Source organism: Rhodococcus sp. SORGH_AS_0303, from assembly GCF_030819335.1.
Taxonomy (GTDB): Bacteria; Actinomycetota; Actinomycetes; order Mycobacteriales; family Mycobacteriaceae; genus Rhodococcoides.
The window spans coordinates 2018731-2076401 of record NZ_JAUTBO010000001.1; the positions used below are offsets into that span (position 1 = coordinate 2018731).

The 57671-nt window shown below is 69.0% G+C and carries 52 protein-coding genes, 2 tRNA genes and 1 pseudogene (2 of these 55 only partly in view); 41 read left to right on the plus strand and 14 right to left on the minus strand.

The genetic code is table 11. From position 1 onward, the window contains the following. Window positions 1-698 (minus strand): annotated as a pseudogene (locus QE449_RS09565) (1,4-alpha-glucan branching protein domain-containing protein) (it extends 812 nt beyond the left edge of the window). A gap of 29 nt (window positions 699-727) precedes the next feature. Continuing rightward, on the minus strand, window positions 728-1513 hold the full coding sequence (locus QE449_RS09570; protein WP_051613650.1) for a bifunctional 2-polyprenyl-6-hydroxyphenol methylase/3-demethylubiquinol 3-O-methyltransferase UbiG: 786 nt from the start codon (window positions 1511-1513) through the stop codon (window positions 728-730). Between the two features lie 256 nt (window positions 1514-1769). Here QE449_RS09570 and QE449_RS09575 point away from each other — a divergent pair, with 256 nt between their 5' ends. The 8 genes from QE449_RS09575 (at window position 1770) to ligA (ending at window position 11103) form a co-directional block, all read left to right on the plus strand. Beyond that, window positions 1770-2570, plus strand: a complete 801-nt coding sequence (locus QE449_RS09575) for an electron transfer flavoprotein subunit beta/FixA family protein (protein ID WP_027507029.1) — start codon at window positions 1770-1772, stop codon at window positions 2568-2570. A gap of 50 nt (window positions 2571-2620) precedes the next feature. Then, window positions 2621-3577, plus strand: a complete 957-nt coding sequence (locus QE449_RS09580; protein WP_027507028.1) for an electron transfer flavoprotein subunit alpha/FixB family protein — start codon at window positions 2621-2623, stop codon at window positions 3575-3577. 124 nt (window positions 3578-3701) lie between these two features. Then, complete coding sequence (locus QE449_RS09585) at window positions 3702-4541, plus strand: GNAT family N-acetyltransferase (protein ID WP_307108710.1); 840 nt, start codon at window positions 3702-3704, stop codon at window positions 4539-4541. Further along, window positions 4538-5449, plus strand: a complete 912-nt coding sequence (locus tag QE449_RS09590) for a lysophospholipid acyltransferase family protein (RefSeq protein WP_307092529.1) — start codon at window positions 4538-4540, stop codon at window positions 5447-5449. Before QE449_RS09585 ends, QE449_RS09590 begins: the two co-directional genes overlap by 4 nt. Before the next feature lie 70 nt (window positions 5450-5519). Next, window positions 5520-6728 (plus strand): cysteine desulfurase family protein, encoded by a 1209-nt coding sequence (locus tag QE449_RS09595; RefSeq protein ID WP_307108711.1) that lies wholly within the window; start codon window positions 5520-5522, stop codon window positions 6726-6728. Between the two features lie 30 nt (window positions 6729-6758). After that, on the plus strand, window positions 6759-7868 hold the full coding sequence (gene mnmA / locus QE449_RS09600; protein WP_222631828.1) for a tRNA 2-thiouridine(34) synthase MnmA: 1110 nt from the start codon (window positions 6759-6761) through the stop codon (window positions 7866-7868). After that, window positions 7865-8890, plus strand: a complete 1026-nt coding sequence (locus tag QE449_RS09605) for a methionine synthase (protein WP_307108712.1) — start codon at window positions 7865-7867, stop codon at window positions 8888-8890. Before mnmA ends, QE449_RS09605 begins: the two co-directional genes overlap by 4 nt. 62 nt (window positions 8891-8952) lie before the next feature. Continuing rightward, window positions 8953-11103, plus strand: coding sequence for an NAD-dependent DNA ligase LigA (gene ligA, locus QE449_RS09610; protein ID WP_307109699.1), 2151 nt, complete (start codon window positions 8953-8955; stop codon window positions 11101-11103). Here the strand turns inward: ligA and QE449_RS09615 are convergent. Further along, complete coding sequence (locus QE449_RS09615) at window positions 11047-11697, minus strand: amino acid-binding protein (protein WP_027507022.1); 651 nt, start codon at window positions 11695-11697, stop codon at window positions 11047-11049. The two genes, ligA and QE449_RS09615, sit on opposite strands and share 57 nt — an antisense overlap. A gap of 173 nt (window positions 11698-11870) precedes the next feature. Here QE449_RS09615 and gatC point away from each other — a divergent pair, with 173 nt between their 5' ends. The 4 genes from gatC (at window position 11871) to gatB (ending at window position 16354) form a co-directional block, all read left to right on the plus strand. Beyond that, on the plus strand, window positions 11871-12167 hold the full coding sequence (gatC, locus tag QE449_RS09620) for an Asp-tRNA(Asn)/Glu-tRNA(Gln) amidotransferase subunit GatC (RefSeq protein WP_027507021.1): 297 nt from the start codon (window positions 11871-11873) through the stop codon (window positions 12165-12167). Beyond that, a complete protein-coding gene (gatA, locus tag QE449_RS09625; protein ID WP_037187049.1) occupies window positions 12167-13663 on the plus strand; it encodes an Asp-tRNA(Asn)/Glu-tRNA(Gln) amidotransferase subunit GatA in 1497 nt (498 codons plus the stop codon). Before gatC ends, gatA begins: the two co-directional genes overlap by 1 nt. Before the next feature lie 97 nt (window positions 13664-13760). Next, window positions 13761-14792, plus strand: a complete 1032-nt coding sequence (locus tag QE449_RS09630; RefSeq protein ID WP_027507019.1) for an ATP-dependent 6-phosphofructokinase — start codon at window positions 13761-13763, stop codon at window positions 14790-14792. 44 nt (window positions 14793-14836) lie between these two features. Continuing rightward, complete coding sequence (gatB, locus tag QE449_RS09635) at window positions 14837-16354, plus strand: Asp-tRNA(Asn)/Glu-tRNA(Gln) amidotransferase subunit GatB (RefSeq protein ID WP_056445465.1); 1518 nt, start codon at window positions 14837-14839, stop codon at window positions 16352-16354. 20 nt (window positions 16355-16374) lie between these two features. On the opposite strand, the gene QE449_RS09640 is transcribed toward gatB, so the two are convergent. Beyond that, window positions 16375-17517: a PQQ-dependent sugar dehydrogenase gene (locus QE449_RS09640; RefSeq protein ID WP_307108713.1), complete on the minus strand. Its 1143-nt coding sequence runs from the start codon at window positions 17515-17517 to the stop codon at window positions 16375-16377. Window positions 17518-17581: 64 nt separating this feature from the next. Between QE449_RS09640 and QE449_RS09645 the strand changes: the two genes are divergently transcribed. Continuing rightward, window positions 17582-18409: a DoxX family protein gene (locus QE449_RS09645; RefSeq protein ID WP_307108714.1), complete on the plus strand. Its 828-nt coding sequence runs from the start codon at window positions 17582-17584 to the stop codon at window positions 18407-18409. Window positions 18410-18478: 69 nt separating this feature from the next. Here QE449_RS09645 and QE449_RS09650 read toward each other — a convergent pair whose 3' ends face one another. Then, window positions 18479-18970, minus strand: a complete 492-nt coding sequence (locus tag QE449_RS09650; protein ID WP_162246770.1) for a PH domain-containing protein — start codon at window positions 18968-18970, stop codon at window positions 18479-18481. A gap of 274 nt (window positions 18971-19244) precedes the next feature. On the opposite strand from QE449_RS09650, the gene QE449_RS09655 reads away from it, so the two are divergent. The 5 genes from QE449_RS09655 (at window position 19245) to QE449_RS09675 (ending at window position 25537) form a co-directional block, all read left to right on the plus strand. Next, window positions 19245-21173 (plus strand): acetolactate synthase large subunit, encoded by a 1929-nt coding sequence (locus QE449_RS09655; protein WP_051613648.1) that lies wholly within the window; start codon window positions 19245-19247, stop codon window positions 21171-21173. Beyond that, window positions 21170-21673 (plus strand): acetolactate synthase small subunit, encoded by a 504-nt coding sequence (ilvN, locus tag QE449_RS09660; protein WP_027507015.1) that lies wholly within the window; start codon window positions 21170-21172, stop codon window positions 21671-21673. Before QE449_RS09655 ends, ilvN begins: the two co-directional genes overlap by 4 nt. A gap of 79 nt (window positions 21674-21752) precedes the next feature. Beyond that, complete coding sequence (gene ilvC, locus QE449_RS09665; protein ID WP_027507014.1) at window positions 21753-22754, plus strand: ketol-acid reductoisomerase; 1002 nt, start codon at window positions 21753-21755, stop codon at window positions 22752-22754. 147 nt (window positions 22755-22901) lie between these two features. After that, window positions 22902-24497 (plus strand): phosphoglycerate dehydrogenase, encoded by a 1596-nt coding sequence (gene serA / locus QE449_RS09670; RefSeq protein WP_307108715.1) that lies wholly within the window; start codon window positions 22902-22904, stop codon window positions 24495-24497. A 26-nt stretch (window positions 24498-24523) separates the two neighbouring features. Next, window positions 24524-25537 carry a 3-isopropylmalate dehydrogenase gene (locus tag QE449_RS09675; protein WP_027507012.1) on the plus strand — a complete coding sequence of 338 codons (1014 nt, stop codon included), beginning with the start codon at window positions 24524-24526 and terminating at the stop codon, window positions 25535-25537. Here the strand turns inward: QE449_RS09675 and QE449_RS09680 are convergent. Beyond that, a complete protein-coding gene (locus tag QE449_RS09680; protein WP_197027854.1) occupies window positions 25526-26731 on the minus strand; it encodes an MFS transporter in 1206 nt (401 codons plus the stop codon). The genes QE449_RS09675 and QE449_RS09680 overlap by 12 nt on opposite strands. A 131-nt stretch (window positions 26732-26862) precedes the next feature. Here QE449_RS09680 and QE449_RS09685 point away from each other — a divergent pair, with 131 nt between their 5' ends. The 6 genes from QE449_RS09685 (at window position 26863) to QE449_RS09710 (ending at window position 31301) form a co-directional block, all read left to right on the plus strand. Then, entirely contained in the window at window positions 26863-27633 is a 771-nt protein-coding gene (locus tag QE449_RS09685) for a fumarylacetoacetate hydrolase family protein (protein ID WP_027507010.1), read from the plus strand. Continuing rightward, window positions 27630-29114, plus strand: coding sequence for a glutamate--tRNA ligase (gene gltX, locus QE449_RS09690; protein WP_027507009.1), 1485 nt, complete (start codon window positions 27630-27632; stop codon window positions 29112-29114). The genes QE449_RS09685 and gltX overlap by 4 nt, the downstream gene beginning before the upstream one ends. A 36-nt stretch (window positions 29115-29150) precedes the next feature. Continuing rightward, window positions 29151-30137 carry a YihY/virulence factor BrkB family protein gene (locus QE449_RS09695; RefSeq protein WP_037187043.1) on the plus strand — a complete coding sequence of 329 codons (987 nt, stop codon included), beginning with the start codon at window positions 29151-29153 and terminating at the stop codon, window positions 30135-30137. An 87-nt stretch (window positions 30138-30224) separates the two neighbouring features. After that, window positions 30225-30296: transfer RNA gene (locus QE449_RS09700), tRNA-Gln, on the plus strand. An 83-nt stretch (window positions 30297-30379) separates the two neighbouring features. Next, window positions 30380-30452 (plus strand) — tRNA-Glu (locus QE449_RS09705). Between the two features lie 108 nt (window positions 30453-30560). Further along, window positions 30561-31301 (plus strand): glycosyltransferase family 2 protein, encoded by a 741-nt coding sequence (locus QE449_RS09710; RefSeq protein WP_222630698.1) that lies wholly within the window; start codon window positions 30561-30563, stop codon window positions 31299-31301. 20 nt (window positions 31302-31321) lie between these two features. On the opposite strand, the gene QE449_RS09715 is transcribed toward QE449_RS09710, so the two are convergent. After that, window positions 31322-32023, minus strand: coding sequence for an IclR family transcriptional regulator (locus tag QE449_RS09715; RefSeq protein ID WP_027507006.1), 702 nt, complete (start codon window positions 32021-32023; stop codon window positions 31322-31324). 61 nt (window positions 32024-32084) lie between these two features. Between QE449_RS09715 and leuC the strand changes: the two genes are divergently transcribed. The 3 genes from leuC to QE449_RS09730 all read left to right on the plus strand — a co-directional run bounded on the left by leuC (window position 32085) and on the right by QE449_RS09730 (window position 35039). Continuing rightward, window positions 32085-33503: a 3-isopropylmalate dehydratase large subunit gene (leuC, locus tag QE449_RS09720; protein WP_307108716.1), complete on the plus strand. Its 1419-nt coding sequence runs from the start codon at window positions 32085-32087 to the stop codon at window positions 33501-33503. 54 nt (window positions 33504-33557) lie between these two features. Continuing rightward, window positions 33558-34166 carry a 3-isopropylmalate dehydratase small subunit gene (gene leuD / locus QE449_RS09725; protein WP_027507004.1) on the plus strand — a complete coding sequence of 203 codons (609 nt, stop codon included), beginning with the start codon at window positions 33558-33560 and terminating at the stop codon, window positions 34164-34166. Window positions 34167-34328: 162 nt separating this feature from the next. After that, window positions 34329-35039 (plus strand): HU family DNA-binding protein, encoded by a 711-nt coding sequence (locus QE449_RS09730; RefSeq protein ID WP_027507003.1) that lies wholly within the window; start codon window positions 34329-34331, stop codon window positions 35037-35039. A 77-nt stretch (window positions 35040-35116) separates the two neighbouring features. Here QE449_RS09730 and QE449_RS09735 read toward each other — a convergent pair whose 3' ends face one another. The 3 genes from QE449_RS09735 to cofC form a co-directional block, all read right to left on the minus strand. Beyond that, a complete protein-coding gene (locus tag QE449_RS09735) occupies window positions 35117-36052 on the minus strand; it encodes an NUDIX hydrolase (protein ID WP_307108717.1) in 936 nt (311 codons plus the stop codon). Window positions 36053-36061: 9 nt separating this feature from the next. Next, a complete protein-coding gene (locus tag QE449_RS09740; protein WP_231476464.1) occupies window positions 36062-38191 on the minus strand; it encodes an RNA degradosome polyphosphate kinase in 2130 nt (709 codons plus the stop codon). Between the two features lie 186 nt (window positions 38192-38377). Beyond that, window positions 38378-39076 carry a 2-phospho-L-lactate guanylyltransferase gene (gene cofC / locus QE449_RS09745; RefSeq protein ID WP_307108718.1) on the minus strand — a complete coding sequence of 233 codons (699 nt, stop codon included), beginning with the start codon at window positions 39074-39076 and terminating at the stop codon, window positions 38378-38380. 126 nt (window positions 39077-39202) lie between these two features. On the opposite strand from cofC, the gene QE449_RS09750 reads away from it, so the two are divergent. Next, on the plus strand, window positions 39203-40201 hold the full coding sequence (locus QE449_RS09750; protein ID WP_027506999.1) for an NAD(P)H-dependent glycerol-3-phosphate dehydrogenase: 999 nt from the start codon (window positions 39203-39205) through the stop codon (window positions 40199-40201). Between the two features lie 53 nt (window positions 40202-40254). After that, window positions 40255-41361: a D-alanine--D-alanine ligase family protein gene (locus QE449_RS09755; protein WP_307108719.1), complete on the plus strand. Its 1107-nt coding sequence runs from the start codon at window positions 40255-40257 to the stop codon at window positions 41359-41361. Between the two features lie 18 nt (window positions 41362-41379). On the opposite strand, the gene QE449_RS09760 is transcribed toward QE449_RS09755, so the two are convergent. Beyond that, the gene (locus QE449_RS09760; RefSeq protein ID WP_027506997.1) at window positions 41380-41952 is read right to left on the minus strand and encodes a DUF3515 domain-containing protein; all 573 of its coding nucleotides are present in this window, start codon (window positions 41950-41952) and stop codon (window positions 41380-41382) included. Between the two features lie 134 nt (window positions 41953-42086). On the opposite strand from QE449_RS09760, the gene QE449_RS09765 reads away from it, so the two are divergent. The 4 genes from QE449_RS09765 to QE449_RS09780 are packed head-to-tail and all read left to right on the plus strand — an operon-like array spanning window position 42087 to window position 44730. Then, on the plus strand, window positions 42087-43046 hold the full coding sequence (locus QE449_RS09765; RefSeq protein WP_056445450.1) for a thiamine-phosphate kinase: 960 nt from the start codon (window positions 42087-42089) through the stop codon (window positions 43044-43046). Further along, a complete protein-coding gene (locus QE449_RS09770) occupies window positions 43031-43531 on the plus strand; it encodes a GNAT family N-acetyltransferase (RefSeq protein ID WP_222645371.1) in 501 nt (166 codons plus the stop codon). The genes QE449_RS09765 and QE449_RS09770 overlap by 16 nt, the downstream gene beginning before the upstream one ends. Before the next feature lie 12 nt (window positions 43532-43543). Beyond that, complete coding sequence (locus QE449_RS09775) at window positions 43544-44065, plus strand: gamma carbonic anhydrase family protein (protein ID WP_222637748.1); 522 nt, start codon at window positions 43544-43546, stop codon at window positions 44063-44065. Further along, on the plus strand, window positions 44062-44730 hold the full coding sequence (locus QE449_RS09780) for a uracil-DNA glycosylase (protein ID WP_307108720.1): 669 nt from the start codon (window positions 44062-44064) through the stop codon (window positions 44728-44730). The genes QE449_RS09775 and QE449_RS09780 overlap by 4 nt, the downstream gene beginning before the upstream one ends. 8 nt (window positions 44731-44738) lie before the next feature. Here QE449_RS09780 and QE449_RS09785 read toward each other — a convergent pair whose 3' ends face one another. Together QE449_RS09785 and rpmB are read right to left on the minus strand one after the other, a co-directional pair. Beyond that, window positions 44739-45530: an enoyl-CoA hydratase/isomerase family protein gene (locus QE449_RS09785; protein WP_027506992.1), complete on the minus strand. Its 792-nt coding sequence runs from the start codon at window positions 45528-45530 to the stop codon at window positions 44739-44741. 115 nt (window positions 45531-45645) lie between these two features. Then, the gene (gene rpmB / locus QE449_RS09790; RefSeq protein ID WP_042576517.1) at window positions 45646-45837 is read right to left on the minus strand and encodes a 50S ribosomal protein L28; all 192 of its coding nucleotides are present in this window, start codon (window positions 45835-45837) and stop codon (window positions 45646-45648) included. A 243-nt stretch (window positions 45838-46080) separates the two neighbouring features. Between rpmB and recG the strand changes: the two genes are divergently transcribed. After that, window positions 46081-48309, plus strand: a complete 2229-nt coding sequence (recG, locus tag QE449_RS09795; protein ID WP_056446195.1) for an ATP-dependent DNA helicase RecG — start codon at window positions 46081-46083, stop codon at window positions 48307-48309. 13 nt (window positions 48310-48322) lie between these two features. Here the strand turns inward: recG and QE449_RS09800 are convergent, their stop codons facing one another. Beyond that, the gene (locus QE449_RS09800) at window positions 48323-49117 is read right to left on the minus strand and encodes an SDR family NAD(P)-dependent oxidoreductase (protein WP_037187033.1); all 795 of its coding nucleotides are present in this window, start codon (window positions 49115-49117) and stop codon (window positions 48323-48325) included. 257 nt (window positions 49118-49374) lie between these two features. Here QE449_RS09800 and QE449_RS09805 point away from each other — a divergent pair, with 257 nt between their 5' ends. The 7 genes from QE449_RS09805 to coaD form a co-directional block, all read left to right on the plus strand. After that, a complete protein-coding gene (locus tag QE449_RS09805) occupies window positions 49375-50733 on the plus strand; it encodes an MFS transporter (protein ID WP_051613647.1) in 1359 nt (452 codons plus the stop codon). After that, entirely contained in the window at window positions 50730-51626 is an 897-nt protein-coding gene (locus tag QE449_RS09810; RefSeq protein WP_307108721.1) for a transketolase, read from the plus strand. The genes QE449_RS09805 and QE449_RS09810 overlap by 4 nt, the downstream gene beginning before the upstream one ends. Continuing rightward, window positions 51623-52615: a transketolase family protein gene (locus tag QE449_RS09815; protein ID WP_027506988.1), complete on the plus strand. Its 993-nt coding sequence runs from the start codon at window positions 51623-51625 to the stop codon at window positions 52613-52615. The genes QE449_RS09810 and QE449_RS09815 overlap by 4 nt, the downstream gene beginning before the upstream one ends. 86 nt (window positions 52616-52701) lie before the next feature. Next, window positions 52702-53373 (plus strand): GntR family transcriptional regulator, encoded by a 672-nt coding sequence (locus tag QE449_RS09820; protein WP_027506987.1) that lies wholly within the window; start codon window positions 52702-52704, stop codon window positions 53371-53373. A gap of 135 nt (window positions 53374-53508) precedes the next feature. Beyond that, window positions 53509-56919, plus strand: a complete 3411-nt coding sequence (locus QE449_RS09825; RefSeq protein ID WP_307108722.1) for a pyruvate carboxylase — start codon at window positions 53509-53511, stop codon at window positions 56917-56919. 13 nt (window positions 56920-56932) lie between these two features. Beyond that, window positions 56933-57520, plus strand: coding sequence for a 16S rRNA (guanine(966)-N(2))-methyltransferase RsmD (gene rsmD, locus QE449_RS09830; RefSeq protein WP_222637741.1), 588 nt, complete (start codon window positions 56933-56935; stop codon window positions 57518-57520). A 14-nt stretch (window positions 57521-57534) separates the two neighbouring features. Next, window positions 57535-57671 carry the 5' end (the start) of a pantetheine-phosphate adenylyltransferase gene (gene coaD / locus QE449_RS09835; RefSeq protein ID WP_027504973.1) on the plus strand. It continues 346 nt past the right edge of the window, so the window shows 137 of its 483 coding nt (coding positions 1-137); its start codon is at window positions 57535-57537; its stop codon lies beyond the right edge, outside the window.

Genomic DNA, 57671 nt, shown 5'->3' on the forward strand with positions numbered 1-57671 from the left:
TAGCTGACCGGGAGATCACGACCGAACGCGACGACGTGGGTGTCGCCGACCGGACGGCCGCACGTCGTGTCTCCGTGCAGAGCCGGGCCGTCGACCATGAAGTGTCCGACGCCCGCGGCGGCGTAGTCGAGTTCCATCCCTGCGGTGAAGGCGCACTCGGGTGCCCAGATGCCCTCGGTGCCGCGGCCCCACCGGCGTACGGCGTCGGCGCGTCCCTCGCGGAGCGCGAACGTCCGCAGTCGTGGGTCGAGCAGAGGTTGGAACGGGTGCATCGACGGCCCACCGAGCAGTTCGACGGCGCCGGAGTCGGCCAGTTCGCGCAGTCGGGGGGCGCCGCCGTGGCGCCAGCGGGTCTCGAACTCGTGCAGAGCGGCAGCCGATCGCCGGTGTTCGCGGTGACCGAGCGCGCGGCGGTCCGGGTCACGGGACCCGGCGGCTTCGGCGGCGCGGAGCTGCCAGTTGCCGAGCCAGTGATGCATCCCGTCGAGGCTGTACGGATCGTCCAGTTGGGCGGCGAGTACCGGGGTGACGCCCAGGGTCAGCAGATCGGTGCGGCCCTCGTCGGCCAGGGTCCGCAGTTCGCGGACCACGGGCAGGTACGAATCTGCCCACGACTGGTAGAGCCACTCTTCCCCGACGGGCCACCGCCCCTGGTGGGCGAGCCACGGGAGATGGGAGTGCAGGACGAGCGCGAACATGCCCGGTTCGTCGGCCGAGGTGGCGCTCGTCACGTGCTGGACGGTTTCCGGGCCACCGCGACGAGATCCAGGCTCTCGTCGATCGCCTCGGCGTGGATGTCGAAGTCGTCGACGGTGATGCCGGCGACGTCGGAGACGAGGGTCGCGGGCCACGGCTCACCGGCGAGCGCGCGGTCGATCTGCGCGTCGATGAACGATCCGCCGTGGGTCGCGTCGAGTGCGCGCAGTCGCTCGCCGTGATGCACGCCGGTCATCGAGTCGATCTCGAATCCCGTGTCGGACAGCAATTCCCGTAGTTCCGCGGCTGCGAGCTCGCGGGTGTGGAAGGGGTTCAGCGGGGTGTCCCGGCCGGGGGAGAACGTGATGCGGTTGGGAGTGCTGACGAGGAGGACGCCGCCGGGAACCAGAACCCGGAGGCACTCCCGCAGGAACTCGGCCTGGTCCCACAGATGTTCGATCACCTGGAAGTTGACGACGACGTCGACGCTCTCGCCGCGCAGCGGCAGCATCGCGAGGTTGCCTCGGGTCATGGCGACCGACGGGTACCGGCGAGCGACGTGTTCGGCGGCGCTGCGGTCGTAGTCGAGACCGATCACCCGTGTCGCCGTCCGCGCGATCATGTCGGCGCCGTAGCCCTCGCCGGAGCCCGCCTCGAGCACCACTCGGTCGGCGCAGGCCGGTGCGAGACGGCGGTACACGACCTCGTGCCGACGGAACCAGTAGTTCTCCTCGGCGATGCCGGGCACGGTGCGCTCGCCGGTGAGCGGGAGGGGTGTCTCGGTCGACACGGTCGTGTCGGTCGCGGCGTCGTTCATCCGGGCGACAGTAGTTCCCACCTGCCCGGTCGAGCGACGCCGGTCGGCGGTCCGAGGGGCCCCGGGGGGTGAATTCTCGGCCCGACAGGAGTAAGTTACCCATCAGTAACCACGAATGGGGTAACGTCCGTGACACGTCGGTTCCGGGGCTTCGGCCCACCGCGCGCAGCGTGAACTCCGAATACGTTTCGGGCCCCGCGCTACGAGATCAAGACCTGATTCACCGAGACAGGACACAGGAGGTCGACGAAGACCCATGACGAACATCGTCGTACTGATCAAGCAGGTTCCCGACACGTGGTCCGAGCGCAAGCTCTCGGACGGCGACTACACGCTCGACCGCGACGCGGCCGATGCCGTGCTCGACGAGATCAACGAGCGCGCCGTGGAGGAGGCACTCCTGATCAAGGAGCGCGACGGCGGCGAGGTCAAGGTCCTCTCGGCAGGACCCGACCGCGCGACCGAGGCCATCCGCAAGGCCCTCTCCATGGGCGCGGACAGTGCTGTGCACGTCAACGATCCGGCCATGCACGGTTCCGACGCCATCCAGACCGCGTGGGCTCTCGCTGCCGCACTCGGCCAGGTGGAGTTCGAGAACGGTGAGGCCGCAGATCTGGTCATCGCCGGCAACGAGGCGACCGACGGCCGCATCGGCGCGGTCCCCGCCATCATCGCCGAGTACCTCGGCATCCCGCAGCTGACCCAGATGCGCAAGCTGGTCGTCGCCGACGGCAAGGTCAGCGGCGAGCGCGAGACCGACGAGGGCATCTTCGGCCTCGAGGCAGATCTCCCCGCGATCGTCAGCGTCACCGAGAAGATCAACGAGCCGCGCTTCCCGTCCTTCAAGGGCATCATGGCCGCCAAGAAGAAGACGGTGCAGGTCCTCACCCTCGCCGACATCGGCGTCGATCCGGAGACCGTGGGCGTCGCGAACGCCGGCACCACCGTCACCACGGTGACCCCGAAGCCGCCGAAGACCGCTGGTGAGCGCGTGAACGACGAGGGAGACGGCGGAACCAAGGTCGCCGAGTACCTCGTCGCGCAGAAGATCATCTAGATCCCCGTCACCAGCACACATTCGTCTCACTGCAGTACAGGAGAAACACCATGGCAGAGGTACTCGTACTCGTCGAGCACGCAGACGGGGCACTGAAGAAGGTCACCAGCGAGCTCATCACGGCCGCCCGCGTTCTGGGTGAGCCGTCCGCGGTGGTCACGGGAGCGCCGGGCACCACCGACGCAATCGCCGCCGCACTCACCGAGGCCGGCGCCGCGAAGATCTATGTCGCGGAGTCCGCCGACGTCGACGGCTTCCTCGTCACGCCCAAGGTCGACGTGCTGTCGTCCCTGGCCGAGTCGGTCTCGCCCGCCGCGATCCTCACGTCCGGTGGCATCGAGGGCAAGGAGGTGGCGGGTCGTCTCGCCGCTCGCCTCGGTGCCGGACTGCACCAGGACGTCGTGGCGATCAACGCCGACAAGTCCGCCACGTACTCCATCTTCGGTGGCGCGTTCACCGTCGAGGCGAAGACCAACGGCGACGTCCCGGTCATCTCGCTCCGCCCGGGTGCCATCGACGCCGAGCCGCAGGCCGGTGCCGGTGAGCGTGTCGACGTCGAGGTTCCCGCGCAGGAGGAGGCCGTCGTCAAGGTCACCTCGCGTGAGCCCGTCGCCGGCGGCGACCGCCCCGAGCTCACCGAGGCGTCGGTCGTCGTCTCCGGTGGTCGCGGTGTCGGCAGCGCGGACAAGTTCTCCGTCGTCGAGGACCTGGCCGACTCGCTCGGTGCGGCCGTCGGCGCGTCGCGTGCAGCCGTCGACTCGGGCTACTACCCGGGCCAGTTCCAGGTGGGTCAGACGGGCAAGACCGTCTCGCCCCAGCTGTACGTCGCGCTCGGCATCTCCGGTGCGATCCAGCACCGCGCCGGCATGCAGACGTCCAAGACGATCGTCGCCGTCAACAAGGACGAGGAAGCACCGATCTTCGAGATCGCGGACTTCGGCGTCGTGGGCGACCTCTTCGACGTCACGCCTCAGCTCGCCGAGGCAGTGAAGAAGCGCAAGGGCTGATCCCCTCAGCAGTACCCGAGAGCCCCGCTACCGTTCGTCGGTAGCGGGGCTTTCGTCGTTCGTGCACCTTCCGGTCACGTCGTGTTGTGAGTGCCGTCGAGTGGGCTCGATAGATCTATGTGCCATGACATCAGATGTGTGCGACTCGGCACCGACCGTCATCACCCCGTCCTCGGCCGACGAGCACGTGCTCGTCTCCGACAAGCACCACTCACTCGTTCTCGGATCCACCCCGGAACACGTGCTCGCGGCGCAGCGGTTGCGCGCCACCGTGTTCGGCTCGGAAGCGGGGTACGAGTCGACCACCTTCGACGGCGGCCGCGACGCCGACCGCTTCGACGACCACTGCGATCACCTGCTCGTCGTCGACAACCGCACCGGCGATCGTGTCGGCTGCTACCGCATGCTCACCCCGGACGGTGCGGAGCGCGCCGGCGGGTACTACACGGCGACGGAGTTCGACATCAGCGAACTGCGTGCACACGAGTTGCGGACGGTCGAGATGGGTCGTGCGTGCGTCCTGGAGGGCCATCGATCCGGCTCGGTGCTGGCGCTGATGTGGTCCGGGATCCTCCGGTACATCGACCTCGGTGGCTACGACCGGGTGATGGGCTGTGTGTCGGTCCCCATGGCACTCGGCGACGGGGAGCCGGACGGCGCGCACGTCAAGGGCGTGTACGACCTCGTCGAGAAGCGGCACCGCTCCGAGGTCCGCGCGTACCCCCGCACCCCCGTGCGCGTCGACGGTGTCGCCCTCGCCGACATGACGGCGCCCGCCCGCACCTCGGTGCCGGCCCTGATGCGCGGCTATCTGCGCATGGGCGCCTCGATCTGCGGGGAGCCGGCCCACGATCCCGATTTCGGCGTCGCGGACTTCGTCACCCTCCTGCACATGAAGGACGCCAACGTCCGCTATCTCGACCGGCTCCGCTCGGCCGCGGCGACCGCGGAGTCGCACGCGTGACGACACACGCCTGGATGCCCGCCAGCCCGTGCGGGACGGGGTGCCATCCGGCGGTCTCGGCGACCGTGGGCACCGCACGCGTGGTGGTGCGCTGCGTCCTGGTGGCGGTGCTGCTCGCCGTGGTCCCGCTCCTGCTGGCGGGCCGGGTGTTGCCGGCGGGCGGTCGACGCGCCGCCGCACGTGCCGGAGCCAGGGGACTCCTCGGCGCGCTCGGTGTCCGGGTGACTCTGGACGGCGACCGCACGGCCGAGCCCACCGGCGTCGGAACGCTCGTCGTCGCCAATCACGTGTCCTGGACGGACGTCCTGGTGCTGGCAGCCTGTTTCCCGTGCCGCTTCGTCGCCCGCGCGGACCTCGTGGACTGGCCCGTCCTGGGTCTGCTCGCACGCATCGTGCGGGTCGTCCCCATCGCCCGTGAGCGACTCCGCTCCCTGCCCGGCACCGTCGACGAGGTGACCGAGGCCTTGCGATCGGGAGCCACGGTGGTCGTCTTCCCCGAGGGCACCACCTGGTGCGGAACCGCCTACGGATCGTTCCGTCCCGCCCTGTTCCAGGCGGCCATCGACGCCGGTGCGGTGGTGCGGCCGATCGCGGTCACCTACCGCGACGTCGACCACCGTCCGACGACGGCCACCGCCTTCGTGGGCGACGAGACCATCGGCGAGTCGATGTCGAGGATCCTGCGGCTGAAGGGCGTCCGTGCCGCCGTGCGGGTGTGCGAGGACATCGCGCCCATCGACGATCGTCGACTGCTGGCGCGCAGCGCGGAGTTGGCCGTGCGCCGACACCAGGACGAGACGGCAGTTCCGCCCCTGCGCGTCACCCGCACGCGACTGCCGCGCCGGGATCGGCTCGCCCAGCCGGTCCGCCTCGGTGAGTACGCCGGAACCGTCGTGCGGGCGAGCTGACGCACGGCAGTTCGGGCGTGCTCGCGCGGGGGAGAGGCGGGGTCCGCGACCGGTTATCCTGGACCACGTCATGCCACAGCCCCCACGTGTGCCCGGAACGCCGGTGTACCTCGATCATGCCGCGACCACTCCGATGGTCCCCGCGGCGATCGAGGCGATGACGGAGATCCATCGGACCGTGGGAAACGCGTCGTCCCTGCACGGATCGGGGCGCACGGCCCGCCGCCGCATCGAGGAGTCGCGGGAGTCCATCGCCGCGGCGCTGGGCGCTCGTCCGTCCGAGGTCATCTTCACCTCCGGCGGCACCGAGAGCGACAATCTGGCGGTCAAGGGCATCTTTTGGGCACGCCGAGCGCGTGATCCTCGTCGCGTCCGCGTGATCACCAGCTCGGTCGAGCATCACGCCGTGCTCGATGCCGTGGAGTGGCTCGAACGTCACGAGGGCGCCGCGGTGTCCTGGTTGCCGGTCGAGGCCGACGGCCGCGTCCTCCCGTCGACGCTGCGCCGAGAACTCGAGCTGCACGCCGACGAGGTCGCCGTCGTGTCGATCATGTGGGCGAACAACGAGGTGGGCACCATCATGGCGATCCGCGAACTCGCTGCCATCGCGGCCGAGTTCGACGTGCCCATGCACAGCGACGCGGTTCAGGTGGCCGGTGTCCGTGAACTCGACTTCGCGTCCAGTGGTCTCTCCGCGCTGTCCATCGCGGCACACAAGTTCGGCGGACCCCACGGCGTCGGCGCGCTGCTGCTCGGACGCTCTGTGCCCTGCGAATCACTGCTGCACGGAGGCGGTCAGGAACGCGACGTCCGGTCCGGGACGCCCGACACGGCAGGTGCCGTGGGCATGGCGGCCGCCCTCGACATCGCCGTCGCCGGACGGGCCGACACCGAGGCGCGGCTCGTGGCGTTGCGCGAGCGTGTCATCGAGGGTGTCCTCGACGCGGTGCCCGGCGCGTCGGTCAACGGTGCCCGCGGCGCGGACAGACTTCCCGGCAACGTGCACGTCACGTTCCCCGGATGCGAGGGCGATTCACTGTTGATGTTGCTCGACGCGTCCGGTGTCGAGTGCTCGACGGGATCCGCGTGCACGGCGGGTGTCGCGCGGGCGAGTCATGTGCTGCTGGCGATGGGCGTCGATGCGGCCGATGCCCGCGGATCACTCCGGTTCTCCTTGGGCCACACCAGCACCGACGCCGATGTCGACGCACTGCTCGAGGTCCTGCCGCGCGTCGTCGAACGTGCGCGGGCCGCCGGCATGGCGTCCAGTTCGAGATGACGAGAACGTCGAGACGAGAAGAGTGGTGACATGAGAGTTCTGGCAGCGATGAGCGGCGGCGTCGATTCCGCCGTGGCGGCGGCGCGTGCCGTCGATGCCGGCCACGAGGTGGTCGGGGTGCACCTGGCGCTGTCCACCGCTCCCGGCGCTCTGCGCACCGGGTCGCGCGGGTGCTGCTCCAAGGAGGACGCCGGGGACGCGCGCCGCGCCGCGGACGTGCTCGGGATCCCGTTCTACGTCTGGGATTTCGCGGATCGGTTCAAGGAGGACGTGATCGACGACTTCGTCGCGTCCTACGCCGCAGGCGAGACCCCGAACCCGTGCCTGCGCTGCAACGAGAAGATCAAGTTCGCGGCGCTCGCCGATCGGGCCGAGGCGCTCGGTTTCGACGCGGTCGCCACCGGCCACTACGCCCGGCTCGAGGACGGCGTGCTGCGTCGTGCGGTCGATGCCGACAAGGACCAGTCCTACGTGCTGGGCGTCCTCACCGCGCGCCAGCTGTCCCGTGCCCTGTTCCCGATCGGGGACACCCCGAAGGCGGAGGTGCGTGACGAGGCCGCCCGCCGCGGTCTCGCCGTCGCGGACAAGCCCGACAGTCACGACATCTGCTTCATCCCGTCCGGCGACACCCGGGCGTTCCTCGGCGCCCGTATCGGCGTGCGCCCCGGATCGGTGGTCGACGCGGACTCCGGCGCGGTGCTCGCCGAGCACGACGGTGTGCACGGGTTCACCGTCGGCCAGCGCAAGGGCCTGGGCGTCGAGGGACCGGCCGCCGACGGCAAGCCGCGGTACGTCACCTCCATCGAGCCCGAGACCGGGACCGTTCGGGTCGGCTCGGCGAGCCGCCTCGACGTGTACGGCATCGATGCGAGCACACCCGTCTGGACGTCCGGCACGGCGCCCGAGGGCGACGTGGACTGCGTCGTCCAGGTCCGGGCACACGGCGGACTCGCGGACGCCGTCGCTCGTGTCGACGGCGACACCCTGCGCATCGGTCTGCGGTCCCCGCTCACCGGAGTCGCACGTGGTCAGGCAGCCGTGCTGTACCGCCCCGACCCGGCAGGCGACATCGTGGTCGGCAGCGGCACCATCGCGGGAACCTCCGCCGAGTCGCCACTCACCGCGTCCGCTCGCCCGTGACGGATCCTGCTGCCGCTCTGGCAGGCGTGGCGACGGGCGTCGGCTCGTGGCCGGGAACGGACATCGCGAACGCCGTCACGACGGTGATCGGCGAGCTCCCCGACCTGCCGCACGTCGTGGAACTCCCGGCGCGAGGTCTCGGCGCCGACATGATCGGGCGCACCGGCGTGCTGCTGGTCGACATCGAGATCGATGCGGCCACCAGCGGATACCGCGTGAGCCGACGGCCGAGTACGACGAGCCGCCGGGCCCGCGACTTCCTGACGGAGGACCTCGACGTTCTCGAGGAGCAGTGGGAACTGGCCGGGCTGCGCGGATCCGGCCGCGCCGTCAAGGTGCAGGCCGCGGGCCCGCTGACGATGGCCGCGGACATCGAGCTGGCGTTCGGTCACCGCGCCTTGACCGACCGCGGTGCGGTGCGCGACATAGCCGGGTCGTTGGCCGAGGGAGTGGCCGCGCACGCCGACGAGGTCGCGAGGCGGCTCGGCGCCGAGGTGGTCGTCCAGTTCGACGAACCTCGCATCGCGGCCGTGCTGGCCGGTCGCCTGCAGGGCGTGACGAGCCTCGAGCAGATCGCCGCGGTGCCGGCGCCGGAGGTGGCCGACCTGCTGGGCTCGGTGGTGCAGCGGGTGAACCGACCGGTGATCGTGCACACGTGCTCCGCCGACGTCCCGTTCGAGGTCTTCGAACGCAGCGGGGTGCACGGCGTCTCGTTCGATCTGTCCCTGCTGCCCACGTCGCGGTACGACGCGGTCGGCGAGTACCTGGAGAGCGGCGGTGTCGCCGTCCTGGGGGCGGTGCCGGGAACCGACCCGGAGAAGTACCCGGCGTGGCGCGAGAGTGCGGCGCCCGCAGTGGAACTGATGGATCGGTTGGGCTTCCCGAGGCGGTACCTCGCCGAGCGCGTCGCCGTCTCACCCACGTGTGGGTTGTCCGGCGCGAGCCTGCCGTGGGCCCGGCACGCTCTGACGGTGCTGCGCGACGTCCGCGCTGCTTTCACCGAGGATCCCGACGCGCTGTGACACCGGCCTTCGTCACCGGGAACGGTGTCGGAGCGCTCCGATAGTCTGCGATCGTGGACGAGATCGAGACACCGCCGGACCTGGTCCCGGCCTCACCCGAGCAGAAGCAGGAGTGGGACGCGCTGGCCGAGGAGGTCCGCGGTCACCAGTTCCGGTACTACGTGCGGGACGCGCCGATCATCTCGGACGGGCAGTTCGACGAGTTGCTGAAGCGCCTGCAGGCGATGGAGGAGGAGCATCCGGATCTCCGGACGCCCGACTCGCCGACGCAGCTCGTCGGTGGCGGCTTCGAGACGGACTTCACGGCTGTCGACCACCTCGAGCGAATGTTGTCCCTGGACAACGTGTTCGACGCGGACGAGCTGCGTGCCTGGGCGCGCAGGGTCGAGGTGGAGGCGGGGGAGAACCTGCACTACCTCTGCGAGGTCAAGATCGACGGTGTCGCGCTCAATCTGGTGTACGAGAACGGCCGACTGGTGCGCGCCGCCACCCGCGGTGACGGACGCACCGGGGAGGACGTGACGCTCAACGCGCGCACCATCGACGACATCCCCGAGGTGCTCACCCCGTCGGACGAGTTCCCGGTCCCGACGCTGCTCGAGGTGCGGGGCGAGGTGTTCTTTCGACTCGAGGACTTCCAGGCGCTCAACGCCTCTCTCGTCGAGCAGGGCAAGCCGCCGTTCGCCAACCCGCGCAACTCCGCCGCGGGGTCGCTGCGGCAGAAGAACCCCGCGGTCACCTCGCGGCGGCGGCTCGGCATGATCTGTCACGGGTTCGGCCGGATGGAGGGCTTCGCCCCCGCCGCCCAGTCCGTCGCGTACGACGCGCTCGCCGCCTGGGGTCTGCCGGTCTCGACTCACACCGCACTGGTGCAGGGCGTCGACGCGGTGGTCGAACGCATGGAGTACTGGGGCGAGAACCGGCACTCGGTCGAGCACGAGATCGACGGCCTCGTGGTGAAGGTCGACGAGATGGCGTTGCACCGCCGACTCGGATCCACGTCCCGCGCACCCCGCTGGGCCATCGCCTTCAAGTATCCGCCGGAGGAGGCGACCACGACGTTGCTCGACATCCGGGTCAATGTCGGTCGCACCGGGCGAGTGACGCCGTTCGCGTTCATGGAGCCGGTGCTCGTGGCGGGGTCGACGGTGTCCCTGGCGACGTTGCACAACGCGTCCGAGGTCGTGCGCAAGGGCGTGCTGATCGGTGACACCGTGGTCATCCGCAAGGCGGGCGAGGTGATCCCGGAGGTGCTCGGTCCGGTGGTCGACGCGCGCACCGGGGACGAGCGGGAGTTCGTCATGCCGACGCACTGCCCCGAGTGCGGAACCGAGCTCGCACCGGCCAAGGAGGGCGACGCCGACATCCGCTGCCCCAACTCGCGCTCGTGCCCGGCACAGTTGCGGGAGCGGGTCTTTCACGTCGCGGGCCGTGGTGCATTCGACATCGAGGTGTTGGGGTACGAGGCCGCGACGGCGCTGCTGTCGGCACAGGTGATCGAGGACGAGGGCGATCTGTTCGATCTCACCGAGGACCAGCTCACCCGGACGGATCTCTTCCGAACCAAGGCGGGAGCGCTGTCCGCGAACGGTCGGCGATTGCTGGACAACCTGGGGCGAGCCAAGGATCAGCCGCTGTGGCGGGTGCTCGTCGGATTGTCGATCCGCCATGTCGGGCCGACCGCCGCCCGCGCCCTCGCCGCCCGCTTCGGGTCGCTCGAGGCCATCCGGGCGGCGACGGAGGAGGAACTGGCCGCCGCCGACGGGGTGGGCCCCACCATCGCCCGCGCAGTCGTCGAGTGGTTCGACGTCGACTGGCACCGCGCCATCGTGGAGAAGTGGTCGGCGGCGGGCGTGCGCATGGAGGACGAACGCGACGAGAGTATCGAGCGCACGCTCGACGGTCTGTCGATCGTCGTCACCGGATCGCTCGCCACGTTCACGCGTGACGACGCGAAGGAGGCGATCCTGGCCCGCGGCGGCAAGGCGGCCTCGTCGGTGTCGAAGAAGACGGCGTTCGTGGTCGTCGGCGACGCGCCCGGATCCAAGCACGACAAGGCGCTCGAACTGGGTGTTCCCGTGCTCGACGAGGACGGGTTCCGCACGCTGCTCGGCGAGGGGCCCGACGCGGCCCGCGCGCTGGTCGCCGGGGCGGACTCAGCCGAGGACGGTGGCGACGATGCCGGCCAGGTAGCCGAGCCGGGCGATCTCTGACGGTCGGAAGTCCGGTCCGCCGGGTCGTCCCAGCACCAGCACGGTGCCCGACGATCCGAGCGGCGCCGCGGCCAGTGTGGTGTCCATGTCCTTCCACGACTGCGGAACCCATGCTCCGGTCGGGTCGAGGACTGCCGGCTTCTCGAGGGGCATCCACGGCATGTCGTCGGCCCGCGACTCGGGCGCCCCGGAGCTGCCGACGATGACTGCCGGACCGTGATCCGACATGCCCACCACGGTGCTCCACCCGACGCGCAGCACCCGCGGCGCACCGTCCACGAGCACCTGCAGACGGTCGTCGTGCGCCGTCGCCACCTGATCGATGAGCTCGAGCTCGCGGTGTGTGTCCAGGATGCCGGCGTAGGGACGGATCGAGTCCACGCGGACGTCGGTGAGCTTCTCGGCCGCGGTGATGAGTGTGTCGGGGAGGGCGCCCGGCGCGACGTCCACCACCAGATCGTCCACCGCGAATCCGGCTCCGCGTTCGATGACGTCGAGCGACAGGATGTCGGCCCCCACCGAACCCAGGGCGACGGCGAGCGACCCGAGACTGCCCGGACGGTCGGGCAACTGGACCCGCAGGAGATACGACACGCCGACATCCTCGCACTCGACGCCGTCTCCATCGAGTCGCACGCGGCTCACGGGAAGGTGGAGGACGGCCGGGCTCGCCGTCCCTCGCCGCGACGCGAGGCCGTGACGGTGGGGTGGTCGCCACGAACTAGGCTGCTCGGCATGCGTTACGAATCGAAGGGGGCCTGACGGACGTGTCTGCCATATCCCGCGACGAGGTCGCCCACCTCGCACGACTGTCCCGGCTCGCGCTCGAGGAGCACGAACTCGATGCGTTCGCCGGTCAGCTCGACGCCATTCTGGGCCACGTGAAGGCGGTGTCGGAGGTCGACGTCTCGGACGTCGACGCCACCGCGAGTCCGCTCGCTGTGACCAACGTCACCCGGCCAGACGTCATCGTCCCGGGTCTCGGCCCGGACAGTGCCCTCGCCGAGGCGCCCGCGTCCGAACAGAGCCGCTTCGCGGTGCCGCGCATCCTGGGAGAAGAGTGATGACCGCCGCCGAGCAGACCGATCTGATCCGGTCCACCGCGTCCGACCTGGCCGCGAAGATCCGTACCCGCGAGGTCTCCGCCGTGGAGGTCACTCGCGCCCACCTCGATCGCATCGCCGAGGTCGACGGAACGCTGCACGCCTTCCTGCACGTCGCGGGGGACGAGGCAATCGCCGCCGCCCAGCGCGTCGACGACGCGTTGGACGCGGGTGAGACGCCCGCGTCGGAGTTGGCCGGCGTCCCGTTGGCGCTGAAGGACGTGTTCACCACCACGGACATGCCCACCACCGCCGGCTCGAAGATCCTCGAGGGATGGGTCTCACCGTACGACGCCACGGTCACCGCGAGGCTGCGTGCCGCGGGAATCCCGTTGCTGGGCAAGACCAACATGGACGAGTTCGCGATGGGGTCGTCCACCGAGAACAGCGCGTACGGACCGACCCTCAACCCGTGGGACACCACTCGGGTGCCGGGCGGTTCGGGCGGCGGTTCGGCCGCGGCGCTCGCGTCGTTCCAGGCACCGTTGGCCATCGGTACGGACACCGGTGGCTCGATCCGGCAACCGGCCGCCGTCACCGGAACCGTCGGGTGCAAGCCGACGTACGGCGGCGTCTCCCGGTACGGGCTCATCGCCTGCGCCTCCTCCCTGGATCAGGGCGGTCCCTGCGGGCGGACGGTGCTCGACACCGCGCTGCTGCACCAGGTCATCGCCGGACACGACCCCCGCGACTCGACGTCGGTCGACGCGGCGGTGCCGGACGTCGTCGCGGCCGCGCGCCGCGGCGCGGGTGGAGATCTGACGGGCGTGCGCGTCGGCGTCGTCAAGGAACTGCACTCGGACGCCTATCAGCCGGGGGTCATCTCCTCCTTCGACGCCGCCGTCGAGGTGCTCACCTCGCTGGGCGCCGAGGTGGTGGAGGTGTCATGCCCCAACTTCGATCACGCCCTCGCCGCGTACTACCTCATCCTCCCGTCGGAGGTGTCGTCCAACCTCGCCCGCTTCGACGCGATGCGCTACGGACTGCGGGTCGGTGACGACGGAACGCACAGTGCCGATCAGGTCATGGCGATGTCGCGTGCCGCCGGCTTCGGCCCGGAGGTCAAGCGTCGCATCATGATCGGGACGTACGCGCTGTCCGCAGGCTACTACGACGCGTACTACGGCCAGGCTCTGAAGATCCGGACGCTCATCGCCCGGGACTTCGATCGAGCCTACGAGAAGGTGGACGTCCTGGTGTCGCCCACCACCCCGTCGACGGCGTTCGCGCTGGGCGAGAAGGTCGACGACCCCATCGCCATGTACCTGTACGACCTCTGCACCCTGCCGACCAACCTGGCCGGTCACCCGGCCATGTCGGTGCCGTCCGGTCTCGCGGACGGTCTCCCGGTCGGGCTGCAGATCATGGCTCCGGCGATGGCGGACGATCGCCTCTACCGGGTCGGTGCGGCGTACGAAGCCGCACGGGGAGAGTTTCCCCAGCCGTCCGCGATCTGATCCGACCGTGCCTCCGCGCGCCGGAGGTAGCAAGATGGTGACGAGCATCGTGCGCGGCGACCCCGCGTCGACACCCGCGAACGAGAGGCACCGACCCATGCGTATCGGAGTACTGACCGGCGGCGGCGACTGCCCGGGACTCAACGCGGTCATCAGGGCCGTCGTACGCACGGCCGACGCCCGCTACGGGTCGTCGGTGGTCGGCTTCCTCGACGGCTGGCGCGGCCTGCTCGAGGACCGTCGTATCCAACTGCGCAACGACGATCGCAACGATCGACTGCTCACCAAGGGCGGCACCATCCTGGGGACCGCACGCGTCAATCCCGAGAAGCTGCGGGCAGGGCTCGACCAGATCAAGCAGACGATGGACGACAACGGCATCGACGTGCTCATCCCCATCGGCGGCGAGGGCACGTTGACCGCCGGACACTGGCTGTCGCAGGAGGGCGTGCCGGTCATCGGGGTTCCCAAGACCATCGACAACGACATCGACTGCACCGACGTCACGTTCGGTTTCGACACGGCACTCACCATCGCCACCGACGCGATCGATCGGCTGCACAGCACCGCCGAGTCCCACCAGCGCGTCATGCTCGTCGAGGTGATGGGGCGGCACGCCGGCTGGATCGCGCTGCACTCCGGCCTCGCGTCCGGCGCCCACATGACACTGATCCCCGAGCAGCCCTTCGACGTCCAGGAGGTGTGCGATCTGGTGAAGAAGCGGTTCCAGCGCGGGGACTCCCACTTCATCTGCGTCGTCGCCGAGGGAGCGACGCCCAAGGAGGGGTCGATGGAGATCCGCGACGGAGGAATCGACGAGTTCGGCCACGTCCGGTTCACCGGTGTCGCACAGCAATTGGGCGTCGAGATCGAACGCCGCATCAACAAGGAGGTCCGCACCACGGTGCTGGGCCACGTACAGCGCGGCGGCAAGCCCACTCCGTACGACCGCGTCCTCGCCACCCGTTTCGGCGTCAACGCCGTCGACGCCGTGCATGCGGGGGAGAAAGGCAAGATGGTCTCCCTCCAGGGCGCCGAGATCGGCCTGGTGGACCTCGAGGAGGCCGTCCGCCAGCTCAAGCGGGTTCCCGAGAGTCGCTACCTGGACGCGGCCGCCTTCTTCGGCTGACGCCGAGGGGGTTCGGCCCACCGGTCCGCAGTAAACTCGGCACCATGACTGCTGCCACCTCATCGCACTCGACGAGCCTGATGGACTACGACGAGGTGATCTCCCGGTACGACCCCGTGCTGGGCATGGAGGTGCACGTCGAGCTCGGTACCGCCACCAAGATGTTCTGTGGATGCCCCACCGAGTTCGGTGCCGAGCCCAACACCCAGGTGTGCCCTGTGTGCCTCGGCCTGCCGGGTGCGCTCCCGGTGGTCAACGCGGCTGCCGTCGAGTCCGCCATCCGGATCGGCCTCGCGCTGAACTGCTCGATCACGCCGTGGGGTCGGTTCGCGCGGAAGAACTACTTCTACCCGGACCAGCCGAAGAACTACCAGATCTCGCAGTACGACGAGCCGATCGCCACCGAGGGCTATCTCGACGTGGTGCTCGACGACGGGTCCACGTGGCGGGTCGACATCGAGCGCGCCCACATGGAGGAGGACACCGGCAAGTCGTTGCACGTCGGCGGCGCCACCGGTCGCATCGACGGAGCGAGTCACTCACTGCTGGACTACAACCGGGCCGGTGTGCCTCTCGTCGAGATCGTCACCAAGACCATCGAGGGCGCCGGCGACCGCGCGCCCGAGGTGGCCCGCGCCTACGTCACCGCGCTGCGGGAACTGATCCGCGAGCTCGGCGTGTCCGACGTGCGGATGGACCAGGGCTCGCTCCGGTGCGATGCCAACGTCTCGCTGATGGAGAAGGGCGCCACCGAGTTCGGCACCCGGACCGAGACCAAGAACGTCAACTCCCTCAAGAGCGTCGAGGTCGCCGTCCGCTACGAGATGCGCCGTCAGGCAGCAGTTCTCGCGGAGGGCGGCGAGATCGTGCAGGAGACGCGGCACTTCCAGGAGGCCGACGGCAGCACGGCGCCCGGTCGCAAGAAAGAGACCGCGGAGGACTACCGCTACTTCCCGGAGCCCGATCTCGAGCCGGTCGCCCCGGACGCGGCCTGGGTCGAGGAACTGCGCGCCACCATTCCCGAGGCGCCGTGGATCACCCGCTCTCGCATCCAGAAGGAGTGGGGCTGGTCCGATCTCGTCATGCGCGACGTCGTCAACGCCGATGCGCTCGGCCTCATCACGGCGACCGTCGACGCCGGTGCGACACCCGACGCCGCCCGCAGCTGGTGGGTGGCGTACCTGTCGCAGCAGGCCAACACCCGCGGCGTCGACCTCGCGGACCTGGCGATCACCCCGGTTCAGGTGGCCCGCGTCGCCGCGCTGGTCGCCGACCGCACACTCACCAACGCCAACGCCCGCAAGGTGGTCGACGGTGTCCTCGATGGTGAGGGTGACCCCGACGCCGTCGTCGAGGCACGCGGACTCGCTGTCGTGCAAGACGATTCGGCGCTCGAGACGGCCGTGTCCGAGGCGCTCGCGGCCAACCCCTCCGTCGCGGAGAAGATCCGCGGCGGCAAGGTGCAGGCCGCCGGCGCCATCGTCGGTGCCGTCATGAAGGCGACCAAGGGCCAGGCCGACCCCGCGCGAGTCAAGGAACTCGTCATCGCCGCCTGCAGCTAGAACGACCTCCGGCCTTCCCGCTAGTCGCTCCCGCCGCCGCCGGCCGGCACCGGCACGATGACCACTCGGTCGTCCGTCGGCCCCGGCTGGCCGCCGTCCTTGTTCACGGTGGTCACCCACACCTGGCCCTGAGCGCCGAGCGACGCACCACGCAGGCGGCCGTACCGGTCCTGTGCGGTGAGGGCCGGCGGCGTCGTCACCGCGTTGGTGTCCGGGTCCACGGGAACCAGTGCCAGCGCACGGGCCCCGGACATCGACACGGCCACCGAGCCGGGTGCGGCCGCGCATCCGCCGACGCCCGGCTTGTCCGGCCACGTCCACACGGGACTGACGACGGCACCCTCGGGCGTGATGCGGGAGAGCCGGTCCTCGGTGGCCGTCGCATCGGTCACCCAGGTGCTGCCCGTGGCGTCGATGCAGACGTCGCCGGCGCGGCCGATGCCGCTCATGACGACGCGGGGAGCCGAGGTGGAGTCGACACGCGGGTCGGTGACGGCCAGAACCTTGCCTGCGAGCGACGCCGGGTTCGCCGCAGCGGCGGGATCGCCCCCGTCGCCGGTGATCACCCGGAGTTCGTCGGGTGACGAGAAATCGAGGGCACCCGAGCTGGTGGTCCCGCGGGGGATGCCGGCGAGCACGGTCTTCGGGACGTCTCCCGCCGCGATGCGCACCACGCGGTTGTCGGTCGCCGTCGTGATGTACGCGTAGAGGAGGCGGTCCTCGTCGTAGGTGGGGGACAGCGTGATGTCGAGCAGTCCGCCGTCGCCGTCGCCGTCGACCGGGACGGTCACGACGGGTCGGGGCGCCTGGCCCGGAGCCACCTGGAAGATGGTGCCGGTGCGACGCTCGCCGACCAGGGCCGATGCCCCGCCGGGGAGGACGACGAGGCCGGACAGGGTGTCGAGACAGGTCGCGACCACGTTGGGATCCGGATCCACGCAGGGGCCGGTGGCCGGCGACGGCGCGGGCGGCGTGCTGGAACCCGGCGCTCCCGGCTCCACCGGTTCGATGTCGGCAGCGCCGAACGTGGGTTCGGGGGAGAACTCCGTCGAGGCGGAGTCGTCGAAGCGTGCGCATCCCGCGGAGGCCGTGACGATCGCCATCACCGCCGCGCCGAGCACGAACGATCGCCGGGCCGCGCGCCGAGTCCCACCCACTGTCATGAGATCCCACGGTACGGGTCGCGCCTGCGCCGGGAACGGGCCCGCCGCATCTACGCTGAAGCACGTGAGTGAGAAGTCCGATGACACAGGCCGTTCCCCGTCCGGTTACGAGCCGGCGGCGAGTCCCTACGACCAGCCGACCGAGCGGATAGGCGGGGGCAGCGGAGCACAGCTCCCGCGCACCGACGACGAACTCGACGCCGACCGGTCGCGTACCGCGCATCCCACCGAGAAGCTCACCGGCTACCCCGGTGACACGACGGCGGCGGGTCGCACCGAACCGGCCTACGACGACAGCGCGACGCGCGCGATCCCGGTGGCAGGAACCGATCGCACGGCGACCCCGGCCGAGGTGCGGCCCGAGGTGGTCCCGGAGCGTCGCGGCACGCTCGATCTCGGACTGCTGATCCTGCGCGTGAGCGTCGGCGCGATCGTGCTTGTGCACGGTCTGCAGAAGCTCACGGGATGGTTCGACGGTCCCGGGCTCTCGGGCTTCCAGGAGATCGTCGCCGGGTCCGGCTACGACCAGGCACGTCTGCTGTCCATTCTCGGTGCGGTCGGCGAGGTCGCCGGCGGTGCGCTGCTGATCCTCGGCCTGGCCACGCCTCTCGCGGGTGCCGCAGTCCTCGCCGTCATGATCAACGCCTGGCTCGTGCGTCAGGTCGGCGAGCCGGGGTTGCAGTTCTTCGCCCCTGCAGGTGTCGAGTACGAGACGCTGCTGGTGCTGGCGTCGGCGTCCATCATCCTCACGGGCCCCGGACGGATCGCCGTGGACGGCGGACGTGGATGGGCGCGCCGCCCCTTCATCGGGTCGTTCCTCGCGTTGGCCATCGGCATCGGCGGTGCTGCAGCGCTGTGGATCTTCCTGAACGGCGCCGACCCCTTCGCCTGATCCGTGCGTCACCGTCCACAACTCGGCCGGATCGACGGGATTCCGTCGATCCGGCCGAGTTGTGGTCGTTCAGGCCCGCGGTTCGGCCTCGTCCTGCTCGACGGCGGACTCGGCCTCGACCGGCTCGTCCTGAGCGGGCTCCTCGACCGGCGACGGATCCGGCACCGCGCCGCCGCTCGCCGCGGACAGAAGCGGGAGCTTGTCGACGGTCACGCCCGGCATCCGGACGGTCGAGCCGTCCTCGAGGGTCGCCTTGCCCCACCCGAGCTTCGGGAACAGCAGTCCCGTCACGGACGACCACGGCACCGTGGTGGAACGGAACGCCCGGCGCGAGACGAACCGCTCCGGAGTGACGGTGGTCCGGACGCGGATGATCCAGTACCCCAGCAGGACCGGGAGCGCGAGCATCCACCCGAAGAGCTCCGGCGCCCCGACCACGGGGAACGTGACCCCGAACAGGAACAGCGCCACGCCGGACAGCGCCAGGGCCGGGATGCGGAACACCGTGGGGGCCGCGGGGGAGGCGTCGGAAGTGGGGCTCTCGGTATGGGAGACTGTCACCGGTGGTTCGGACTGCTGCGAAGACGACACCCCTCCATCTTCGCACTGCGTAACGCCATCCCACATAATGGGACAACGAGTTCGGTAAGTTTGACTGGCACCGCATCACGCGCCTAACGTCACACGCGTGAAGCGTGAAGAGTTCCTCGTAATCGGCAGGCGCGTCGTCGCCTGAGCCGAAACGTCTTCACGCTCAGCCACGACGCGCCACCCTCGTACAGCATCTGCTGGCGAGGGTTTTTTCTTGCCCGGATGAAGTTCTAAGGAAGCACCAGTGAGCGCACCCACCGCCCGGCCCGGCCCGGCACCACGCAAGGCTCCGCCCGCCGCCGATCGTCCCACTCCGTCCGCGACGCCGCAGCGTCGTCCCCTCGCGCCCGAGCGCGTGACCGGAGCGAAGTCCGTCGTCCGCGCACTCGAGGAGCTCGAGGTCGACGTCGTCTTCGGCATTCCCGGTGGAGCCGTACTTCCCGTCTACGATCCGCTGCTCGACTCGGCGAAGGTCCGGCACGTGCTGGTGCGACACGAGCAGGGTGCCGGCCACGCCGCCACCGGCTACGCGCAGGCCACCGGCCGCGTCGGCGTGTGCATCGCGACGTCCGGTCCCGGCGCCACCAACCTGGTGACGCCGCTGGCCGATGCGCAGATGGACTCCGTCCCGGTCGTCGCCATCACCGGACAGGTCGGCCGCGCGCTGATCGGTACCGACGCCTTCCAGGAAGCCGACATCTCGGGCATCACGATGCCCGTCACCAAGCACAACTTCCTCATCACCGACCCGCTCGACATCCCGCGCATGATCGCCGAGGCCTTCTACCTGGCGTCCTCCGGACGACCGGGCGCGGTGCTCGTCGACATCCCGAAGGACGTCCTGCAGGCGCAGACCACCTTCTCGTGGCCGCCGGAGATGAAGCTGCCGGGCTACCGCCCGGTGACGAAGCCGCACGGCAAGCAGGTGCGTGAGGCCGCGCGGCTCATCGCGGCAGCGAAGAAGCCGGTGCTGTACTGCGGCGGCGGCATCATCAAGTCGAACTCGTCGCCCGAGCTCCTCGAGCTGGCGGAGCTCACCGGCATCCCCGTCGTGACGACACTGATGGCGCGGGGCGTCTTCCCGGACAGCCACGACCTGAACCTCGGCATGCCCGGCATGCACGGAACGGTCGCCGCGGTCGCCGCACTGCAGAAGAGCGATCTGCTCATCACGCTCGGCGCTCGTTTCGACGACCGCGTGACCGGGCAGCTCGACTCGTTCGCCCCCGAGGCGAAGGTGGTCCACGCCGACATCGATCCCGCCGAGATCGGCAAGAACCGGTTCGCCGACGTGCCGATCGTGGGTGACTGCCGCGAGGTCATCGTCGAGCTGATCGAGGCGATCCGCGCGGACCAGGCCACCGGCACCGCGCTGGATCTCGCCGACTGGTGGACCTACCTCGACAACGTGCGGCGCACCTACCCGCTGAGCTACGACCGTCCGTCGGACGGTGCGATGTCGCCCGAGTTCGTGATCCAGTCGATCGGCAAGTTCGCCGGACCCGACGCGATCTACTGCGCCGGGGTCGGACAGCACCAGATGTGGGCCGCTCAGTTCATCAGTTACGAGAAGCCGCGGACGTGGCTCAACTCGGGCGGACTCGGCACGATGGGTTACGCGGTCCCGGCCGCGATGGGCGCCAAGATGGGTCTGCCCGACACCGAGGTCTGGGCCATCGACGGTGACGGCTGCTTCCAGATGACCAACCAGGAGCTCGCGACCTGTGCGGTCGAGGGCATCCCGATCAAGGTCGCCGTCATCAACAACGGCAACCTCGGCATGGTGCGGCAGTGGCAGACGCTCTTCTACGAGGAGCGCTACTCCAACACCGAGCTCGGCACGCACGGCGCCGTCCGCATCCCCGACTTCCTCAAGCTCGCCGAGGCGCTGGGATGCGTCGGACTGCGGTGCGAGCGCGAGGAGGACGTCGACGCGGTGATCGCGCAGGCGCGTGCGATCAACGATCGCCCGGTCGTCATCGACTTCATCGTCGGCAAGGACGCCCAGGTGTGGCCCATGGTCGCTGCGGGCACCGGCAACTCCGAGATCATGGCCGCCCGCGGCATCCGTCCTCTGTTCGACAACGACGAGGAAGCGGCGCAGGAGCCCGGCTCGGTCGGCGACGTCACCGAGGCGGCCCAGGGCGCGAATTCGAAAGGCATCGACCTGTGAGCACCAGTCACACCCTGAGCGTGCTCGTCGAGGACAAGCCGGGCGTGCTCGCACGCGTGGCGTCGCTGTTCTCGCGCCGCGGATTCAACATCGCCTCCCTCGCGGTGGGCGGCACCGAGGTTCCCGAGATCTCGCGCATGACCATCGTCGTCACGGTCGACGAGTTCCCGCTCGAGCAGGTGACGAAGCAGCTGAACAAGCTCGTCAACGTCATCAAGATCGTCGAGCAGGAAGCCGATTCGTCGGTCGCCCGTGAGCTCGTGCTCATCAAGGTCCGCGCCGACGCGAGCGTGCGGAGCGAGGTCATCGAGACGGTGAACCTGTTCCGCGCCAAGGTCATCGACGTCTCGCCGGAGGCAGTCACCGTCGAGGCGACCGGTACCCGCTCGAAGCTCGAGGCGTTGCTCCGGATGCTCGACCCGTACGGTGTTCGCGAGATCGTCCAGTCCGGCGTCGTCGCGGTGGGTCGTGGACCGAAGTCCATCACCGCGTCCCGCTAGTCACCCAACCCAGTAGTTTCGATTACCCGGTCACATGCGACCGGGACAGATGTAGGAGGAAACCACAGTGGCAGTCGAGATGTTCTACGACGACGATGCCGATCTCTCGATCATCCAGGGCCGCAAGGTCGCTGTGATCGGATACGGAAGCCAGGGCCATGCGCACTCGCTCAGCCTGCGCGACTCGGGCGTCGACGTCCGTATCGGTCTGAAGGAAGGCTCCAAGTCGCGTGACAAGGCTGCCGAGCAGGGCCTCGGCGTGGGCACGCCGGCGGAGGTCTCCGAGTGGGCCGACGTCATCATGCTGCTCGCTCCGGACACCGCCCAGGCGCAGATCTTCAAGGACGACATCGAGCCCAACCTCAAGGACGGCGACGCGCTGTTCTTCGGCCACGGCCTGAACATCCACTTCAAGCTCATCGAGGCCCCGGCCAACATCACCGTCGGCATGGTCGCCCCCAAGGGACCCGGCCACCTCGTGCGCCGTCAGTTCGTCGACGGCAAGGGTGTTCCCGCCCTCATCGCCGTCGACCAGGATCCGAAGGGTGAGGGCCAGGCTCTCGCGCTGTCCTACGCCCGCGGCATCGGCGGCACGCGTGCCGGAGTCATCAAGACCACGTTCAAGGAAGAGACCGAGACCGACCTCTTCGGTGAGCAGGCCGTGCTGTGCGGCGGTACCGAGGAGCTGGTGAAGACCGGCTTCGAGGTCATGGTCGAGGCCGGCTACGCGCCCGAGATGGCGTACTTCGAGGTGCTGCACGAGCTCAAGCTCATCGTCGACCTCATGTACGAGGGCGGCATCGCGCGCATGAACTACTCGGTGTCCGACACCGCGGAGTTCGGTGGCTACCTCTCCGGGCCGCGCGTCATCGACGCCGGCACCAAGGAGCGCATGAAGGCGATCCTGGCCGACATCCAGTCGGGCGAGTTCACCAAGCGCCTCGTGGCCAACGTCGAGAACGGCAACACCGAGCTCGAGGGCCTGCGCAAGCAGAACGCCGAGCACCCCATCGAGGTCACCGGCAAGAAGCTGCGCGACCTCATGAGCTGGGTCGACCGTCCCATCACCGAGACGGCCTGACTCTCGCATTCCTGACACGGGGCACCCGCGGTCGAGTTCCTCGACCTCGGGTGCCCTGCGTCGGGTCGCGGCTCGGCCACTAGGCTGACGCCCGCACGAATCCGGAACCACACCTCTTCTCCGTCACCTGATCAGGGAGTTCTCCACGTGAGCCAGCCAGGCCGCCCCGTCGTCCTCATCGCCGACAAACTTGCGCAGTCCACCGTCGAGGCTCTCGGCGACGGAGTCGAGGTCCGGTGGGTGGACGGTCCGGATCGTCCGGCCCTCCTCGCCGCGGTCCCCGATGCCGACGCCATCCTGGTCCGCTCCGCGACCACGGTCGATGCCGAGGTGCTCGCTGCCGGTACCAAGCTCAAGATCGTCGCCCGCGCCGGCGTCGGCCTGGACAACGTCGACGTCCCCGCAGCCACCGAGCGCGGCGTGCTCGTCGTCAACGCCCCCACGTCCAACATCCACACCGCCGCCGAGCACGCGGTGACGCTCCTGCTCTCGGCTGCTCGCCAGATCCCCGCCGCCGACGCCACACTGCGTCAGCACGAGTGGAAGCGCAGCAAGTTCAACGGCGTCGAGATCTTCGGCAAGACCGTCGGCGTGGTCGGGCTCGGCCGTATCGGTCAGCTCTTCGCGCAGCGTCTCGCCGCGTTCGAGACGCACATCATCGCGTACGACCCCTACGTCTCGCCGGCTCGTGCCGCGCAGCTCGGTATCGAGCTGGTCAGCCTCGACGAGCTTCTCGAGCGCGCCGACATGTTCTCCGTGCACCTGCCGAAGACCCCCGAGACGAAGGGTCTGATCGGCAAGGCGGCGCTCGCCCGGACCAAGAAGGGCGTCATCGTCGTCAACGCTGCCCGCGGTGGACTGGTCGACGAGCAGGCTCTCGCCGACGCGATCACCAGCGGCCACGTCTTCGCCGCGGGTATCGACGTCTACGCGAGCGAGCCCTGCACCGACAGCCCGCTGTTCGAGCTCCCGCAGGTCGTCGTCACCCCGCACCTCGGTGCCTCGACCACCGAGGCCCAGGACCGCGCCGGCACCGACGTCGCCAAGTCCGTCCTGCTCGCCCTCGCCGGCGAGTTCGTGCCCGACGCGGTGAACGTCTCCGGCGGTGCCGTCGGCGAGGAGGTCGCGCCGTGGCTCGACATCGTGCGCAAGCAGGGCGTCCTGCTGGGTGCCCTGTCGGACGAGCTCCCGACGTCGCTGTCCGTCGACGTGCGCGGTGAGCTGGCGTCCGAGGACGTCGACATCCTCAAGCTGTCGGCGCTGCGGGGACTGTTCTCCGCCGTCATCGAGGACGCGGTCACCTTCGTCAACGCACCGTCGCTCGCCGAGGAGCGTGGTGTCACGGCCGACGTGACCAAGGCCAGCGAGAGCCCCAACCACCGGAGCGTCGTCGACGTCCGTGCGGTCTACGGCGACGGGACCGTCGTCAACGTCGCGGGCACCCTCACCGGTCCCCAGCACGTGGAGAAGATCGTCAACATCAACGGCCGCAACTTCGATCTGCGCGCCGAGGGCAAGAACCTCATCGTGACGTACGACGACCGTCCCGGCTCGCTCGGACGCATCGGCACCGCCCTGGGCGACGCCGGTGTCGACATCGCCGCCGCGGCACTCAGTCAGGACGCGGAGGGCGGTGGCGCCACCATCCTGCTGCGCGTCGATCGTGATGTGGCGCAGGACGTTCGGGACGCCATCGCCGCCTCCGTGGGCGCGACGACCATCGAGCTGGTCGACCTGTCCTGATGTCGACGCCGAACGAGGGGACTTCGATGAAGCTGGGTGTCGTGGCCGGAGACGGCATCGGACCGGAGGTGGTGGCCGAGGCACTCAAGGTGCTCGAGGTGGTCGCGCCCGGTGCGGAGACCACGGAGTACGACCTGGGTGCACGGCGCTATCACGCGACGGGGGAGATCCTGCCGCCGTCGGTGCTCGAGGAGCTCCGCGGACACGACGCCATCCTGCTCGGCGCCATCGGTGATCCGTCGGTGCCCAGCGGTGTGCTCGAGCGCGGATTGTTGCTGACCGCACGATTCGCGCTGGATCACCACATCAACCTGCGCCCGTCCAAGCTGTACCCGGGTGTCGTCGGTCCGTTGGCGGGCAACAAGCCGGTCGACATCGTCGTCGTGCGGGAGGGCACCGAGGGCCCGTACACGGGCAACGGCGGCGCCATCCGCGTCGGCACTCCGCACGAGGTCGCCACCGAGGTCAGCCTCAACACGCGGTTCGGTGTGGAGCGCGTGGTCCGTGACGGCTTCGCGCGAGCGATGGGTCGTCGCAGGCACGTGACCCTGCTGCACAAGACGAACGTGCTGGGGTTCGCGGGATCGCTGTGGAAGCGGACGGTCGACGAGGTCGCCGCCGAGTTCCCCGACGTCGAGGTGGCGTACCAGCACATCGACGCGGCGACGATCCACCTGGTGACCGACCCGGGCCGCTTCGACGTGATCGTCACCGACAATCTCTTCGGCGACATCATCACCGATCTCGCGGCCGCGGTCGCCGGTGGTATCGGTCTGGCCGCGAGCGCGAACATCGATGCGACGCGGACGAATCCGAGCATGTTCGAGCCCGTGCACGGCAGTGCGCCGGACATCGCCGGCAAGGGAATCGCCGATCCGACGGCCGCCATCCTGTCGGTGTCGCTCCTCCTCGCACATCTCGGCGAGACCGAGGCGGCGGCGCGCGTCGAGTCCGCCGTCGCGCAGGACCTGGCGACGCGCACCGCCGGGGATCCGGGCACGACCGCGACGATCGGCGATCGGATCGCCTCACTGGTGTAGTCGGTCTCGCGCTTCTCGCGGAATGGTCGGTACCGCGAGAAGCGCGATCGCCGCGGACACCCCGAACGCCACCGCGTACGACGTATGCGTGATCAGGGCGCCGAACACCGGGGGGACCGCCGACGCGGCGATGAACTGACTGGTGTTCTGCGCGCCGAGTGCTCGCCCGCTCCAGAACGGGCCCGCCCGCTCGGCCACGGCGGTGAATGCGAGCCCGTTGGGTGACACCGTCGCCACCGACGCGACCACGAGTATCACCACCGATACCGCGAGGCCCGCGGCGTCCGCGATCGCCAGCGCGGCCATCACGGCCACGACGCCGACGGTGACCCACCGCATCGGTCCGAGTCTGCTGCCCACCCGGTCCGACACTGCGCCGGCGGCGATGCGTCCTCCCGCTCCGAGGATCTGCGAGACGGTGATCAGGACACCGGCGGCCTCCGGGGACCAGGCCCGTTGGTCCACGAGCCAGACGAGGGCGAACGTCCACACCACGTACTGCGGCACCACCAGCGCGACCGACGCACCGTGTATGCGCCAGAGATCGCGACGCCCGCGGTAGGGGTTGGCGAGGAGATCGGCACTCGAGGCGGCCGATCGGGAGGGCCGCGGCGGATCGAACACACCGACGAGGCAGGCGAGAGCGGAGAGGGCGGACGCGACCGCGGGAAGGAGCATCGCGGTCCCCACTCCGTGATCGCGGGCGATACCGGGAATCAGCAACGCGGACAGTGCGACTCCGAGAGGGAGTGACATCTGCCGGATGCCCATCGCCAGGCCGCGGCGGTGGGGAGGGAACCACCCCACCACCACGCGTCCGGTGGCGGAGTTCACGCTGGCGGCGGCCATGCCGCCGAGCAGCAGGAAGACGGCCAACGCCACCGTGGACTCCGTCGCGGAGGCGCAGAAGGCGGCCATCGACGTCAGCACGGAACCAGCGATCAGGGATCGCCGTTCGCCCACGCGGTCGACGACGGCGCCCCACGCGAACAGCGTCAGGACGATGCCGGCCGTCGGCATCGCCACGATCAGACCCGCCGACGCGAGCGAGAGTCCGCGCTGATCCCGAAGTGCGGGGATGAGGAAGGCGGCGCCGTTCAGAAGCAGTGCCGTGGAGGCCGTCGCGAGCATGCCGATCACGAGCATCGCCCACCGACCCGTCGTGGACGTGGTGTAGCGCTGGACGCGACTCATACCGGCTCCGTTCTCATTATGTGGGACAACATTCTCGCCTGTTGAACTCCCGGTCGCCGATGCTACCCCGTACGTGATCGTCGTTCGTCGCCCGCCGCTGTCCGCTCGACGCCGCTCGATAGACTTCCGCCATGCGTCTTGGTCGAGTAGCGAGTCCCGACGGTGTTGCATTCGTCGCCATCGAAGGCGACGGAGACGAGAGGACGGCGCGAGAGATCGCGGAACATCCCTTCGGCACACCCACCTTCACCGGCCGGAGCTGGTCCCTGGCCGATGTCCGCCTGCTGGCGCCCATTCTGGCCAGCAAGGTGATCTGCATCGGCAAGAACTACGCAGCGCACGCCGCGGAGATGGGCTCGGACGCACCCGAGGACCCGGTCATCTTCATCAAGCCCAACACGTCCATCGTCGGACCCGGTGCGAACATCGTGCGTCCGCCGACGTCGTCCGAGGTCCACTTCGAAGGTGAGCTCGCGGTGGTCATCGGACGTCCGTGCAAGGACGTCCCGGCAGCACGCGCTCTCGACGTGGTGCTCGGCTACACCGTTGCGAACGACGTCACGGCCCGCGACAACCAGCGCCACGACGGTCAGTGGACCCGCGCCAAGGGTTACGACACCTTCTGCCCACTCGGCCCGTGGATCGAGACCTCGCTCGACGCCTCGGATCTCGCTCTGACCACCACGGTGGACGGCGCGGTGAAGCAGAACAGCCGCACGTCGCTCCTGCTGCACGACGTGCCGAAGATCATCGAGTGGATCTCGTCGGTGATGACGCTGCTTCCCGGTGACGTCATCCTGACCGGCACCCCGGAAGGCGTGGGGCCGATCGTGGCGGGCGAGAGTGTGTCCGTCGAGATCGAGGGCATCGGCACGCTGACCAATCCGGTGGTGGACAAGTGACCGCCGCGAGCGTTCCCGCATCCGACGTCCGCGTCCGGTTCTGCCCGTCGCCCACCGGAACCCCGCACGTCGGGCTGGTGCGCACGGCGCTGTTCAACTGGGCGTTCGCCCGCCATCACGGCGGCGCGTTCGTGTTCCGCATCGAGGACACCGACGCGGCACGCGATTCCGAGGAGTCGTACCAGGCGCTGCTCGACGCACTGCGGTGGCTCGGACTCGACTGGGACGAGGGTCCCGAGGTCGGTGGGCCGTACGAGCCGTACCGACAGTCGTTGCGCCGCGATCAGCACCTCGCCGTGGTGCAGCAGCTCGTCGACGCGGGGGAGGCGTACGAGAGCTTCTCCACACCGGAGGAGGTGGAGGCGCGGCATCTCGCGGCCGGCCGGGATCCGAAGTTGGGCTTCGACAATCACGACCGCACGCTGACCGACGAGCAGCGGGAGGCCTTCCGCGCCGAGGGACGCAAGCCCGTCGTCCGGTTGCGTATGCCCGATCACGATCTGTCGTGGAACGACCTCGTGCGCGGCGAGACGACGTTCCGCGCCGGCACGGTCCCCGACTTCGCGCTCACCCGCGGCAACGGTGTCCCGCTGTACACATTGGTGAACCCCGTGGACGACGCGTTGATGAAGATCACGCACGTCCTGCGCGGTGAGGACCTGCTGTCCTCGACCCCGCGTCAGATCGCGCTGTACGAAGCCCTCGTGCGCATCGGTGTGGCAGAACGCATTCCGCAGTTCGGGCACCTCCCGTTCGTGATGGGGCAGGGCAACAAGAAGTTGTCGAAGCGCGACCCCGAGGCCGATCTCTTCCTGCACCGGGAGCGCGGGTTCGTCCCCGAAGGTCTGCTGAACTACCTGGCTCTCCTCGGGTGGGGATTCTCCGAGGACCGGGACGTGTTCTCGCTCGACGAGATGGTGGGTGCCTTCGACATCTCGACGGTCAACTCGAACCCGGCCCGCTTCGACCAGAAGAAGGCCGACGCCATCAACGCCGAACACATCCGATTGCTCGAGCCGGCCGACTTCGCCGCGCGCCTGCGGGCGTATCTCGAGACGCACGGCCATCCGATCGGGGTGTCGGACGCAGCGTTCGCCGAGGCCGCGGAACTGGTGCAGACGCGCATCGTCGTGCTGTCCGACGCCTGGGGACTGCTGAAGTTCCTGCTTGCCCCCGCCGACGAGTTCACGGTCGATCCGGCATCGGCAGCCAAGAATCTGGGCGCCGACGCGGCACCCGTTCTGGACGCGACGGTGAGCGCCGTCGAGGGCGCACCGGAGTGGACTGCGGAGGCCTTGGAGTCGGCTCTCAAGGTCGCGCTGATCGACGAGATGGAGCTGAAGCCGCGTAAGGCGTTCGCGCCGGTGCGCGTGGCGGTGACCGGTTCCCACATCAGCCCACCGCTGTACGAGTCGATGGTGCTGCTGGGCCGGGAGCTGACGCTGGCCCGGTTGCGGTCGGCCCGTGCGTCGATCGTCTGAGGTGACTCGGGGCAGTTCGGGCGAAAGGGTGCGGTGATGAGCTTCACCGATCGGATCGACAGATTTCAGCAGCGGCATCCCGCCATGGGATTCCCGTTGGCCGTGTTCTACAAGTTCTTCGACGACCAGGGTGGCTACCTGGCAGCGCTCATCGCCTACTTCGGTTTCATCTCGCTGTTCCCGTTGCTGCTGCTGTTCTCCACCGTCCTGGGCATCGTCCTGGCCGGTGATCCCGAACTGCAGCAACGGATCATCGATTCGGCCATGAGCCAGATCCCCTTGATCGGTGAACAACTCGGCCAACCGGAAGGGCTGAGCGGGGGGACCGGGGCCATCGTCATCGGTGTCCTGGGATCGCTCTACGGCGGCCTGGGTGTGGCGGTGGCCGCACAGAACGCGATGAACGTCGCCTGGTCCGTCCCGAAGAACGATCGCCCCGATCCCGTCCGGGCGCGGGTGCGCGGCTTCGGCCTGCTGCTGACCGTCGGGACGGCCGTCATCGGCGTCACGGTCCTGAACGGTTTCAACGCGGCGGGCTTCTTCGGCACGGTCGCACAGGTGCTCGTCACGATCGCGGCGATCGTGCTCAACACCGCCACGTTCGTCGTGGCGTTCCGGCTCGGGACCACGCGTGCGGTGAGCGTGCGAGACGTGCTTCCCGGAGCCGTCATCGGCGCGCTGCTGTGGCAGGCCCTGCAGTCCTTCGGTGGGCTGTACGTCCAACGCGTCGTCGGCGGTGCGGACACCACCAACGGTGTGTTCGCGATCGTCCTCGGGCTGCTCGCGTTCCTCTACATCTCCTCGCTGGTGTTGGTGCTGTGCATCGAGGTGAACGTCGTGCGGACCGACAGGTTGCACCCGCGCGCTCTGCTCACCCCGTTCACGGACAACGTCGAACTGACCGACGGTGATCGAGACGCGTACACGGCACAGGCGGAGGCGCAGCGAAGCAAGGGTTTCGAGGAGATCGAGGTCACCTTCGGCGAGCCCGACGGGTCGCAGTCGACCGACTCGGCCCGCTGACCAGCCGATTTGGTGAATGCGGGATGGTGTTTGGTAGTGTTCTCCACGGCTCGAAACGGCCCGGAGAACGCGGCCGGACCAGGCCATTGGGGTATGGTGTAATTGGCAACACAGCGGTTTCTGGTACCGCCATTCTAGGTTCGAGTCCTGGTACCCCAGCAGAGAAACACCCGATTTCGTCGGATGCTCTCGGCCGGTTATGCTCTTCCGGTTGCTCCACCTGATTCACAGATGAAGATCCTGGCCCCGTCGTCTAGCGGCCTAGGACGCCGCCCTCTCAAGGCGGTAGCGCGGGTTCGAATCCCGTCGGGGCTACAACATTCGAGGACCACCGCGATGCGGTGGTCCTCGAATCGTTTCCGGGGAAGCCGTGCCCTCACGCTCCGGTGGTGAGGCCGTGTCGGTGTGTCGTAGGTTCACTGGGTGTCCTCACTACTCATCGCTGTTCCCGTCTACGGCCAGATCGACTACACCCACGCTGTGGTCCAGGATCTGCGGCGCGAGAACGCCACCTTCGTGATCATCGACAACCGCGGTGACTACGTCCCGCTCGCCGACGAGCGCGTCGTCACGCCCGGCCGCAATCTCGGCTGGGCCGGCGGATCGAACCTCGGGTTCCGCATCGCCTTCAGCGACGGCCACACCCATGCGATGACGCTGAACAACGACACGCGATTGTCCCGCGGGTTCCTCGACGCGGTGACCGACCCGCAACTGCCGACCGATGCAGGCATCGTCGTGCCCGTCTACGACGACGCGTACGGCCACCGAGACATGAAGACGACATACTCCGGGCCGGCCGAGGACTACGTTCCGGTCGACCGGTACCGCAAGTGCTACGCCGTGGACGGAACCGCCATGACCATCACCAAGGACACCTGGCTTGCGCTCGGCGGATACGACGAACGCAATTTCGGGTCCACGGGGTGGGGTGCGGACGTCGACTTCTGCATCCGTGCTGCAGCAGAGGGATTCGGCAGTTATGTCACCGAGCGCGCGTTCATCAACCACTTCGGCCGAGCAACGGCCATCGCGATGATGGGGAACCGCAAGTACCTCGCCAAGTCCGCGGTGGGCATGGTGGGCGGTGTGCTGCGCCTGCACCGGGGCAACGTGAGGAACTGGCTGTCCACGCCGCAGCCGACGGTGCACGAGTTCCGGTAGCCCGGCAGAGACGCTCCGCCTCAGAGGCGTTTCTGCACGGCGTCCGCGGCCGCGAGAAGGTCGGCGGCCCAGCGCGCTCCGGGGCGGCGCCCCATGCGGTCGATCGGGCCGGACACGGAGATCGCGGCGACCACGCGGTCGTCGCGTCCGCGGATCGGTGCGGCGACGCTGGCGACGCCGGGCTCGCGCTCGGCGGCGCTCTGCGCCCAGCCGCGCTTGCGTACCTCGGCCAGCACTCGCTCACCGAAGGCTGCGTCGGGGAGGACGCTGCGCTGTAGTGCGGGGTCGGCCCATGCCAACAGCACCTTGGCGCCGGAGCCGGCGGTGAGGGGGAGGCGGGCGCCGACGAGCACGGTGTCGCGCAGCCCGGTGGGAGGTTCCATGGAGGCCACGCACACGCGCACCGTGCCGTCGATGCGGTAGACCTGCACGCTCTCCCCGGTGATCTCGCGCAGCCGTGGGAGCACCGTGGCCGCGGCGTCGAGAAGGGGGTCCTCGGCGGTGTGCGCGAGTTCGGCGAGCGCCGGCCCCGGTCGCCACAGTCCGTCGGCGTCGCGGCTCAGCATGCGGTGCGTCTCGAGTCCGATGGCGAGCCGATGCGCGGTGGCGCGGGGGAGCCCGGTGGCGGAACACAGGTCGGCGAGGCTGCACGGTTCGAGTGACGCAGCCTGCAGAACGCTCATTGCTTTGTCCAGAACGCCGATGCCGCTATGCTGTCCCATGTAGCGATACTAGCGTCTCACAACGTGAGATGGTGATCGTCGTCGGTCGAAAGGTGGAGTCATGGCAGCGAAGACCCTGGCGGAGAAGGTCTGGGATCAGCACGTCGTCGTTCGCGGCGGTGGTGAGGGTGACGCGACCAAGCCGGATCTCGTCTACATCGATCTCCACCTCGTGCACGAGGTCACCAGCCCGCAGGCGTTCGACGGACTGCGTCTGGCCGGTCGGCCAGTGCGACGGCCCGATCTGACGATCGCGACGGAGGACCACAACGTCCCGACGGTCGACATCGACCAGCCGATCGCGGATCTCGTCTCCCGGACGCAGGTGGACACCCTGCGGCGCAACTGCGAGAGGTTCGGCATCCGCCTGCACTCGATGGGCGACATCGAGCAGGGCATCGTGCACATCATCGGGCCCCAGCTCGGTCTGACGCAGCCGGGAACCACTGTCGTGTGCGGGGACAGCCACACCTCGACGCACGGCGCGTTCGGCGCCCTCGCGATGGGCATCGGCACCAGTGAGGTCGAGCACGTGCTGGCGACCCAGACACTGTCGTTGCGCCCCTTCAAGACCATGTCGGTCACGGTGGACGGCGAGCTCGGTGACGACGTCGGCAGCAAGGACCTGATCCTGGCGGTCATCGCACAGATCGGTACGGGCGGTGGGCAGGGCTACGTCATCGAGTACCGCGGCGAGGCCATCCGGAAGATGTCGATGGAAGCGCGGATGACCATCTGCAACATGTCCATCGAGGCGGGCGCGCGCGCGGGCATGATCGCCCCCGACGAGATCACGTTCGAGTACATCAAGGGTCGGCCGCACGCTCCCTCCGGTGAGCTGTGGGAGCAGGCCGTCGCCGACTGGTCGACGCTCGTCACCGACGACGGTGCCGTCTTCGACAAGGAAGTGCGGATCGACGGGTCGGCGCTGACTCCGTTCGTCACCTGGGGCACCAACCCCGGTCAGGGCGCCCCCCTCAGTGCGTCGGTACCCGATCCGGCCGAGATCCTCGACGAGGGCGAGAGTCAGTCCGCCGAGAAGGCGCTCACCTACATGGGTCTCGAGCCGGGCACGCCGTTGCGCGACATCGCGGTCGACACCGTCTTCCTGGGGTCCTGCACCAACGGTCGGATCGAGGATCTCCGTGTGGCAGCGAAGATCTTGGACGGCCGTACCGTTGCCGACGGTGTGCGGATGCTCGTCGTTCCCGGCTCGATGCGCGTGCGCGCACAGGCCGAGGACGAGGGACTGGGCGCGATCTTCACTGCCGCAGGGGCGGAATGGCGCCAGGCGGGGTGCTCGATGTGTCTCGGCATGAATCCCGATCAGCTCGCTCCGGGTGAGCGATCGGCCTCGACGTCGAACCGCAACTTCGAAGGGCGCCAGGGCAAGGGCGGCCGTACGCACCTCGTCTCACCGGCCGTCGCCGCCGCCACCGCGGTGCGTGGACGGTTGTCGGCTCCCGCCGATCTCGGCTGAGTCGACCGAGAATCCGTCCGCCCCGTCCCTCGTACGCCCCGTCAGGAGCTCGTCATGGAATCGTTCACCACGCACACCGGAATCGGTGTCCCGCTGCGCCGCAGCAACGTCGACACCGACCAGATCATCCCCGCCGTGTACCTCAAGCGCGTGACCCGAACGGGTTTCGAGGACGGGCTCTTCGCGGGGTGGCGCACCGATCCCGGTTTCGTCCTCAACACCCCGCCGTTCGACAAGGGTTCGGTTCTCGTCGCCGGACCCGATTTCGGCACCGGGTCCTCTCGGGAGCACGCCGTGTGGGCACTCTCGGACTACGGATTCCGGGCCGTGATCGCGTCCAGATTCGCCGACATCTTCCGCGGAAACGCCGGAAAGGCGGGTCTGCTGGCCGCCGTTGTCGAGCAATCGGATGTGGAACTGCTGTGGAAATTGCTCGACGAGCGCCCCGGGACGGAACTCACCGTCGACCTCGAGACGAAGACGATCAGCGCCGGAACACTGGTGGTGCGCTTCGATATTGACGACTACACGAGGTGGCGTCTGCTGGAGGGGCTGGACGACGTCGCGCTGACGTTGCGCCAGGTAGAGGCCATTTCCGAGTTCGAGAAGTCGCGTCCGGAATGGAAGCCGAAGACACTTCCGGCGCCCGATCAGGCTCGGTGATTCCGGGCCGAAAAGGTCCTTCCCGCGACACTCATTGTGGCTGCGACGATTACAGCCGAACAGACTGTTTTGGCGTGGCTCGTGGACTCGTGCGCATTTCCGGTTTACCGTGGTACTCAGTCGGTCCGACGACGGGCCAATCAGTATGCGGAGGAATCACCGATGAACAAGGCAGAACTGATCGACGCCCTGACCGAGAAGACAGGCGCGGATCGCCGGAGCGCCACGGACGCTGTCGAGAACATCGTCGACATCATCGTGCGCGCCGTGCACCGCGGCGAGTCGGTCACCATCACCGGCTTCGGTGTCTTCGAGCAGCGTCGCCGTGCGGCCCGCGTCGCTCGTAACCCGCGCACCGGCGAGACCGTCAAGGTCAAGCCGACGTCCGTTCCCGCGTTCCGTCCCGGTGCTCAGTTCAAGGCCGTCATCGCCGGTGGCCAGAAGCTGTCCGCCACGGGCCCCGCCGTGAAGCGTGGCGCCTCCGCAGCCCCCGCGAAGAAGACTGCGGCAGCGAAGAAGACGGCAGCGGCGAAGAAGACCGCGGCCAAGGCTCCCGCGAAGGCGGCGACCAAGGCTCCCGCCAAGACGGCGGCGAAGAAGACCACGGCCACCAAGGCACCGGCCAAGACGGCGGCGAAGAAGACCACGGCCACCAAGGCACCGGCCAAGACGGCGGCCAAGAAGACCACCGCCACCAAGGCACCCGCCAAGACGGCAGCCAAGAAGACCACCACGGCCGCCGCGAAGAAGACCACGGCGACGAAGGCACCGGCCAAGACCGCAGCCAAGAAGACCACCCCGGCCAAGAAGGCCGCGCCCGCGAAGAAGGCGCCCGCCAAGAAGGCGCCGGCGAAACGTACTGCACGCAAGTAACGTTCCCGTTCGGCACGAAGGAGCCCCGGACCATCGGTCCGGGGCTCCTTCGTGTTCGTGTCGGCCGTACCGGCAGTTCAGTCGTGCCGGCTACGCGGGAGTGGCGAATCGGTGTAGTCCGCTGCCACCAGCACACCACCGACGAAGCTGAGCACCCAGACGCTGGCCTTGCGTGATCGGGTGCGGGAGAGTTCGACGCCGTCGCTCTCGGCCCACCACTCCATCAGGTTCGGAATCACCTTGCCCTGACTGCAGATCACCGGAACGCCGGACGTCGAGGCGATGATCTCGCGTGCGCGCTGACGTCCCTTGTCGGGATCCTGCGCGTACCCCTCCTCGGTCAGCGTGGGCTCCAGGGCCAGATCGACTCCGACGGACTCGGCCCACGGCGCGATGGTCTGGACGCACCGAGCACGCTCGGCGGTGAATCCGTCGGTGCCGCCGTAGGCCTGGATCAGAGGAACCAGTGCGGCCGCCTGGCGGACCCCGACGCTGTCGAGAGGCCGTTCGGCGTCGTCCCCCTTGTAGCGAGCCTTGCTCCCCGCCCGCGCATGGCGCACCAGCACAGCCGTACTCGTCGGGACCGGGTGCTGCGCGAAACGGCCGACGACGTCCCGGTCCGCCTCGTAGGTCGCGACATCACGAGCCTCGGCGGGTGTGAGCCACCGCAGTTCGTCGACCTCGTCGTTGACGGCGAACTCGCCGTCCACGACTCGAGCGGCCCAGTAGTCCACCTGCTTGATCTTCTTCGAGCGCGGCAGCGGGTAGGTGGTGGTTCCGAGACCGTGTCCGAGAACGCACCGGAAACCGGTCTCCTCCCACACTTCTCGGACGGCGGCGACAGCGGGTACCTCGTCGGCCTCGACCTTGCCCTTCGGAAGGGACCAGTCGTCGTAGCGCGGTCGATGCACCAGCGCCACCATCGGCTCGTCGCCCTCGGGGCCCGGACGCCACAGCACCGCACCCGCGGCCAGGACCGGATCAGGCGTCTTCGATGCGCGTGAGCTGCTCATCGACCCACCTCACGATCCGGTGTAGCGACGCTGGCGCATGAGGGACACCTGGTGATCCCGCACCGTCTCGCCGCTCGCGGGGGACGCCGTCCAGGCGCCGTCGGACTGCAGTACCCAGCAGCGGGTCGTGACGTCCATGGCCGAGTCGAGCATCGAGTTCAGCTGACCGGACAGCTTCGGGTCCTTCACCTGAGCCATGACCTCCACGCGTCGATCGAGGTTGCGGTGCATCATGTCCGCGCTGCCGATCCAGAACTCGTCGATCGCCTCGAAGTGCAACACACGCGAGTGTTCGAGGAACCGTCCGAGAATCGACCGCACCTGAATGTTCTCGCTGAGACCGGGTACGCCCGGTTTGAGAGCGCAGATACCGCGCACGACCACCTCGACCTGGACGCCCTCGGTGGACGCCCAGTACAGCGCGTCGATCACCTGCTCGTCGACGAGTGCGTTGGCCTTCAGGCGGATTCGGGCTTTCGCGCCGTCCTTGTGCGCCCGCACCTCGGCCTCGATGCGCTCGACGATTCCCGCCCGCACACCGAACGGCGCGACGAGGAGGTTCCGGTACTGCTCCTTGCGCGAGTAACCGGTGAGCGAGTTGAACAGGTCGGTGAGGTCGGCGCCGATCTCGTCGGCGGCCGTGATGAGACCCACGTCCTCGTAGAGTCGGGCGGTCTTGGGGTTGTAGTTGCCGGTGCCGATGTGGCAGTACCGGCGAATGGTGTCGCCTTCGCGGCGGACGACGAGGCACGTCTTGCAGTGGGTCTTCAGGCCGACCAACCCGTAGACCACGTGCACGCCGGCCTGCTCCAGTTTGCGTGCCCAGGCGATGTTGGCCTGTTCGTCGAAGCGCGCCTTGATCTCCACGAGAGTCACGACCTGCTTGCCGGCCTCTGCCGCGGCGATCAGCGCGTTGACGATGGGGGAGTCGCCCGACGTCCGATAGAGGGTCTGCTTGATGGCGAGCACGTGCGGATCGGCTGCCGCCTGCTCGATGAAGCGCTGCACGCTGGTGGAGAACGAGTCGTACGGGTGATGCAGCAGCACGTCCCCGTCGCGCAGCGTGGAGAAGATCGACTTGGGCGTCTCGCGCTCTCCGAAGGCGGGGTGCGTCGCCGGCACGAACGGTGCGTCCTTCAGGACGGGCTTGTCGACGCCGTAGAGCTGCATGAGGCACGACAGATCGAGCAGTCCCGGCACCTGGATGACGTCGCCGGGATCGACGTCCAACTCGCGCAGCAACAGGCTGAGCATGTGGTCGGTCATGTCGTCCGCGACCTCGAGGCGCACGGGCGATCCGAAACGGCGGCGCGCGAGTTCGCGCTCGAGGGCCTGCAGGAGGTCCTCGTCCCGATCCTCCTCCACCTCGAAATCGGCGTTGCGCGTGATGCGGAAGGCGTGGTGTTCGACGATCTGGAGTCCCGGGAACAGAACGTCGAGATGCGCCGCGATGAGCTCCTCCATGGGAAGGAACGCGGGCACGGCGCCGACGTCGCCTCGGTGCAACTGCACGAACCGATCGACGTTGTCCGGGACCTTCACCCTGGCGAAGTGCTCGCCGCCCGTGGTCGAGTCCTTGACCGTCACAGCGAGATTGAGGCTCAGTCCGGAGATGTACGGGAACGGGTGGGCGGGATCCACGGCCAGCGGGGTGAGGACGGGGAACACCTGCTCGGTGAAATACCGTGTCAGACGGGTCCGCTCGTCGGAGGTGACCTCCGACCACCGGATGACCGAGATCCCCTCGTTCGCCAGCTCCGGCAGGATGCGGTCGATGAAGGTGCGGGCGTGACGGTCGGCGATCTCCTGGGTGCGCCGGGCGATCAACGCCAGCTGCTCGCGGGGGGAGAGTCCGTCGGCGGAGCGGACGGACAGGCCGGTCTCGTCGCGGCGCTTGAGGCCGGCCACCCGCACCATGTAGAACTCGTCGAGGTTGCTGGCGAAGATGGCGAGGAACTTCGCCCGCTCGAGCAGCGGAAGCGACGAGTCCTCAGCGAGTGCCAGCACCCGTGAGTTGAAGTCGAGCCAGCTCAACTCGCGGTTGAGATAGCGGTCCTCCGGGAGCAGGTCCACCGGCACCGCGGTGTCCGATGTCGCGGCCGGCGGTGCCGTGGGTGCGGAGGGTGCGCGGCTGGCCAGCGGCGCGCTCCACTCACCGTCGACGGCGTCACCGGGTGCTGCGGAACTCGTGGGGGCCCCGGAACGGGAAGGGGCGTCGGTCGTGTTCTCGGTCGCCTCGTTGGTCACGCGTCGATCATCCCTCACGCGGGCCGTGCGCGAGTAGTCGACCGCGTGCGAATTCGCGACGGGCCTCGCCCGGCCGTGTCAGCGCGCGGCGGTCCAGCCGAGCTCGGCGAGCAGCGCGGCGGTGTGCGGCCCCACCCCCAGGTCGAGGGCGGCGCGGACGTCGTCCGCCGTGTCCACGTCCAGACGCAGACCCGGCCAGGTGCCGCGGAGAGGGAACGCCCCGGAATCGACGTGGCGCGAGGCCGAGTCCGGACCGAACCGTGGTTCGAGGCGCCGGGGGCGACCCCGCACGATCAGGGCCGACGTTCCGGTTCCGGTGTGATCGATCACCACCGAGCGGGTGTCCGGGGGAGCGGCGGCGTAGGCCGCGACCAGTTCCGCGGTGCGCAGGGCGGGGAGGTCGGCCTGCAGGGCGATCACGTCGCCGCCGTGGGCGTCACTGATCGCGTCGTCCGCTGCGGACAGGGCGCGGTTGAGTCGCTCCACGGTGGTGGCGGCACCCGACTCGGGTTCGGACACCGTGTGTCCGCCGAGGGCGACCGCGACGCTCGCGACGCGAGAGTCCGGCGTGACGACCGACCATCCGGTGACGACGTCCGCCGCTGCGGCGGCCGACGCGGTGTCGCGCAACATCGCCAGCACGAGTTCGGCGCGTTCGTCGCCGGGGAAGGTCGTGGACAGTCGGCTCTTCGCGTCGTCGAGGTTCTTCACCGCGAGCACGAGATGGACACCGCGCCGTGGGGCGGTGTCGGTCGGAGGTCGACTGGGCGTGCTCATGACCGTCGATCCTGCCAGCAGTCATTACCGCCGACTTCGTTCGGCAGGCCTCCGACATCGCTACTGTGAGCCGCCAGGGCTGCCGAGCGGGCGACGGCCTCGTGTCGATCGAGGAAAGGCTGGGTCATGGTCAAGGCAGCGGTGCTCGGTTCCGGTTCGTGGGGAACCGCGTTCGCGAAGGTGCTCGCCGACGCGGGCACCGACGTGACCATGTGGGCGCGTCGAGAGGAACTCGCGACGTCCATCCAGGAGAACCACCGGAACGACGACTACCTTCCGGGAGTCGCACTGCCGTCGGCCATTCGAGCGACTCACGACGCCGCGGAGGCGTTGGACGGGGCCTGCACGGTCGTCCTCGCGGTGCCCTCACAGGCCTTGCGCGCCAACCTGGCGGAGTGGGCTCCGCTGATGGGGTCGGACGTCACCCTGCTCTCGCTCGCCAAGGGCATCGAGACGGGGACCCTCATGCGCATGTCGCAGGTCATCTGTCAGGTCACCGGTGCGGACCCGAGTCGCGTCGGCACGTTGTCGGGACCGAACCTCGCCAAGGAGATCGCCGCCGAGCAACCCACCGCGACGGTCATCGCGTGCCCGGACTCCAATCGCGCGATCGCGCTCCAGTCGGCGTGTGCCACCAGCTACTTCCGCCCGTACACGAACTCCGACGTCATCGGGTGCGAGATCGGCGGTGCGTGCAAGAACGTCATCGCCCTCGCGTGCGGCATGGCGGCGGGTATCGGTTTCGGGGAGAACTCGGTCGCCAGCATCATCACCCGCGGTCTCGCCGAGGTGACCCGTCTCGGTGTCGCGCTCGGCGCCAACCCGTCGACGCTCGCGGGTCTCGCCGGGGTGGGTGACCTCGTCGCCACGTGCTCGTCCCCGCTCTCGCGTAATCGCACGTTCGGCGAGCGGCTGGGGTCGGGTGGCTCGCTGGAGAGTGCGCAGGAAGCGGCGCACGGTCAGGTGGCCGAGGGTGTGAAGTCGTGCACATCCATTCGAGCTCTCGCGGAGGCCTACGACGTGGAGATGCCGCTCACCGACGCGGTCCACCGGGTCTGCCACGAGGGCCTCTCCGTTCCGGACGCCGTCCACAGCCTCCTGGGGCGTCGTCACAAGCCGGAGTGAACCGCGGCGGTGCGCGTCACGCCTCGTCCGGGGTTCGCCGGTACGGTGCTCACGTGACCGATCCCATCAAGGTCGCCGTGATCTACGGCGGTCGAAGCAACGAACACTCCGTCTCCTGCGTCTCGGCAGGAAGCGTCATGCGTCACCTCGACTCCGACCGCTTCGACGTGATCCCCATCGGGATCACGCGCGCCGGAACGTGGGTCGAGGGCACCGCCGACCCGACGGAGTTGCAGATCCGGAATCGCGTTCTCCCGTCGGTCGCCGGTGCGGGCGCCCCGCTCGCTCTCGGAGTCGATCCCGAGAACCCCGGTCGCATCACGCGCTCCGTCGACGGGACGGCGGAGGACATCGGTGCGGTCGACGTCGTCTTCCCGGTGCTGCACGGTGCCTACGGCGAGGACGGCACGGTCCAGGGGCTGTTCGAGGTCGCCGGCGTCCCCTACGTGGGACCGGGAGTCCTCGCGAGCGCCGCGGCGATGGACAAGGAGTTCACCAAGAAGCTGCTCGCGGCCGAGGGCCTTCCCGTCGGCCGCCAGGTCGTCCTGCGCCGCGATCGCGAGACCCTGACCTCCGACGAGCGCGACGTCATCGGTCTTCCCGCGTTCGTGAAGCCGGCCCGCGGCGGATCGTCGATCGGGATCACGCGCATCGTCGACTGGGCCGAGTTGGACGACGCGGTGGCCGTTGCGCGAGAACATGATCCGAAGGTCGTGATCGAGGCCGCCATCGTCGGCCGCGAGGTGGAGTGCGGTGTCCTGGAGATGCCGGACGGCTCCGTCCGCGCCAGCGTCGTCGCCGAGATCCGCATGGACGAGGCCTCGGCGTCGGCCGGTGGTGCGACGTTCTACGACTTCGACAGCAAGTACCTCGACGACGTGGTCGAGTTCGACATCCCGGCCCTGCTGGACGACGACGTCTCGACGGTACTGCGGGAGATCGCGGTCCGTGCCTTCGCTGCGCTGGATCTGCAAGGTCTCGCGCGCGTCGACTTCTTCGTGACCGACGACGGTCCGGTGATCAACGAGATCAACACGATGCCCGGCTTCACGGCCATCTCGATGTACCCGCGGATGTGGGAGGCGACGGGCGTCGGCTACTCGGAGCTCGTCGGCACTCTCGTCGACACCGCGCTCGCACGGGGGACCGGACTGCGGTGAGAGGTCGGCCCTGCCGGATCAGTTGATCGGAGCGGGGTCCAGCGGCGTCTGCGGAAGGGCTCCCGACACCGCGGCAGACAGGGCCTGGATCGGTGTGGGGCCCGTGCCGTCGGGGATGGTGGCCGCGGCGTACACGCCCCGGTCGACGACGAACCAGGTGCTTGCGGCGAGGCCCTGATCCGCGCCCGACACCCGGAACCACTGCACGCCGTCGACGACGTCGAGAGCGGCGGCCTGATCGAATTCCGCCGGACGCTCTAGCCCACACCGCAGCACGATGGGGTCGGTGACGTCCTCGGACTGCCAGGCGGCCGCACCCACGGGCGCGGGGTCGGCCAGCTCGGCGCGGGTGAACGAGTCGAACGTCTCGGGCAGTGCGCCGAGCAACGTCGCGCACTGGGTGCTCTCGGCGAGCGGCGAGGGGACCGCGCCGAGAGCGACGGGCTCGCGGACGGGAGTTCTGTTCGCCATGACCGCCGCGACGATGATGCCGACGACGAGCGCGACGGGCAGGGCGATCGCGGTGGCGATCAGAGCGGGGTGCAGACCCGTGGCCGACTCGTCCGTCGCGGTCGGTTCGTCCTGCGTCATCGTGCTCCCTCGTGTCGAACGGTCTCGGCGGAAACGTTACCCGCGCCCTGACCGGGGGGCCCGGATGCGTGACGACGACGAGGCCCCGTGGGATGCTGCACGACGGTGATCCACGACGGTGATGGAGGAGTTCTGTGTCACAGGCGGACGATCCCGCGACCGGGACGGTGGGGGACCTCGGTGAGTTCGCACTCATCGGCCGCGCGACGGCCGGCCGTGTCCACCCCCCATCGGTCGCGATCGGGCCGGGGGACGACGCGGCGGTGATCGCCGCCCCCGATTCCCGCGTCGTCGTCACGACCGACATGCTGGTGGAGGGTCGACACTTCCGCCTCGACTGGTCGAGTCATCACGACGTCGGCCGAAAGGCCATCGCGCAGAACGCCGCGGACATCGCCGCGATGGGCGCGCGGTGCACGGGATTCCTCGTCTCGATGTCGTGCCCGTCGACCACCGCGGTGTCGGACGTGGACGCGCTCACCGCGGGTCTGTGGGCGGAGGCGACGCGAGTCGGCGCGTCGATCGTCGGCGGGGACGTCACGGGAGGGGACCGGCTGGTGTTGTCGATCACCGCGCTGGGTGACCTCGAGGGGCGACCCCCGGTGCTGCGGTCCGGTGCGCGGCCGGGGGACGTGCTCGCACTGTCCGGACCCACCGGCCGGTCCGCTGCCGGGTGGGCACTGTACGAGGCGGGCTCGACCACCCACCCGGATCTGCTGGCGGCACATCGTGTCCCGACGCCCGATCCCGCCGACGGTCCGGCCGCGGCGCGCGCGGGAGCGTCGTCGATGTGCGACGTGTCCGACGGCGTGATCGGCGACGCCGGACATCTGGCGGCGATGTCCGCTGTGCGGCTCGACATCTCGTCGGCCGACATGGAGATCCCCGAGGACGTGGTGCACGCCGGCACCGAACTCGGCGTCGACCCGCTGCACTGGGCTCTCGGCGGCGGGGAGGACCACGTGCTGCTCGCGACGTTCGCCTCCGACGACGTGCCGACCGGCTGGCGCCGGATCGGATCCGTGAGTGCGGGAACAGGAGTCACGGTGGACGGTGTGCGATGGGAAGGACCTGCGGCATGGACGAGCTTCTGACGGTCACGACCACTCGGCTCGACGACCCGGACGTGGTCGCGATGATCGACGAGGTCCAGCAGGAGTACGTGCGCCGCTACGGCGGCCCCGACGAGACGCCGCTCGACGTCCGGGAGTTCCTGCCTCCGCACGGCGTGATGCTGCAGGCCGTCCTGGACGGCGCCGTCGTCGGTATGGGCGGCTGGCGGACCCACGAGCACGGAGGACCCGAGGCGGAGGGCCTGCGCACCGGCGACGCGGAGATCAAGCGCATGTACGTCCGCACCGAGGCGCGCGGCGCGGGCGTCGCGCGTGCCCTGCTGCGGACGATCGAGGACACCGCCCGCGACGCTGGCCGGCTACGACTGGTCCTCGAGACCGGACTGCGTCAACCCGAGGCCATCGGCCTCTACACCTCGAGTGGGTATCGACCGCTCGTACCGAAGTTCGGCCTCTACCGGCACGAGGAGCAGTCGGTGTGCATGGTGAAGGATCTGACCGGATGACATGCTGGAGCCATGACCGTCTACGCACTCGGTGACCGTGAACCCGACATCCACCCCACCGCCTACGTGCATCCCGATGCCGTCGTCATCGGTGCGGTGACACTCGCTGCGGGAGTGTCGGTGTGGCCCGGGGCGGTGCTGCGCGGCGACTACGGGACCATCACCGTGGGGCAGGACACGAACATTCAGGACGGCACCGTCGTGCACTGCACGCCGATCCACCCGACCGTGATCGGCGCCGGGTGCGTCGTCGGGCACAACGCGCACGTCGAGGGGGCGACCATCGGAGACGCGTGCCTCATCGCGTCGGGCAGTGTCGTCCTCAACGGCGCGTCCATCGGATCCGGCGCGATCGTCGGCGCCGGCGCCGTGGTCCCCTTCGACGCCGTCGTGCCCGAACGCCGGATGGCACTGGGGGTTCCGGCCAAGGTCCGCGAGAGCCACGAGGTGGCGGAGGGGCACGTGGACGTCAACGTCGCGATGTACAAGGCCAATGCGGAGTACTACCGGGGCGCGCTGCGCGTGCTGTCGTGACGGCGCCCGTCGCGGATCCGGGGTGGGCGTCCGCGCTCGGTCCGGTGGCCGACGACATCGCCCGGATGGGCGACTTCCTGCGCGCCGAGAACGCCGCCGGGCGAGGCTACCTGCCCGCCGGGGAGGACGTGCTGCGCGCCTTCAGCCGCCCGTTCGAGGAGGTGCGTGTGCTGGTGCTGGGACAGGATCCCTACCCGACGCCGGGACATGCTGTGGGACTGAGCTTCTCGGTCGCGCCCGACGTGCGGCCGGTCCCGCGCAGTCTCGCGAACATCTTCACCGAGTACAGCGCCGATCTCGGCCTGCCGACACCCACCACCGGTGATCTGTCTCCGTGGGCCGATCGTGGTGTGCTCCTGCTGAACCGTGTTCTGACCGTGGAACCGGGCAAGGCGGCGTCGCACCGGCGCAAGGGCTGGGAAGCGGTGACGGCGCAGGCGATCACCGCTCTGGTGAACCGACCCGGCCGCCCCCTGGTCGCGGTCCTCTGGGGACGCGACGCCGCGACGGCCAAGCCGCTGCTCGGGTCCACGCCCACGGTCGAGTCCGTCCATCCCTCACCGCTGTCCGCGTCGCGAGGGTTCTTCGGTTCACGGCCGTTCAGCACCGTGAACGACCATCTCGCGACGCTGGCCGAGGAACCCGTCGACTGGCGTCTGGACTGAGGCGGCCGTCAGTGGCCGAAGGACGGCCGGCGCTTCTCCACGAAGGCGTCGACACCCTCGATGCCGTCCGCGGTGGACGCCTGGTGAGAGATCGAGTCGGTCTCGGCGTCGAGCTGATCGGACAGCGACGCGGAGTCCGAGGCGAGCAGTAACCGCTTGGTCGCACGGGACACCTCGGTGGGCCCGGCCGCGAGAGAGCGCGCCACCCGCTCGGCCTCCGATGCGATGACGTCGTCACCGACCAACCGTGTCAGCAGACCCAGGCGGTAGGCCTCGTCCGAGCCGAGAACGCCGTCGGTGAGCAGGATGTCGCGCGCGCGGCGGGTGCCGATGATGCGGGGGAGAGCCCACGTCAGACCGCCGTCCGGAGTGAAGCCGAGCGCCGGATACGCGGGACGGAGCCGGGTGGATCGACCGCCGATCGCGATGTCGGCGTGACACACGAGCGACATGCCCGCGCCCGCTGCCCAGCCCGGTACTCCCGCCACGACGGGGACCGACACCGAGGTGAGCGCGCGGACGAAATCGTGGAACGTGTCGGCGAGCTGCCGGACGAACGCGCTTCTGTCGGGCGCCCCGTGGAAGGCGCGCACGTCGCCACCGGCGCAGAAGTTGGATTCGGCGCCGACGAGCAGCACGGCGCCCACGGACTCGTCGAGATCGGACAGCGACGCAGCGCCTGCGGCCATCGCCTCGCCGTTCAGCACGTTGCCGCCGCGGGGCGTCGCCACCCGTACGTACAGGACACCGTCCTCGACGGTGACGGGGGACGTGGCCGGGGGGTCGACTGATTCGGTCATCGTTCGAACTTAGACCAGGACCGCTCGGCTCCGGAAACGACAGAGTCGCCGGAGACGACAGAGGCCCCGATACCGAGGTATCGGGGCCTTGCCGTGAAAATGTCGTGCGGGAACGTCAGCCCCGGACCACCTTGCCGGCCTTGAGGCACGAGGTGCACACATTGAGCCGACGAGAGTTACCCGGCGCGACCTGCGCGCGGACGGTCTGGATGTTGGGGTTCCAGCGACGGTTGGTACGGCGGTGCGAGTGCGAAACCGACTTACCGAAGCCGGGTCCCTTGGCGCATACGTCGCAGACGGCAGCCATAGTCGCGAACTCCTTGGTATTCGAGGTGAGACCGGGACACGATTCGAACCGTGGCCGGTGTGGGGCAAGATCTTCGTACAACTGCGCCCGATACCTCCGGGCATGCCGGACGCGTCAGACGCAACCCTGCAAGACTAGCCGCTCGGGTGCCCCGAGTCCAAACCGGCCCGCACGCGCCGATGCCGCAGGTGCCTGGTGGAATGGTCGCACAGATGGCGGCAGCATCAGGACGGGAGCAGCGCGGTGGTTCAGCTCGGTGACCGGCTCGACCACGTACTGGGTCGCAGGGCCGCCGATCCGCTCGAGACGGCGTTCGGTCTCGTCACGGTCGAGGACCTGCTGCGTCACTACCCCTTCCGCTACGTGACACAGGGTCAGGAGCTGGCCCGCAAGGACCCGGACGACGGTGAACGCATCACCGTCGTGGGGACGGTGTCCAAGGCGGACCTCGTGCCCATGAAGGCGCGCAAGGGCCACATGCTCAAGGTCGTGCTCACGTGCGACGGTCAGAACGTCTCCGCCACCTTCTTCAACGGTCACAAGGTGCGTCACAACATCACGGTGGGGTCGCGCGCGATGTTCTCGGGCACGGTCAAGTGGTTCCGGACGTCCTGGTCGCTGAACCACCCCGGTTACCTGATGCTCGAGGGCGACGAGGACGACCTGGTGGGGCGCCCGCACGGCGGCGGCGAGCTCGCCGGCATGGCTCGCGGCGCCACGGACAGTTCCGGTGCGGTGAACATGTCCATGCTGTCGCTTCCGTTCCTTCCCATGTACGCGGCGACGCGGGAGGTCGAGAGCTGGACCTTCCTGCGCTGCGTGCGTCAGGTCCTGGACCAGCTCGATCGCGTCGAGGATCCGCTGCCCGAGACGGTGCGCGCCGAGCACGCGCTGATGAGCCTCGACGACGCACTGCGGGTCGTGCACTTTCCGGAGTCCGAGGACGACATCGAGAACGCGCGCTACCGTCTGCGCTTCGACGAGGCGACGGCGTTGCAGTTGGTGCTCGCCGAACGGCGCCACTCGGTGGCGGTGCGCACGGCGCCGGCCTGCGCGCGCGTGGCCGACGGTGTCGCCGCCGCCTTCGACGAGGTGCTGCCGTTCGAGCTGACCGACGGGCAGAAGGAGGTCGCCGAGGAGATCGAGAGCGACCTGTCCCGCACTCGGCCGATGAGCCGGCTCCTGCAGGGTGAGGTGGGATCGGGCAAGACGATCGTCGCTCTGCGCGCCATGCTGCAGGTGGTGGACGCGGGACTGCAGTGCGCGTTGCTGGCACCCACCGAGGTGCTCGCCACACAGCACCACCGGTCGATCACGCGGCAACTCGGGGCGCTCGCGACGGCCGGGGAACTGGGTGCGCCCGACCGCGCCACCCGAGTGGTGCTGCTGACCGGATCGATGTCGACGGCCGCGAAACGAGCCGCGCTGTTGTCGATCGTGACCGGAGACGCAGGCATCGTCATCGGCACTCACGCACTCATCCAGAGCACGGTGTCGTTCTTCGACCTCGGGATGGTGGTGGTCGACGAGCAGCACCGCTTCGGAGTCGAGCAGCGGGACGCGTTGCGCGCGAAGGCGAGAGAGGGCGTCAGCCCGCACCTGCTGGTCATGACGGCCACGCCCATTCCGCGGACGATCGCCATGACCACGCTGGGCGATCTCGAGACGTCCACCCTGCGTGAGCTTCCCCGCGGACGCGCGCCCATCCGCACCTCGGTCGTTCCCGCCCAGCACAGACCTGCCTGGGTCGAGCGAGCGTGGAGCCGGATCTCCGAGGAGGTGGCGGCCGGCCGCCAGGCCTACGTGGTGTGTTCGCGGATCGGCGACGAGAAGCCCGAGGATCTCGGCAAGGACACTCCGGACACCGCGTCGGCGGTCGATGTGTACGAGTCGCTCCGCGCCGGCGCTCTGTCGAACCTGCGCGTCGGGTTGCTGCACGGGCGGCTGCCCACGGAGGAGAAGGACGAGGTGATGTCCGCGTTCAACGACGGCGACATCGACGTCCTCGTCTGCACCACCGTGGTGGAGGTCGGTGTCGACGTCCCCAACGCCACGGTCATGGTCATCGTGGACGCCGACCGGTTCGGCGTGAGTCAGCTGCATCAGTTGCGTGGCCGCATCGGTCGTGGCGGCCACCAGGGTCTGTGCATCCTGCTCACCGAGCTCGCACCGGGCACCCCCACCTACGCGAGGCTCGACGCCGTCGCGGCGACGACCGACGGGTTCGAGCTCGCCGTTCTCGATCTACGGCAACGCCGGGAGGGTGACGTGTTGGGCGCAGCGCAGTCGGGCACCACGACGACCCTGCGACTGTTGTCGCTCCTCGATCACCTCGACATCATCACCGCGGCCCAGACCTTCGCCCGCGACGTCGTCGATCGGGACCCGGGGCTCGTGGAGCACCCCGGTCTCGCGGCGATGATGCGATCCGCCGTGGACGCGACCAGGGTGGACTTCCTCGACAAGGCGTGAACACGCGACCCGGTCAGTGCATGTGGCTTCCCCCGTTGATGTCCAGGGTGGTGCCCGTCAGGTAGGACGCGTCCTCCGACGACAGGAACGTGATGATCGCGGCGACCTCACGAGCCGTGGCGACGCGTCCCACCGGGATGCCGTCGGCGATCGCCTGCTCCTGCTCGGGCGTGCTCCCCACCCGGATGGCGGTGTCCGCGGCGCCCGGCGTGACAGCATTCACCGTGACACCGGTGTGTCCGATCTCGCGGGCCAGCGCCTTGGTGAAACCGAGAACCGCCGCTTTCGCCGAGGAGTAGGGCACCTTGCCGAACACGCCGCCGCCGCGTTGAGCCGACACCGACGACATGTTGACCACGCGTCCCCACCCGGCATCGATCATCGCGGGGAGGAAGGCCTTCGTGACGAGGTAGGTGCCGGTCGCGTTGACCGCCATCACCTTGTTCCACAGGTCCAGCGTGGTCTCGAGAAACGGCACCGGTGACGTGATGCCGGCGATGTTCGCCAGGGCGCCCACGGTGGGGAGCGATCCCGACTCGACCTCGGCGGCCACGGCCGCACGAGCTCGCTCCACGGACGACTCGTCCGCCACGTCGACCTCGTGACCGAAGGCCCGGACGCCGTACGCATTCGCGATGTCCGCGGCGACCTTGGCCGAGGCCTCCCCGTCGAGATCGAGGACGACGACTGCCCAGCCCTGCTCCGCGTACAACGCCGCGGTCGCGCGGCCGAGGCCCCGTTCCGAGGCAGCTCCCGTGACGACGGCGGTACGGCTGACGGTGGCCGGTCGGGCCAGAGTGTCGAACATGGTGATCTCCGATACGGGTGTGGGGGAACGGCTGTCGAGGCTGGTGTCACGGTTCGAGAGGGGCGACGGCCGGTGTCGGCCGCCTGCGAAGGCTCGTCGTGATGCAGCACACAGTAAGACCCGAACTGCGGTTCAGTCAACTGTTGGAAACCAACAGTTGACTGTTGACAGTGTACGTGTGGTGGGTCACACTCGTAATCGATGACGGCATCCGTCACCCTTTCCTCACACCTCCAACACCTCGAAAAGGGGTAGTCATGAGCAGCGAGACTCTGGCCATGCGCGGGCAGGTCCACGGCACACCCGACGCCAAGCGCGTCGCCGTGGGATCGTCCGTCGGCGCGGTGATCGAGACGTACGACTTCATCGGTTTCGGCACCGCGGCGGCGCTCTACTTCGGAACGGCGTTCTTCCCGGGCCAGAGTTCGGTGGCCGGCACCCTGGCCGCCTTCGCCACGCTCGGCGTCGGCTTCGCGGCACGCCCGATCGGAGGCATCATCGGCGGCCACCTCGGTGATCGTGTCGGGCGCAAGCCCGTTCTGGTGGCGTCGCTCATCGTGATGGGACTCGCGACGTTCGTCATCGGTCTGTTGCCCACCTACGCCCAGGTCGGCGTCGTCGCGCCCGTGCTGCTGGTCATCGTCCGCATCGTCCAGGGACTGGCGTTCGGTGCCGAGTGGGGCGGAGCGATTCTGATGAGCTACGAACACGCCCCGTGGCGGCGCAAGGGCGCGTTCACCGGCATCGTGCAGGCGGGATTCCCGGTGGGTCTCCTGCTCGCGAACCTGGTGTTCCTGTTCAGCGTGCACCTCGGCGGCGACTGGGCCTGGCGCGTTCCGTTCCTCGCCAGCATCGTCCTCGTCGTCGTCGGTCTGATCATTCGATCCAAGGTCCCGGAGTCCCCGGTGTTCGACGAGGTCAAGGAGTCCGGCCAGGTCCAGCGTGCGCCGATCGTCGAGTCCGTGAAGCAGGACTGGCGCAACATCCTGCGGGGTATCGGACTGCGCATCGCCGAGACCGCCGGCTACGCCGTGTCCATCACCTACATGATCTCCTACCTGCACAACGAGGAACTGGCGACGAAGTCCGAGACCCTGACCGCTCTCTGCATCGCGTCGGCGCTGGGCATCGTCGCGACCGTCGGTTGGGCGACTCTGACGGACAGGATGGGCCGCCGACCCGTCTACATCGCAGTGTGTGCCTTCGGGGTGTTGTTCGGAATCCCGATGTTCCTCCTCGTCAACACGGGCACCTTCATCCTCGTCGCCGTCACCTTCGTCCTGGCCTACACCGTGTGCCAGAACGCGCTCGCCGGTGCGCAGGGCGCGTGGTTCCCCGAACTCTTCACGGCGAGTCGCCGAGCGTCCGGAGCCTCACTGGCCTACCAGATCTCGGCCATGGTCTCCGGCTTCACTCCGTTCATCACCACGCTGCTCTTCGTCTCCTACGGCTGGATGGGGCCGGCAGTCCTCTTCAGCGTCTACGCGCTGATCGGTCTCCTCGCCGCCCTGTCCACCCGTGAGACGTGGGGCCCCACCGAACGACGACTCGCACTCCAGGCCGAGCTCGACGAGAACCTCGTCGCGACCGCCACCACTCGAAAGGAATCGCTGTGACCGTCACCGACAACATCACCACCGACCGCACGACACGGGTCCGCGCCGCAGAGCGATTCGCCTACGCCATGCGCCATCACGTCCTCGACATGGGCGAAGCGCAGGGTCAGGGATACGTGGGTCAGGCACTGGGAGCGGCGGACATGTTCGCCGCCGTCTACAGCGGACGGCTGCGCTACCGCCCGGCGGATCCGCACTGGGCGGAGCGGGACCGCTTCCTGCTCTCCACCGGTCACTACGCCATCGGGCTCTACGCGGCGCTCGCGGAAGCGGGCACGGTGAGCGTCTCCGAACTCGAGACCTACGGCTCCGACGATTCGCGGCTCCCCATGTCCGGCATGGCGTCCTACACGCCCGGGATGGAGATCAGCGGCGGCTCGCTGGGACACGGACTACCGGTGGCGGTGGGAATGGCTCTGGGACTGCGCCACCAGGGGTCGCCGTCGCTCGTGTTCAACTTCCTGTCGGACGGGGAACTGGACGAGGGCTCCACGTGGGAGGCCGCGATGGGAGCCGCTCATCACCGACTGGGCAACCTCGTCGCACTCGTCGACATGAACGCACTGCAGGCCGACGGACCCACCGCGGGAGTCCTGGGCATCGAACCGGTGCAGGACAAGTGGGCGGCCGCGGGATGGTCCGTCCACCGTGTCGACGGCAACGACGCGGGCGCGTTGCTGGACGCCCTGGACGACATCGCGGCGCGGACGTCGCCGACCGGCACCCCGTCGGTCGTCGTGTGCGACACGCGGATCGGGTTCGGCGTACCCATGCTCGAGACCCGCGAGAAGGCGCACTTCATGCGTATCGACGAGGACGAGTGGAGCGTGTGCCGGGATCAGCTCACCGCTCGCTTCCACGACGCAGAATTTCACGAGGGAGACCACTCATGACCACCGCATCCGCCCCCAAGCTCAAGACGTCGGCGATGATCGCCTCGTTCGTCGACGAGGGTCAGCGCACCACGGCGGCCCCGTTCGGACACGCGCTCGTCCGTGCAGCGGAACAGGATTCGCGTATCGTCGGCCTCAGCGCCGACCTGGCGAAGTACACCGACATGCACATCTTCGCGCAGGCCTTCCCCGACCGTTTCTTCCAGATGGGGATGGCGGAGCAATTGCTGTTCGGCGCCGCGGCGGGCATGGCGGAGACCGGCCTGGTTCCTTTCGCGTCCACCTACTCGGTCTTCGCGGCGCGCCGCGCGTACGACTTCCTGTGCCTCGACGCGGCCGAGCCGAATCTGAACGTCAACATCGTCGGGGGACTCCCGGGTCTCACCACCGGCTACGGGCCGAGTCACCAGGCGACCGAGGACATGGCGATCTTCCGCGGAATGCCGAACCTCACCATCGTCGACCCGTGCGATGCCGTGGACATCGAGCAGGCCGTTCCCCAGCTCGCCGCGACTCCGGGCCCGACCTACCTCCGGTTGCTCCGCGGGAAGGTCGCGTCGGTACTCGACGAGTACGACTACACCTTCGAACTGGGCAAGGCCAAGGTCATTCGACCGGGCAACGACGTCGTGCTGGTGTCGTCCGGTCTGATGACCATGCGTGCGCTCCAGGCCGCCGAGCGACTCGCGAAGCACAGGGTGGACGTGTCGGTGGTGCACGTGGCGACGATCAAACCGTTCGACGCGGAGACCGTCCTGCGTGAACTCTCGACGGACCGGGCCGCCTTCACCCTCGAGAACCACACCCGCATCGGTGGGCTCTTCGAGACGGTCGCCTCGGCGTGCGTCGAGTCCGGCACGGTGCGTCAGGTGACTCCCATCGCGCTGCCCGACGAGTTCCTGGCCGCCGGCGCACTCCCCACGCTCCACGATCGTTACGGGTTGTCCACCGACCGCATCGAGGAGCGTGTTCTCGCGGCGTTGCGGTGAGCAGTGCCGGATCGACACGGGCGGCCGTTACCCTGAGATCACTGTCGACCGGCAGCTGTCGACATCACCGTTTCGAGGAGGTCTCCATGGCCGCACAGCCCGCCACGCTCCTGGGGTTGCAGAAGACGAATCTGCGCGATCAGGCTCTCGACGCGCTGCGTCGGGCCATCACCAGTGGCGAGCTGCGTCCGAGTTCCGCGCTGGTGGAGACGGAGTTGTCGGAGCGCCTGCAGATCAGCCGAGGCACGTTGCGCGAGGCCCTGCGGCAGCTTCAGCAGGAGGGGCTCGCCGTCATCGGCGCTCGGGGTCGGCTGTACGTGCGGCATCTGGACGACAAGGAGATCAGGGACATCTTCGTCGTGCGCGCCGCGCTCGAGTCCACCGCTGCCGCACTGCTCGCGGAGCGAGACGACCGGCAGGAGTCGGTCGCCGGCCTGTCGAGCGCGCTCGACCTGATGGACGCCGCCGGTGACGGTGATCTCGAAGCCCGGATCGAGTCCGATCTCAGTTTCCACCGACTGCTCTGCCGGCTCACCGGCAACGAGACCCTGGTGCACTCGTGGACGTCCCTCGAGGGTTCGATCCGCATGTCCATCATGTGGGCCGGCAAGTCTCGCGCGGTCGGGAACATGGACACCGACCGACACCGCCGCATCGTCGAGGCGATCGGATCGGGCGACGGCGCGGCTGCCAGCGCCTCGGTGGCGGAACACATGACGTGGGCCGCCGCGAATCTCTCCGCCGACATTTCTGCATAGGAGATGCGAGCGGCGTGGACGTGATCGGCGCTACTGTCCCGGCACCACGACGGCTGCTCGCTGCGTTCCGCACATGTCTCATATCTGGACAAGTCATAGCTCCGTCTCGCCCGTACTGAAGGTAGGTTGACCGGAATGTTCTCCAAGGTGTTGGTGGCAAATCGCGGCGAGATCGCGATCCGTGCGTTCCGTGCGGCGTATGAACTCGAGGCGCAGACGGTGGCGGTGTTCCCGTTCGAGGACCGCAATTCGGTGCATCGGACGAAGGCCGACGAGGCGTACGAGATCGGTGAGCCGGGGCATCCGGTGCGCAACTACCTGTCGGTGGATCTGATCGTCGACGCGGCGGTGCGTGCGGGTGCGGACGCGATCTATCCGGGGTACGGGTTCTTGTCGGAGAATCCGGAGTTGGCGGCGGCGTGTGCGGCGGCGGGGATCACGTTCGTGGGTCCGTCGGCGGAGGTGTTGGAGCTGACGGGGAACAAGGCGCGGGCGATCGCGGCGGCGAAGGATGCCGGGTTGCCGGTGTTGGCGTCGTCGGAGCCGTCGACGGACGTCGATGCGTTGGTGGCGGCGTCGGAGTCGATGACGTTCCCGGTGTTCGTCAAAGCGGTCGCGGGCGGTGGTGGCCGCGGGATGCGGCGGGTGGCGGAGCCGTCGGGGTTGCGTGCGGCGATCGAGGCGGCGGCGCGGGAGGCGGAGTCGGCGTTCGGTGATGCGACGGTGTTCCTGGAGCAGGCGGTGGTCGAGCCGCGGCACATCGAGGTGCAGATTCTCGCGGACACCCACGGTGATGTGATCCATCTCTTCGAGCGTGACTGCTCGGTGCAGCGCCGTCACCAGAAGGTGGTGGAGCTGGCGCCGGCGCCGAACATCTCGGACGAGCTTCGTGCCCGGTTGTTGTGCAGTGACGCTGTGGCGTTCGCGCGGAAGATCGGGTACTCGTGTGCGGGCACGGTGGAGTTCCTGGTGGACCGGGACGGTAACCATGTGTTCATCGAGATGAATCCGCGGATCCAGGTCGAGCACACGGTGACCGAGGAGATCACCGATGTCGACCTGGTGCAGTCGCAGTTGCGGATCGCCTCGGGGGAGTCACTCGAGGATCTGGGGTTGCGGCAGGAGGACATCCGGATCCGGGGTGCGGCGATGCAGTGCCGCATCACGACGGAGGACCCGGCGAACGGGTTCCGCCCGGACACCGGCCGTATCACCGCGTATCGGACGCCGGGCGGTGCGGGCATCCGTCTCGACGGCGGGACGACGTTGGGTGCGGAGGTGTCGGCGTACTTCGACTCGATGCTGGTGAAGCTCACCTGCCGTGGTCGCACGTTCGAGGACGCGGTGGCGCGGTCGCGGCGGGCGTTGGCGGAGTTCCGTATCCGCGGTGTCTCGACGAACATCGGCTTCCTGCAGGGACTTCTGCAGGACGAGGACTTCCGTGCGGGCAACGTCACGACGTCGTTCATCGAGGAGCGACCCGAACTGTTGACGGCGCGGTCGTCCGGCGATCGCGGTACCAAGATCCTGACCTACCTCGCGGACGTGACGGTGAACAAGCCGCACGGCGAGCGTCCGAGCACGGTCTACCCACAGGACAAGCTGCCGGACATCGATCTGTCCGTCGCGCCGCGCGACGGGTCTCGGCAGCGGCTGCTCGAGCTCGGTCCCGAGGGTTTCGCCCGCGACCTGCGTCAGCGAAAGGCGTTGGGCGTCACCGACACCACGTTCCGCGACGCCCACCAGTCGTTGTTGGCCACGCGCGTGCGGACCTCGGGACTGCTGATGGTCGCCCCCTACGTCGCGCGGACCACACCCGAACTGTTGTCGATCGAGTGCTGGGGCGGTGCGACGTACGACGTGGCGCTGCGGTTCCTGCACGAGGATCCGTGGGAGCGGTTGGCGGCGCTGCGGGAGGCGGTGCCGAACATCGCCCTGCAGATGTTGCTGCGCGGGCGTAACACCGTCGGCTACACCCCCTACCCGGAGCGGGTGACGACAGCATTCGTCGAGGAAGCGGCGGCGACGGGTGTGGACATCTTCCGCATCTTCGACGCGCTGAACAACGTCGATCAGATGCGCCCGGCGATCGACGCCGTCCGCGAGACCGGCACGACGATCGCCGAGGTGGCGATGTCGTACACCGGTGACCTGTCGAATCCGGACGAGAAGCTCTACACCCTGGACTATTACCTGCGGTTGGCGGAGCAGATCGTCGACGCCGGCGCGCACGTGTTGGCGATCAAGGACATGGCGGGGCTTCTGCGGGCGCCGGCGGCGACGACGTTGGTGACGGCGCTGCGCAAGAATTTCGACCTGCCGGTGCACGTGCACACCCACGACACCCCGGGTGGTCAGTTGGCGACGTACCTGGCGGCGTGGCAGGCCGGCGCGGATGCTGTGGACGGGGCGTCGGCGTCGATGGCGGGCACGACCAGTCAGCCGGCGTTGTCGGCGATCGTGGCGGCGGCGGCGCACACCGAGCGGGACACCGGGTTGGATCTGGCGGCGGTGTGCGATCTGGAGCCGTACTGGGAGGCGATCCGAAAGGTGTACGCCCCGTTCGAGTCCGGGCTCCCCGCACCGACCGGCCGCGTCTACACCCACGAGATCCCGGGTGGGCAGCTGTCGAATCTGCGTCAGCAGGCCATCGCGTTGGGTCTGGGGGACCGGTTCGAGGACGTGGAGAAGGCGTACGCGGACGCGGACCGGTTGCTGGGCCGGCTGATCAAGGTGACGCCGTCGTCGAAGGTGGTGGGCGATCTGGCGTTGCACCTGGTCGGTGCGGGGGTGTCGATGGAGGACTTCGCGGCGGATCCGGGGAAGTTCGACATTCCCGATTCGGTGATCGGGTTCCTGCGCGGCGATCTGGGCACCCCGGCCGGTGGGTGGCCGGAGCCGTTCCGCACCACCGCGTTGGCGGGGCGCGGCGCCGGGCGTGGGGAGGCGACGTTGACGACGCAGGACGAGGTGCTGCTCTCCGGCACCAGTACCGAGCGGCGTGATCGTCTCAATCATCTGTTGTTCCCGGGGCCGGCGAAGGAGTTGGCGGAGCACCGGGAGAAGTACGGGGACACCTCGGGGTTGTCGGCGAATCAGTTCTTCTACGGATTGCGTCAGGGCGACGAGCATCGGGTGCGCCTGGAGAAGGGTGTGGATCTGCTGATCGGGTTGGAGGCGATCTCGGAGCCGGACGAGGCGGGGATGCGGACGGTGATGTGCATCCTCAACGGACAGTTGCGGCCGGTGTCGGTGCGGGACAGGTCGATCTCGGCGGATGCGCCGACGACGGAGAAGGCGGACCGGGACGATCCGTCACATCTGGCGGCGCCGTTCGCGGGTGTGGTGACGTTGACCGCGGAGGTGGGGCAGTCGGTGTCGGCGGGGGAGACCGTCGCGACGATCGAGGCGATGAAGATGGAAGCAGCCGTCACCGCACCGCGGGCGGGCACCGTCACCCGTCTGGCTCTGTCCGGTGTCGCCCAGGTCGAGGGCGGGGACCTGATCTGCGTCATCGCCGTCGGCGACACCACCGACCGCTCCTGACAGGGTTCTCGCAGTGACCAGGATCGTGGCCGGGACGGCCGGCGGGCGTTCGCTCGTCGTGCCGTCCCGCGGCACCAGACCCACCGCGGACCGGGTCCGAGAGGCGCTCTTCAGTGCGCTCGAGAGCCGGATGTACCTCGACGGTGCGTCGGTGCTGGACCTGTACGCGGGATCGGGCGCTCTCGGCCTCGAAGCGCTCTCGCGCGGAGCCGAGCACGTCCTCCTCGTCGAGAACGACGCGCGCGCGGCGGCCGTGGTCGCCCGGAACATCGAGTCCGTGGGACTGCCGGGAGCGCAGGTGCGTACCGCGCCCGTCGCGGCCGTCGTCGGCGGGACACCGGAGCGCCGCTACGACCTCGTGCTCGCCGATCCTCCGTACTCCGTGTCGGACGGCGCCGTGTCCTCGGTGTTGGACCGACTCGTCGAGGGCGAGTGGCTCGCCGAGGACGCCCTCGTGGTCGTCGAGCGGTCCTCGCGCTCGCCCGCAACGGTGTGGCCCGCCGGGCTCGTCGAACTGAAGGCCAAGCGCTACGGCGAGGCTCGCATCGACATGGCCCGGTTCGAGGTCGCGCAGATCGAGCACCCCGCACGGGGAAGCTGATACGTTCACCCACCATGAGCCGCGCCCTGGTCCCGGGATCCTTCGATCCGATCCACAACGGTCATCTCGACGTGATCTCGCGCGTCGCAACGCAATTCGACGAGGTCATCGTCACGGTGGTGGTGAACCCCAACAAGAGTGGACTCTTCAC

Bases quoted from the DNA above. Each gene is read 5' to 3' on its own strand.
- QE449_RS09570 (WP_051613650.1), bottom strand. From the start codon at position 1,513: ATGAACGACGCCGCGACCGACACGACCGTGTCGACCGAGACACCCCTC.
- QE449_RS09575 (WP_027507029.1), top strand. From the start codon at position 1,770: ATGACGAACATCGTCGTACTGATCAAGCAGGTTCCCGACACGTGGTCC.
- QE449_RS09580 (WP_027507028.1), top strand. From the start codon at position 2,621: ATGGCAGAGGTACTCGTACTCGTCGAGCACGCAGACGGGGCACTGAAG.
- QE449_RS09585 (WP_307108710.1), top strand. From the start codon at position 3,702: ATGACATCAGATGTGTGCGACTCGGCACCGACCGTCATCACCCCGTCC.
- QE449_RS09595 (WP_307108711.1), top strand. From the start codon at position 5,520: ATGCCACAGCCCCCACGTGTGCCCGGAACGCCGGTGTACCTCGATCAT.
- mnmA (WP_222631828.1), top strand. From the start codon at position 6,759: ATGAGAGTTCTGGCAGCGATGAGCGGCGGCGTCGATTCCGCCGTGGCG.
- gatA (WP_037187049.1), top strand. From the start codon at position 12,167: ATGACCGCCGCCGAGCAGACCGATCTGATCCGGTCCACCGCGTCCGAC.
- QE449_RS09630 (WP_027507019.1), top strand. From the start codon at position 13,761: ATGCGTATCGGAGTACTGACCGGCGGCGGCGACTGCCCGGGACTCAAC.
- gatB (WP_056445465.1), top strand. From the start codon at position 14,837: ATGACTGCTGCCACCTCATCGCACTCGACGAGCCTGATGGACTACGAC.
- QE449_RS09640 (WP_307108713.1), bottom strand. From the start codon at position 17,517: ATGACAGTGGGTGGGACTCGGCGCGCGGCCCGGCGATCGTTCGTGCTC.
- ilvC (WP_027507014.1), top strand. From the start codon at position 21,753: ATGTTCTACGACGACGATGCCGATCTCTCGATCATCCAGGGCCGCAAG.
- QE449_RS09675 (WP_027507012.1), top strand. From the start codon at position 24,524: ATGAAGCTGGGTGTCGTGGCCGGAGACGGCATCGGACCGGAGGTGGTG.
- QE449_RS09680 (WP_197027854.1), bottom strand. From the start codon at position 26,731: ATGAGTCGCGTCCAGCGCTACACCACGTCCACGACGGGTCGGTGGGCG.
- QE449_RS09685 (WP_027507010.1), top strand. From the start codon at position 26,863: ATGCGTCTTGGTCGAGTAGCGAGTCCCGACGGTGTTGCATTCGTCGCC.
- QE449_RS09695 (WP_037187043.1), top strand. From the start codon at position 29,151: ATGAGCTTCACCGATCGGATCGACAGATTTCAGCAGCGGCATCCCGCC.
- QE449_RS09715 (WP_027507006.1), bottom strand. From the start codon at position 32,023: ATGGGACAGCATAGCGGCATCGGCGTTCTGGACAAAGCAATGAGCGTT.
- leuC (WP_307108716.1), top strand. From the start codon at position 32,085: ATGGCAGCGAAGACCCTGGCGGAGAAGGTCTGGGATCAGCACGTCGTC.
- leuD (WP_027507004.1), top strand. From the start codon at position 33,558: ATGGAATCGTTCACCACGCACACCGGAATCGGTGTCCCGCTGCGCCGC.
- QE449_RS09730 (WP_027507003.1), top strand. From the start codon at position 34,329: ATGAACAAGGCAGAACTGATCGACGCCCTGACCGAGAAGACAGGCGCG.
- QE449_RS09735 (WP_307108717.1), bottom strand. From the start codon at position 36,052: ATGAGCAGCTCACGCGCATCGAAGACGCCTGATCCGGTCCTGGCCGCG.
- cofC (WP_307108718.1), bottom strand. From the start codon at position 39,076: ATGAGCACGCCCAGTCGACCTCCGACCGACACCGCCCCACGGCGCGGT.
- QE449_RS09750 (WP_027506999.1), top strand. From the start codon at position 39,203: ATGGTCAAGGCAGCGGTGCTCGGTTCCGGTTCGTGGGGAACCGCGTTC.
- QE449_RS09760 (WP_027506997.1), bottom strand. From the start codon at position 41,952: ATGACGCAGGACGAACCGACCGCGACGGACGAGTCGGCCACGGGTCTG.
- QE449_RS09770 (WP_222645371.1), top strand. From the start codon at position 43,031: ATGGACGAGCTTCTGACGGTCACGACCACTCGGCTCGACGACCCGGAC.
- QE449_RS09775 (WP_222637748.1), top strand. From the start codon at position 43,544: ATGACCGTCTACGCACTCGGTGACCGTGAACCCGACATCCACCCCACC.
- QE449_RS09785 (WP_027506992.1), bottom strand. From the start codon at position 45,530: ATGACCGAATCAGTCGACCCCCCGGCCACGTCCCCCGTCACCGTCGAG.
- rpmB (WP_042576517.1), bottom strand. From the start codon at position 45,837: ATGGCTGCCGTCTGCGACGTATGCGCCAAGGGACCCGGCTTCGGTAAG.
- QE449_RS09800 (WP_037187033.1), bottom strand. From the start codon at position 49,117: ATGTTCGACACTCTGGCCCGACCGGCCACCGTCAGCCGTACCGCCGTC.
- QE449_RS09805 (WP_051613647.1), top strand. From the start codon at position 49,375: ATGAGCAGCGAGACTCTGGCCATGCGCGGGCAGGTCCACGGCACACCC.
- QE449_RS09815 (WP_027506988.1), top strand. From the start codon at position 51,623: ATGACCACCGCATCCGCCCCCAAGCTCAAGACGTCGGCGATGATCGCC.
- QE449_RS09820 (WP_027506987.1), top strand. From the start codon at position 52,702: ATGGCCGCACAGCCCGCCACGCTCCTGGGGTTGCAGAAGACGAATCTG.
- QE449_RS09825 (WP_307108722.1), top strand. From the start codon at position 53,509: ATGTTCTCCAAGGTGTTGGTGGCAAATCGCGGCGAGATCGCGATCCGT.